The 48,448-nt window shown below is 69.2% G+C and carries 55 protein-coding genes, 1 tRNA gene, 2 pseudogenes and 1 riboswitch; of the genes and pseudogenes, 26 read left to right on the top strand and 32 right to left on the bottom strand.

Annotated elements, in window-relative coordinates; translation table 11 throughout:
* From Q8Q77_RS02780 to Q8Q77_RS02770, 3 genes and pseudogenes are all read left to right on the top strand, one after another.
* A pseudogene (locus Q8Q77_RS02780) lies at positions 1-1,294 on the top strand (aldehyde dehydrogenase family protein); the annotation flags it as partial.
* 206 nt (positions 1,295-1,500) lie between these two features.
* Positions 1,501-3,054 (top strand): long-chain-fatty-acid--CoA ligase, encoded by a 1,554-nt coding sequence (locus Q8Q77_RS02775; protein ID WP_305580945.1) that lies wholly within the window; start codon positions 1,501-1,503, stop codon positions 3,052-3,054.
* Between the two features lie 22 nt (positions 3,055-3,076).
* Positions 3,077-4,012, top strand: a complete 936-nt coding sequence (locus Q8Q77_RS02770) for an alpha/beta hydrolase (RefSeq protein ID WP_305580943.1) — start codon at positions 3,077-3,079, stop codon at positions 4,010-4,012.
* A gap of 170 nt (positions 4,013-4,182) precedes the next feature.
* Here the strand turns inward: Q8Q77_RS02770 and Q8Q77_RS02765 are convergent, their stop codons facing one another.
* The gene (locus Q8Q77_RS02765; RefSeq protein WP_305580941.1) at positions 4,183-5,445 is read right to left on the bottom strand and encodes an adenosylmethionine--8-amino-7-oxononanoate transaminase; all 1,263 of its coding nucleotides are present in this window, start codon (positions 5,443-5,445) and stop codon (positions 4,183-4,185) included.
* A gap of 75 nt (positions 5,446-5,520) precedes the next feature.
* Between Q8Q77_RS02765 and bioF the strand changes: the two genes are divergently transcribed.
* Together bioF and bioD are read left to right on the top strand one after the other, a co-directional pair.
* Positions 5,521-6,672, top strand: a complete 1,152-nt coding sequence (bioF, locus tag Q8Q77_RS02760; protein ID WP_305580939.1) for an 8-amino-7-oxononanoate synthase — start codon at positions 5,521-5,523, stop codon at positions 6,670-6,672.
* 2 nt (positions 6,673-6,674) lie between these two features.
* Positions 6,675-7,331: a dethiobiotin synthase gene (bioD, locus tag Q8Q77_RS02755; RefSeq protein WP_305580937.1), complete on the top strand. Its 657-nt coding sequence runs from the start codon at positions 6,675-6,677 to the stop codon at positions 7,329-7,331.
* A gap of 16 nt (positions 7,332-7,347) precedes the next feature.
* Here bioD and Q8Q77_RS02750 read toward each other — a convergent pair whose 3' ends face one another.
* From Q8Q77_RS02750 to Q8Q77_RS02730, 5 genes are all read right to left on the bottom strand, one after another.
* Complete coding sequence (locus Q8Q77_RS02750) at positions 7,348-7,662, bottom strand: hypothetical protein (RefSeq protein WP_305580935.1); 315 nt, start codon at positions 7,660-7,662, stop codon at positions 7,348-7,350.
* A gap of 71 nt (positions 7,663-7,733) precedes the next feature.
* Positions 7,734-8,918: a Na+/H+ antiporter NhaA gene (gene nhaA, locus Q8Q77_RS02745; RefSeq protein ID WP_305580933.1), complete on the bottom strand. Its 1,185-nt coding sequence runs from the start codon at positions 8,916-8,918 to the stop codon at positions 7,734-7,736.
* Between the two features lie 35 nt (positions 8,919-8,953).
* Positions 8,954-9,724 carry a hypothetical protein gene (locus Q8Q77_RS02740; protein WP_305580931.1) on the bottom strand — a complete coding sequence of 257 codons (771 nt, stop codon included), beginning with the start codon at positions 9,722-9,724 and terminating at the stop codon, positions 8,954-8,956.
* Positions 9,725-9,772: 48 nt separating this feature from the next.
* Positions 9,773-10,489 (bottom strand): hypothetical protein, encoded by a 717-nt coding sequence (locus tag Q8Q77_RS02735; protein WP_305580929.1) that lies wholly within the window; start codon positions 10,487-10,489, stop codon positions 9,773-9,775.
* A complete protein-coding gene (locus Q8Q77_RS02730; protein ID WP_305580927.1) occupies positions 10,486-11,007 on the bottom strand; it encodes an RNA polymerase sigma factor in 522 nt (173 codons plus the stop codon). Before Q8Q77_RS02730 ends, Q8Q77_RS02735 begins: the two co-directional genes overlap by 4 nt.
* A gap of 129 nt (positions 11,008-11,136) precedes the next feature.
* On the opposite strand from Q8Q77_RS02730, the gene Q8Q77_RS02725 reads away from it, so the two are divergent.
* On the top strand, positions 11,137-12,348 hold the full coding sequence (locus Q8Q77_RS02725; protein ID WP_305580925.1) for a S8 family serine peptidase: 1,212 nt from the start codon (positions 11,137-11,139) through the stop codon (positions 12,346-12,348).
* A gap of 26 nt (positions 12,349-12,374) precedes the next feature.
* On the opposite strand, the gene Q8Q77_RS02720 is transcribed toward Q8Q77_RS02725, so the two are convergent.
* Positions 12,375-12,722 (bottom strand): hypothetical protein, encoded by a 348-nt coding sequence (locus tag Q8Q77_RS02720; RefSeq protein ID WP_305580923.1) that lies wholly within the window; start codon positions 12,720-12,722, stop codon positions 12,375-12,377.
* Between the two features lie 123 nt (positions 12,723-12,845).
* Here Q8Q77_RS02720 and Q8Q77_RS02715 point away from each other — a divergent pair, with 123 nt between their 5' ends.
* Positions 12,846-14,261, top strand: coding sequence for a protein adenylyltransferase SelO (locus tag Q8Q77_RS02715; protein ID WP_305580921.1), 1,416 nt, complete (start codon positions 12,846-12,848; stop codon positions 14,259-14,261).
* Here the strand turns inward: Q8Q77_RS02715 and Q8Q77_RS02710 are convergent.
* From Q8Q77_RS02710 to Q8Q77_RS02700, 3 genes are read right to left on the bottom strand one after another with little or no spacing between them, the layout of a single operon-like run.
* Positions 14,258-15,157 carry a DMT family transporter gene (locus tag Q8Q77_RS02710; RefSeq protein WP_305580919.1) on the bottom strand — a complete coding sequence of 300 codons (900 nt, stop codon included), beginning with the start codon at positions 15,155-15,157 and terminating at the stop codon, positions 14,258-14,260. The two genes, Q8Q77_RS02715 and Q8Q77_RS02710, sit on opposite strands and share 4 nt — an antisense overlap.
* Positions 15,150-15,980 carry a tRNA glutamyl-Q(34) synthetase GluQRS gene (gluQRS, locus tag Q8Q77_RS02705; protein ID WP_305580917.1) on the bottom strand — a complete coding sequence of 277 codons (831 nt, stop codon included), beginning with the start codon at positions 15,978-15,980 and terminating at the stop codon, positions 15,150-15,152. Before gluQRS ends, Q8Q77_RS02710 begins: the two co-directional genes overlap by 8 nt.
* A 9-nt stretch (positions 15,981-15,989) precedes the next feature.
* Positions 15,990-16,619, bottom strand: coding sequence for a TetR/AcrR family transcriptional regulator (locus Q8Q77_RS02700; protein ID WP_305580915.1), 630 nt, complete (start codon positions 16,617-16,619; stop codon positions 15,990-15,992).
* 779 nt (positions 16,620-17,398) lie between these two features.
* On the opposite strand from Q8Q77_RS02700, the gene Q8Q77_RS02695 reads away from it, so the two are divergent.
* Positions 17,399-17,959, top strand: a complete 561-nt coding sequence (locus Q8Q77_RS02695; RefSeq protein WP_305580913.1) for an HNH endonuclease — start codon at positions 17,399-17,401, stop codon at positions 17,957-17,959.
* On the opposite strand, the gene Q8Q77_RS02690 is transcribed toward Q8Q77_RS02695, so the two are convergent.
* Genes Q8Q77_RS02690 through Q8Q77_RS02670 form a run of 5 tightly spaced genes read right to left on the bottom strand, consistent with a single transcriptional unit; the run spans position 17,956 to position 20,533 of the window.
* The gene (locus tag Q8Q77_RS02690) at positions 17,956-18,219 is read right to left on the bottom strand and encodes a DUF1294 domain-containing protein (protein WP_305580911.1); all 264 of its coding nucleotides are present in this window, start codon (positions 18,217-18,219) and stop codon (positions 17,956-17,958) included. The two genes, Q8Q77_RS02695 and Q8Q77_RS02690, sit on opposite strands and share 4 nt — an antisense overlap.
* Positions 18,216-18,851 carry an N-acetyltransferase gene (locus Q8Q77_RS02685; protein WP_305580909.1) on the bottom strand — a complete coding sequence of 212 codons (636 nt, stop codon included), beginning with the start codon at positions 18,849-18,851 and terminating at the stop codon, positions 18,216-18,218. The genes Q8Q77_RS02690 and Q8Q77_RS02685 overlap by 4 nt, the downstream gene beginning before the upstream one ends.
* Positions 18,848-19,411 (bottom strand): demethoxyubiquinone hydroxylase family protein, encoded by a 564-nt coding sequence (locus tag Q8Q77_RS02680; RefSeq protein ID WP_305580908.1) that lies wholly within the window; start codon positions 19,409-19,411, stop codon positions 18,848-18,850. The genes Q8Q77_RS02685 and Q8Q77_RS02680 overlap by 4 nt, the downstream gene beginning before the upstream one ends.
* A complete protein-coding gene (locus tag Q8Q77_RS02675; RefSeq protein ID WP_305580906.1) occupies positions 19,408-19,923 on the bottom strand; it encodes a disulfide bond formation protein B in 516 nt (171 codons plus the stop codon). The genes Q8Q77_RS02680 and Q8Q77_RS02675 overlap by 4 nt, the downstream gene beginning before the upstream one ends.
* A gap of 34 nt (positions 19,924-19,957) precedes the next feature.
* A complete protein-coding gene (locus Q8Q77_RS02670) occupies positions 19,958-20,533 on the bottom strand; it encodes a YqaA family protein (protein WP_305580904.1) in 576 nt (191 codons plus the stop codon).
* Between the two features lie 110 nt (positions 20,534-20,643).
* Between Q8Q77_RS02670 and hppD the strand changes: the two genes are divergently transcribed.
* From hppD to Q8Q77_RS02640, 6 genes are read left to right on the top strand one after another with little or no spacing between them, the layout of a single operon-like run.
* Positions 20,644-21,753, top strand: a complete 1,110-nt coding sequence (gene hppD / locus Q8Q77_RS02665) for a 4-hydroxyphenylpyruvate dioxygenase (RefSeq protein WP_305580902.1) — start codon at positions 20,644-20,646, stop codon at positions 21,751-21,753.
* A 3-nt stretch (positions 21,754-21,756) separates the two neighbouring features.
* Positions 21,757-22,740: an isoaspartyl peptidase/L-asparaginase family protein gene (locus tag Q8Q77_RS02660; protein ID WP_305580900.1), complete on the top strand. Its 984-nt coding sequence runs from the start codon at positions 21,757-21,759 to the stop codon at positions 22,738-22,740.
* Positions 22,741-23,874, top strand: a complete 1,134-nt coding sequence (locus tag Q8Q77_RS02655; RefSeq protein WP_305580898.1) for a homogentisate 1,2-dioxygenase — start codon at positions 22,741-22,743, stop codon at positions 23,872-23,874. It abuts the gene before it with no gap.
* A 17-nt stretch (positions 23,875-23,891) separates the two neighbouring features.
* Positions 23,892-24,170: a hypothetical protein gene (locus tag Q8Q77_RS02650; protein ID WP_305580896.1), complete on the top strand. Its 279-nt coding sequence runs from the start codon at positions 23,892-23,894 to the stop codon at positions 24,168-24,170.
* A gap of 1 nt (position 24,171) precedes the next feature.
* On the top strand, positions 24,172-25,179 hold the full coding sequence (locus Q8Q77_RS02645; RefSeq protein ID WP_305580894.1) for a fumarylacetoacetate hydrolase family protein: 1,008 nt from the start codon (positions 24,172-24,174) through the stop codon (positions 25,177-25,179).
* Positions 25,176-25,667 carry a MarR family winged helix-turn-helix transcriptional regulator gene (locus tag Q8Q77_RS02640; protein ID WP_305580892.1) on the top strand — a complete coding sequence of 164 codons (492 nt, stop codon included), beginning with the start codon at positions 25,176-25,178 and terminating at the stop codon, positions 25,665-25,667. The genes Q8Q77_RS02645 and Q8Q77_RS02640 overlap by 4 nt, the downstream gene beginning before the upstream one ends.
* A gap of 596 nt (positions 25,668-26,263) precedes the next feature.
* Here the strand turns inward: Q8Q77_RS02640 and Q8Q77_RS02635 are convergent.
* The 10 genes from Q8Q77_RS02635 to Q8Q77_RS02590 all read right to left on the bottom strand — a co-directional run bounded on the left by Q8Q77_RS02635 (position 26,264) and on the right by Q8Q77_RS02590 (position 33,325).
* Positions 26,264-27,403 carry a hypothetical protein gene (locus Q8Q77_RS02635; RefSeq protein WP_305580890.1) on the bottom strand — a complete coding sequence of 380 codons (1,140 nt, stop codon included), beginning with the start codon at positions 27,401-27,403 and terminating at the stop codon, positions 26,264-26,266.
* 180 nt (positions 27,404-27,583) lie between these two features.
* Positions 27,584-27,898 carry a hypothetical protein gene (locus Q8Q77_RS02630; RefSeq protein ID WP_305580888.1) on the bottom strand — a complete coding sequence of 105 codons (315 nt, stop codon included), beginning with the start codon at positions 27,896-27,898 and terminating at the stop codon, positions 27,584-27,586.
* A 99-nt stretch (positions 27,899-27,997) separates the two neighbouring features.
* On the bottom strand, positions 27,998-29,872 hold the full coding sequence (locus Q8Q77_RS02625; RefSeq protein ID WP_305580885.1) for a ferrous iron transporter B: 1,875 nt from the start codon (positions 29,870-29,872) through the stop codon (positions 27,998-28,000).
* Positions 29,869-30,207, bottom strand: coding sequence for a FeoA family protein (locus Q8Q77_RS02620; RefSeq protein WP_305580882.1), 339 nt, complete (start codon positions 30,205-30,207; stop codon positions 29,869-29,871). The genes Q8Q77_RS02625 and Q8Q77_RS02620 overlap by 4 nt, the downstream gene beginning before the upstream one ends.
* Before the next feature lie 99 nt (positions 30,208-30,306).
* A complete protein-coding gene (locus Q8Q77_RS02615) occupies positions 30,307-30,675 on the bottom strand; it encodes an iron chaperone (RefSeq protein ID WP_305580880.1) in 369 nt (122 codons plus the stop codon).
* 87 nt (positions 30,676-30,762) lie between these two features.
* On the bottom strand, positions 30,763-31,086 hold the full coding sequence (locus Q8Q77_RS02610; RefSeq protein WP_305580878.1) for a hypothetical protein: 324 nt from the start codon (positions 31,084-31,086) through the stop codon (positions 30,763-30,765).
* A 203-nt stretch (positions 31,087-31,289) separates the two neighbouring features.
* Positions 31,290-31,991: a hypothetical protein gene (locus Q8Q77_RS02605; protein ID WP_305580876.1), complete on the bottom strand. Its 702-nt coding sequence runs from the start codon at positions 31,989-31,991 to the stop codon at positions 31,290-31,292.
* A gap of 319 nt (positions 31,992-32,310) precedes the next feature.
* Positions 32,311-32,395: transfer RNA gene (locus tag Q8Q77_RS02600), tRNA-Leu, on the bottom strand.
* Positions 32,396-32,461: 66 nt separating this feature from the next.
* Positions 32,462-32,848 carry a DoxX family protein gene (locus Q8Q77_RS02595; RefSeq protein ID WP_305580874.1) on the bottom strand — a complete coding sequence of 129 codons (387 nt, stop codon included), beginning with the start codon at positions 32,846-32,848 and terminating at the stop codon, positions 32,462-32,464.
* Between the two features lie 105 nt (positions 32,849-32,953).
* Entirely contained in the window at positions 32,954-33,325 is a 372-nt protein-coding gene (locus Q8Q77_RS02590; protein ID WP_305580872.1) for a YciI family protein, read from the bottom strand.
* Positions 33,326-33,444: 119 nt separating this feature from the next.
* Between Q8Q77_RS02590 and Q8Q77_RS02585 the strand changes: the two genes are divergently transcribed.
* Positions 33,445-34,161, top strand: a complete 717-nt coding sequence (locus tag Q8Q77_RS02585) for a dienelactone hydrolase family protein (protein WP_305580870.1) — start codon at positions 33,445-33,447, stop codon at positions 34,159-34,161.
* Here the strand turns inward: Q8Q77_RS02585 and Q8Q77_RS02580 are convergent, their stop codons facing one another.
* Together Q8Q77_RS02580 and Q8Q77_RS02575 are read right to left on the bottom strand one after the other, a co-directional pair.
* Positions 34,162-34,647, bottom strand: a complete 486-nt coding sequence (locus Q8Q77_RS02580; RefSeq protein ID WP_305580868.1) for a cytochrome P460 family protein — start codon at positions 34,645-34,647, stop codon at positions 34,162-34,164.
* An 87-nt stretch (positions 34,648-34,734) separates the two neighbouring features.
* Complete coding sequence (locus Q8Q77_RS02575) at positions 34,735-35,490, bottom strand: helix-turn-helix domain-containing protein (RefSeq protein ID WP_305580865.1); 756 nt, start codon at positions 35,488-35,490, stop codon at positions 34,735-34,737.
* An 86-nt stretch (positions 35,491-35,576) separates the two neighbouring features.
* On the opposite strand from Q8Q77_RS02575, the gene Q8Q77_RS02570 reads away from it, so the two are divergent.
* Genes Q8Q77_RS02570 through Q8Q77_RS02560 form a run of 3 tightly spaced genes read left to right on the top strand, consistent with a single transcriptional unit; the run spans position 35,577 to position 36,840 of the window.
* A complete protein-coding gene (locus Q8Q77_RS02570; protein WP_305580863.1) occupies positions 35,577-35,954 on the top strand; it encodes a DUF4345 family protein in 378 nt (125 codons plus the stop codon).
* Positions 35,951-36,427, top strand: a complete 477-nt coding sequence (locus Q8Q77_RS02565) for a nuclear transport factor 2 family protein (RefSeq protein ID WP_305580861.1) — start codon at positions 35,951-35,953, stop codon at positions 36,425-36,427. Before Q8Q77_RS02570 ends, Q8Q77_RS02565 begins: the two co-directional genes overlap by 4 nt.
* 35 nt (positions 36,428-36,462) lie before the next feature.
* Complete coding sequence (locus Q8Q77_RS02560; protein WP_305580859.1) at positions 36,463-36,840, top strand: hypothetical protein; 378 nt, start codon at positions 36,463-36,465, stop codon at positions 36,838-36,840.
* Here the strand turns inward: Q8Q77_RS02560 and Q8Q77_RS02555 are convergent.
* A complete protein-coding gene (locus Q8Q77_RS02555; protein ID WP_305580857.1) occupies positions 36,837-37,232 on the bottom strand; it encodes an MAPEG family protein in 396 nt (131 codons plus the stop codon). The two genes, Q8Q77_RS02560 and Q8Q77_RS02555, sit on opposite strands and share 4 nt — an antisense overlap.
* Positions 37,233-37,389: 157 nt before the next feature.
* On the opposite strand from Q8Q77_RS02555, the gene Q8Q77_RS02550 reads away from it, so the two are divergent.
* The 6 genes from Q8Q77_RS02550 (at position 37,390) to Q8Q77_RS02525 (ending at position 43,168) form a co-directional block, all read left to right on the top strand.
* The gene (locus tag Q8Q77_RS02550) at positions 37,390-37,824 is read left to right on the top strand and encodes a PaaI family thioesterase (RefSeq protein WP_305580855.1); all 435 of its coding nucleotides are present in this window, start codon (positions 37,390-37,392) and stop codon (positions 37,822-37,824) included.
* 70 nt (positions 37,825-37,894) lie between these two features.
* On the top strand, positions 37,895-38,797 hold the full coding sequence (locus tag Q8Q77_RS02545; protein WP_305580853.1) for a DMT family transporter: 903 nt from the start codon (positions 37,895-37,897) through the stop codon (positions 38,795-38,797).
* A gap of 87 nt (positions 38,798-38,884) precedes the next feature.
* Positions 38,885-41,182 (top strand): ATP-binding protein, encoded by a 2,298-nt coding sequence (locus tag Q8Q77_RS02540; RefSeq protein WP_305580851.1) that lies wholly within the window; start codon positions 38,885-38,887, stop codon positions 41,180-41,182.
* A 116-nt stretch (positions 41,183-41,298) separates the two neighbouring features.
* On the top strand, positions 41,299-41,856 hold the full coding sequence (locus tag Q8Q77_RS02535) for a hypothetical protein (RefSeq protein ID WP_305580849.1): 558 nt from the start codon (positions 41,299-41,301) through the stop codon (positions 41,854-41,856).
* Between the two features lie 48 nt (positions 41,857-41,904).
* Positions 41,905-42,255 carry a hypothetical protein gene (locus tag Q8Q77_RS02530; protein WP_305580847.1) on the top strand — a complete coding sequence of 117 codons (351 nt, stop codon included), beginning with the start codon at positions 41,905-41,907 and terminating at the stop codon, positions 42,253-42,255.
* Positions 42,256-42,316: 61 nt separating this feature from the next.
* Positions 42,317-43,168: a neutral zinc metallopeptidase gene (locus Q8Q77_RS02525; RefSeq protein ID WP_305580845.1), complete on the top strand. Its 852-nt coding sequence runs from the start codon at positions 42,317-42,319 to the stop codon at positions 43,166-43,168.
* Here the strand turns inward: Q8Q77_RS02525 and Q8Q77_RS02520 are convergent.
* From Q8Q77_RS02520 to Q8Q77_RS02510, 3 genes are all read right to left on the bottom strand, one after another.
* Complete coding sequence (locus Q8Q77_RS02520; RefSeq protein WP_305580843.1) at positions 43,165-43,857, bottom strand: aspartate/glutamate racemase family protein; 693 nt, start codon at positions 43,855-43,857, stop codon at positions 43,165-43,167. The genes Q8Q77_RS02525 and Q8Q77_RS02520 overlap by 4 nt on opposite strands.
* The gene (locus Q8Q77_RS02515; RefSeq protein WP_305580841.1) at positions 43,854-44,867 is read right to left on the bottom strand and encodes a D-cysteine desulfhydrase; all 1,014 of its coding nucleotides are present in this window, start codon (positions 44,865-44,867) and stop codon (positions 43,854-43,856) included. The genes Q8Q77_RS02520 and Q8Q77_RS02515 overlap by 4 nt, the downstream gene beginning before the upstream one ends.
* Before the next feature lie 156 nt (positions 44,868-45,023).
* Positions 45,024-45,419 (bottom strand): hypothetical protein, encoded by a 396-nt coding sequence (locus Q8Q77_RS02510; RefSeq protein ID WP_305580839.1) that lies wholly within the window; start codon positions 45,417-45,419, stop codon positions 45,024-45,026.
* A gap of 83 nt (positions 45,420-45,502) precedes the next feature.
* A riboswitch (TPP riboswitch) is annotated at positions 45,503-45,611 on the top strand.
* Positions 45,612-45,649: 38 nt separating this feature from the next.
* On the opposite strand from Q8Q77_RS02510, the gene thiC reads away from it, so the two are divergent.
* The gene (gene thiC / locus Q8Q77_RS02505; protein ID WP_305580837.1) at positions 45,650-47,482 is read left to right on the top strand and encodes a phosphomethylpyrimidine synthase ThiC; all 1,833 of its coding nucleotides are present in this window, start codon (positions 45,650-45,652) and stop codon (positions 47,480-47,482) included.
* Between the two features lie 66 nt (positions 47,483-47,548).
* Positions 47,549-48,283, top strand: coding sequence for a pentapeptide repeat-containing protein (locus Q8Q77_RS02500; RefSeq protein WP_305580835.1), 735 nt, complete (start codon positions 47,549-47,551; stop codon positions 48,281-48,283).
* 40 nt (positions 48,284-48,323) lie between these two features.
* Here Q8Q77_RS02500 and Q8Q77_RS02495 read toward each other — a convergent pair.
* Positions 48,324-48,448: pseudogene (locus Q8Q77_RS02495) on the bottom strand (IS110 family transposase); the annotation flags it as partial.

The following is a 48,448-nucleotide window of genomic DNA, read 5'->3' as shown; positions in this document are numbered from 1 at the left end:
GGCCGCCCGCGCCGCCTTCCCGGCCTGGAGCCAGACCACCCGCGAGGAGCGCCTGGAAGTCCTGGGCCGCATCCTGGCCGAATATCAGAAGCGCTTCGGCGACCTGGCCACCGCCGTGACCGAGGAAATGGGCGCCCCCGCCAACCTCGCCCAGCGCGCCCAGGTTCCGATCGGCATGGGCCACCTGGCCACCGCCGTGGAAGTGCTGAAGACCTTCAAGTTCGAGGAAGACCGCGGCCCGACGATGATCGTCAAGGAGCCGATCGGCGTCTGTGGGTTCATCACCCCCTGGAACTGGCCCCTGAACCAGATCGTCTGCAAGGTGGCCCCGGCCATCGCGACGGGCTGCACCATGGTGCTGAAGCCTTCGGAAGTCGCCCCGTTCTCGGGCCACATCTTCGCTGAGATCATGCATGCCGCGGGCGTTCCCGCCGGCGTGTTCAACATGGTCCAGGGCGACGGCCTCGGCGTCGGCGTCCCGCTCTCCAGCCACCCCGAAGTGGACATGGTCTCCTTCACCGGCTCCACCCGCGCCGGCATCGAGGTGGCCAAGAACGCCGCCCCGACCGTCAAGCGCGTGGCTCAGGAACTGGGTGGGAAGAGCCCCAACATCGTCCTCGACGACGCCGCCTTCGCCAAGGGCGTGGGCCGTGGCGTGGCCACCATGATGACCAACTCCGGTCAGTCCTGTAACGCGCCGACCCGCATGCTGGTCCCCAAGGGCCGCATGGACGAAGCCATCGCCGTGGCCCGCGAGGCGGTCTCCACCGTCACCGTCGGCGACCCGAACGGCAACAGCCAGCTGGGTCCCGTGGTCTCCGAGATCCAGTTCAACAAGATCCAGTAGCTGATCCAGGCCGGCAGCGACGAGGGCGCGACCCTGGTCTCCGGCGGCGTCGGCCGCCCGGAGGGCCTGGACAAGGGCTACTATGTGAAGCCCACCGTCTTCGCCAACGTCACCAACGAGATGACCATCGCCAAGGAAGAGATCTTCGGCCCCGTGCTGTCGATCCTCGGCTATGAGACCCTCGACCAGGCCATCGAGGTCGGCAACGACACCGAGTACGGCCTGGCCGCCTACGTCAACGGCGCCGACCTGGCCAAGGCCCGGCAGGTAGCCTCCAAGCTGCGCGCCGGCCAGGTGTCGATCAACGGCGGCGGCGGCGACATGATGGCCCCCTTCGGCGGCTACAAGATGAGCGGCAACGGGCGCGAGTGGGGCGACTACGCCTTCCACGAGTTCCTGGAGACCAAGGCCATGCTCGGTTACGCGCCGAAAGTCGCTGCGGAGTAGATCGGAACGCAAATCCTCCCCCAGCGCGCAGCGCGATCTGGGGGAGGTGGCGCGTCGCCCTTATCGGCGACGTGACGGAGGGGGCTGAAGCCCACAAGAAGGATTCAAAGTCCCCCTCAGTCGCCTTGCGGCGACAGCTCCCCCAGAAGGGGAGCATCTTGGTGGCTCCACGGCGAACGGGTCGCGGAGCGGAGGTGGGAGGATCGATGTCCCAGGGCATCACATGCGTCGCCGACGTCGCGCGCCACCATGCGCTTGCGCGGCCCGAGGCCCAGGCCCTGTGGTTCGAGGGCGAGGCGATCAGCTACGCCCAGTTCGACGCCCTGTCCTCGCAATGCGCCCAGGCCCTGCTGGGCGCCGGCGTCCAGGCCGGCGACCGGGTGGGGACGCTCGCCAAGGGAAACGCCGACTTCTTCGTCCTGTGGTTCGGCTGCCTGAAGATCCGCGCCTGCCTGACGCCGGTGAACTGGCGCCTGGCCCCGCCGGAGATCGCCTTCATCCTCAAGGACGCCGGGTGCAAGCTGCTGGTCGTGGGGCGCGACTACGCCGAAACCCTTGCGGGTCTCGACCTGCCCGACCTCTCGACCGTCATCCAGTTCGAGCCGGGCCATCCTGAGCGGCAGGGCTTCCGCGCGTGGATCGGGGCCCATCCGGCGATCGATCCCAAGCTGGCGGCCCTCCCGGACGACGACGTCATCCAGCTCTACACCTCGGGCACCACCGGCCTGCCCAAGGGCGTGCAACTCACCGAGACCAACTACCTGGCCAGTTTCGAGGGGGCGACGAAGGTCTGGGCGAAGTTCACGCCGGGCGACGGGGTGCTGGTCGCCATGCCCCTGTTCCACGTGGCCGGGGCCAATCTGGGCATGCTGTCGCTGATGCAGGGCGCACGCGCCGTGATCATGCGCGAGGTCGATATCGGCCTGCTGCTCGAGCTGATCGAAGAACACCGGATCAAGCACGCCTTCATGGCGCCGGCGATCATCAACATGGTGCTGCAGCACCCGGCCCAGGGCGAAGCCGACCTCTCCAGCCTGCGGCACATCTATTACGGCGCCTCGCCGATCTCCGAGGAGGTGCTGACCCGCGCTCAGGCGCGGTTCGGCGCGGACTTCATGCAGCTCTACGGCCTGACCGAGACGATCGGCGGCGGGACCTATCTGCCGCCGGAGGCCCACGATCCGGCGCTGGGCAAGCTGCGGGCCTGTGGCAAGCCCACCCCCGGCTACGAGATCCGCATCCGGCTGGACGGCCGCGACGCCGCTGTCGGCGAGGTGGGCGAGATCGAGATCCGTTCCAGCGGCATCATGAAGGGCTACTGGAACCGCCCCGAGGCCACCGCCGAGGCCATCTGTCCGCAGGGCTGGTTCCGCTCCGGCGACGCCGGCTATTTCGACGTCGACGGCTACCTGTTCATCCACGACCGGGTGAAGGACATGATCGTCTCGGGCGGCGAGAACATCTATCCGGCCGAGGTGGAGAACGCCCTGATGGGCCATCCCGCCGTCGCCGACGCCGCGGTGATCGGCGTGCCCGACGAGCGCTGGGGCGAGGCCGTGAAAGCCGTCGTGGTCCTGCGGCCGGGCGCGGAGGCCGACACCGCCTCGATCATCGAACACTGCCGCGGCCAGATCGCCGGCTTCAAGACGCCCAAGTCCGTGGACTATGTCGCCGTCCTGCCGCGCAACCCCTCGGGCAAGGTGTTGCGCCGCGAACTGCGCGACCCCTATTGGCAAGGCCGCACGCGCAACGTCGGCTGAGATTTCAGAGAAGGCATTCCCCATGGACCCGCACTTCAAGGCGATGATCGACGAACAGGCCGCCGCCGCGGCGGGCCAGGAGATGCCGCCCCTGGACGCCCTGCCGCCGGAGATGATCCGCGCCGGCTACCGGATGCAGCGCCAGGCCCAGAACCTGGGCGCGCCCAAGGACGTCACGGCCACCGACATCCAGGTGGATGGTGGAAACGGCCCGATCGGCGCGCGGCTCTACGTGCCCGCCGGCGCGGCGGCGACCACGCCGGGCCTAGTCTATTTCCACGGTGGCGGCTTCGCCATCGGCGACCTGGAGACCCATGACGGCCATTGCCGCCGGCTGGCGGCCTATTCCGGCTACCGTGTCCTGGCGGTCGACTACCGGCTGGCGCCCGAGCATCCGTTCCCGGCCGGTCACGACGACTGCCTGGCGGCCACGGAATGGGCCTTCGACCATGCCGCCGAGATCGGCTTCGACCCGGCCCGCGTCGCGGTGGGCGGCTGTTCGGCGGGGGGGAACCTGGCGGCCTCGATCTCCATCGACATGAAGCACGACCCCAAGCGCAGGCTGGCCTTCCAGCTCCTGCTCTATCCCGGCATCTGGCCCGACGTGGAGACCCAGTCTCGCAAGGACCTGGACGGCCCGATCCTGACCAAGGCGGCCATCGCCTGGTTCGACAAATGCCTGGCCGCCGTCGGCCATCCCCAGGAGCACCGCGCCAACCTGGGGTCCAAGGCCGACGTCGCCGGCACCCCGCCGGCCCTGGTGGTCACCGCCGGCTACGATCCGCTGAAGGACGAGGGCCGTGACTACGCCGCGCGCCTCAACGCGGCGGGCGTGACGGCCGCCCACGTCGAGTACAAGGACATGGTCCACGACTTCTACAGCATGGGCGATGTCTCCCCAGCCGTGGACGTGGCCACCAAGGAGACCGTGGCGGCGCTGAAGGCGGCGCTGGGGTAGGTATCAGTCCCAAGGGCATGCCAAACCCTCCGCTCATCCCGGCGAAGGCCGGGACCCAGATCTCAGGGATCAGTGGCGGATTGGATGGGTTCGCCGCCCCCAGAGCCCGCTTGAGAGTCTTTCCTTCTGGGTCCCGGCCTTCGCCGGGATGAGCGGTATTGGGTGCGAGCCTAACCGCAGACCACGCTTCGGATCGCCCCCGTCAGCCGCGTGAGCTCCTCGTCCGACGTCACGAAGGGCGGGGTCAGGTAGATGACCTTGCCCATCGGTCGGATCCAGCAGCCCAGCTCGGCGAACCTTGCGCACAGCGCGCCGACCGCGGCGGGTGCCTCGAACTCCACCACTCCGATGGCGCCATAGGTGCGGACATCGACCACGCCCTTCGCGGCCCGGCACGGTTCCAGGCCCTCGGTCAGCGCCGCGTTGATCCGCGCCACGTCGGCCTTCCAGGTCCCGGTCTCGAACAGGTCAAGGCTGGCGTTGGCCGCGGCGCAGGCCAGCGGATTGCCCATATAGGTCGGGCCGTGCATCAGGGCCGCGCCGGGGTCGTCCGACCAGAACGCCTCGAAGACCGGCTTGCGCGCGATGGCGGCCGACAGCGGCAGGGTCCCGCCGGTCAGGGCCTTCGACAGGGTCACGATGTCGGGGACCACGCCTGAGCCGCTGCAGGCGAACAGGTCGCCGGTGCGCCCGAAGCCCACGAAGATCTCGTCGAAGACCAGCAGCACGCCGTGCTTGTCGGCCAGCCGGCGCAGGGTGCGCAGCACCTCGTCGTCGTGGAACAGCATGCCGCCGGCGCCCTGGACCCGGGGCTCGACGATGATGGCGGCGATCTCCGCGCCCTTGGCGGCCAGCAGGGCGTCGAGCGCGGCTTCGGAGGCCGCGTCGCTCGGCAGGGCGGCGATATGCTGGGCGGGCATGACGCCTGCGAACAGGCCGTGCATCCCCTCCTCGGGGTCGCAGATGGTCATCGTGGCCAGGGTGTCGCCGTGATAGCCGCCGAGGAAGCTGAGGAACCGCGTGCGGCCCTCCACGCCGCGGTTGATCCAGAACTGCAGGGCCATCTTCATGGCGATCTCGACGGCCACCGAACCGCTCTCGGCGAAGAACACATGGTCCAGGTCGCCGGGCAGCAGGGCCGCCAGCCGCGTCGCCAGCCGATAGGCCGGCTCATGGGCCAGGCCGCCGAACATCACATGCGGCGCCCGCTCCAGTTGGGCGGTCACGGCGGCGCGAATATGCGGGTGATTATAGCCGTGGCAGGCGGTCCACCACGAGGCGATGCCGTCCACCAGCTCGCGGCCGTCCTCAAGAATGATCCGGGCGCCCTGCGTCCGCGCCACGGCCAGGGGCGGGGGGGCGGTCTTCATCTGGCAGTAGGGGCGCCAGACGTGGGCGGCGCCCGTGGTCATCCAGTCCGGCTGCGGCGCCATGCGTTCTCTCCCCAACCTCGAAGGTGACGAGCGCGCTTTAGCCCAGGGCCAACCTCGTGCATACCGCGTCGCGCCATGACCGACAGTCTCACCGCCTTCGCCCAGGACAAGCTCGCCGCCCTGGAGTCTCGCAGCCTGCGGCGCACCCTGGCGCCCACCCACCGCCTGGACGGCCTCTGGGTCCAGCGGGGCGGGCGGCGCCTGCTCTCCTTTTCCTGCAACGATTATCTCAACCTCTCGCACCATCCGGCGGTGAAGGCCGCCGCGATCCGGGCGGTGGAGGAACACGGGGTCGGGGCGGGGGCCTCGCGCCTGGTGACGGGCGACCATCCGCTGTTCGGCGAACTTGAGGGCCGGCTGGCGGCGCTGAAGGGCTACGAGGCCGCCTGCGTGTTCGGCTCGGGCTACCTGGCCAACAGCGGCATCATCCCGACGGTCATGGGCGTGGGCGACCTGATCCTGGTCGACGAACTAGCCCATGCCTGCATCTGGGCGGGCTCGCAGCTTTCGGGCGCCCAGGTGGTGGCCTTCGCGCACAACGACATGGCCGATCTCGCCGCCAAGCTTGGCGAACACCGTCGCGGAGCCAAGCGCGCCCTGATCGCCACCGACGGTGTGTTCTCCATGGACGGGGACCTGGCGCCTCTGGACGAGATCAGCGTCCTGGCCAGGGCCCATGACGCCTGGCTGATGGTCGACGACGCCCACGGCCTGGGCGTGGTGGGCGTGGGCCGCGGCGCGGCGGCCATGTTCCCCGGCGCGCGGGTTGACCTGGCCATGGGGACCTTTTCCAAGGCCATCGGCGGCTACGGCGCCTATGTCTGCGCCAGCGCCCCGGTGATCGACCTGCTCAAGACCCGCGCCCGGACCCTGGTCTATACGACCGGCCTGCCGCCCGCGAACGCCGCGGCCGCCCTGGCGGCCCTCGACATCATCGCCGCCGAGCCCGAGCGGGTGGCCGCGCCCCTGGCCAAGGCCCGGCGTTTCACCCGCGCGCTCAACCTGCCCGAGGCGACCAGCGCCGTGGTCCCCATCGTCATCGGCGAGGCCGCCGCCGCCCTGGCCGCCGCCGCGGCGCTGGAGGCCCAGGGCTTCCTGGCCATCGCTATCCGCCCCCCGACCGTACCGGCCGGGACAGCGCGCCTGCGCCTGGCCTTCACCGCCGGCCACCCGGACGCCGAGATCGACCGCCTGGCCGCCGCCATCCGTCCGTTGATCGGAGCCTGAGCATGCGCGGTCTCTCGATCGCAGGCGCCCACACCGACGTGGGCAAGACCTATGTGGCCTGCGCCCTGATCCGCGCCGCCGTCGCCCAGGGCCGCAGGGTGGGCGTGCAGAAGCCGGTGGTGAGCGGCTTCGATCCCGACGACTGGGGCGAGAGCGATCCGGGCCGCCTGCTGCGCGCCCTGGGCCTTGCGCCCACCGAGCTCCTGTTGGACGCCGTCTCGCCGCTGCGGTTCCGCGCCCCACTGTCGCCGCCCATGGCCGCCCGGGCCGAGGGCCGCAGCCTGGTCTACGCCCAGGTGATCGAGGCCTGCCGCCCGTTCCTGGGCGACACCCAGGCCGACCTGAAGATCTTCGAAGGCGCCGGCGGGATCATGTCCCCGATCGCCGAGGACGGCCTCTGCGCCCATCTTCACGCCGAGGCGGGGCTGCCGGCGGTGCTGGTCGGCGGGTCGTATCTGGGATCGATCAGCCACACCCTGACGGCCATCGCAGCCCTGGAAGGCTTCGGCGTCCCAATCCACGCGGTGGTGATCAGCCAGAGCGCCGACCCCGAGGCCCCGGACTTCGACCAGACCGTCGAGAGCGTCAGCCGTTTCGCGGGCCGGCCCGTGGTCGCCGCCCGCCGGGGCGAGGAACGTTGGGCCCGCGACCTGCTCTAGGCCTCGCCGGCGCGGTTCATCCGCATTTGCGCTCTTCCTTGTATTCGCCGCCGCTGGTGCGCTCGCGCTTGGTCTCGCAGCGACCGTCCTTGATCTCCTCCTTCCAGCTCCCGTCGGCCTTGCGCTCGAATTTCGAGACGCCGTCGCGGTGCTTGATCTCTTCCTTGTATTCGCCGGGCTTTCGCTCGCGCTTCACGTCGCTGCGCCCGTCCTTGTACTCGTAGACCCACTCGCCATTGGATTTCCGGTCGAATGTCTCCACGGGCTGGGCGTGAGCGGCGGCGGCCGTGAGCGATACGGCGAGGCCGGCGGTGACAAACAGGCGTCTCATGGGGCGACTCCAGTTGCGTTCGCCCTGAAGATCGCGCGGCCAGCCTGAACCTGTCCTGAACCTGGCGGCGGCTAGTCCTCGGCGTTGCGCCGGCCTTGGGCCACGCCCAGCACCGCCATCCCGACCAGGACCGACAGCAGCGATCCGACCACGACGCCGATCCGCACCTGCGTCTGCGCCGCCATGTCGCCGGCGTCGAACGCCAGCCCGCCGATGAACAGGCTCATGGTGAAGCCGACGCCGCAGAGCAGCGAGACGCCGTAGAGCTCCAGCCACTTCGTGCCCGTGGGCCGCCGGGCGATCTTCAGGCCGATGGCCAGGGCGCCGATCCCGAACACGCCGATCTGCTTGCCGACGAAGAGGCCCAGCGCGATGCCCAGGGGCACGGGGCCGAACAGGGCGTCGAGTGACAGGCCCTTGAACGAGAACCCCGCCGCGGCGAAGGCGAACAGCGGCAGGATCAGGAAGGCCACATAGGGGTGCATGCTCTCCATGAAGTGCTTGAGCGGCCCCTCGTGGCCCGGCTTGCGCGGATCGATGGGGATGGTCATGGCCGCCGCGACCCCCGCCAGCGAGGTGTTGACCCCGCTCTTCAGGGTGAAGGCCCAGGCGAGCGCGAAACAGGCGGCGTAGAACAGGTAGGGCGCGGTCTTCCAGCGCGACATCAGCGCCATCAGCGCGACCGCCGCCGCCGCGCCGCCCAGGGCGTAGAGATTGACCTTGGCGGTGAACAGGATGGCGATCAGGGCCACGGCGCCCAGGTCGTCGGCGATGGCCAGGGTCAGCAGGAAGACCCGCAGGGCCGGCGGAAGCCTGGGTCCCACCACGGCCAGGGCGGCCAGGGCGAAGGCGATGTCGGTGGCGACCGGCGTCGGCCACCCCTGGGGTGCGCCGCCGGCGCCCAGATTGAGCGCCAGGTAGATCGCCGCCGGGGCGGCCATGCCGCCGATCGCCGCCAGCACCGGCAAGGCCAGGCGGCGGGGATTCGAGAGCTCTCCGCGCAGCAGCTCGTACTTGATCTCCAGCCCGACGACGAAGAAGAAGATCGCCATCAGCCCGTCCTTGATCCACTTCAGGACGGGTTTGGTCTCGTGGAAGGCGCCGATCTGGATGGTGATCGGGTGGCCGATGAAGCTGAAATAACCCTCGGACCAGGGGGAGTTGGCCAGCAGGATCGCCAGCAGGGCCGCGCTCGCCAGGATTACGCCCGAGGCCGCTTCAGTCCTCAGGAATTCGAGCGTGAATTTGCGCGCCATGGCCCCCGGTTAGCATGGCCGTGCGGAGGCGGGCATCAGTTTCGCACGCTCGGCGCGCGATCCGTCACGCCGAGGCTGCGCCGCAGGGACAGTCCGAAGCCCAGGTCGGAGCTCGCCCCGGTAAGCCCCGTCACCAGGTAGGCGTCGAGCCGGACCGACGGCGAGATGGACCCGCCGGCGAAGACCGAGATCTCCGCCTGGGGGGCCAGGCCGGGGATGGTGGACTGCCGCGCGTCGAGGCTGGCGCCGAGCACGCCGTCGGCGCCGACCAGGCGCAGAATCGAGACGCCCGCGCCCACCGGGTCGCGCAGCCCGGCCACGTCCGTGGCCCGGTAGTTGAGGTTCACCGCCAGCAGGAAAGGGTCGGCGTCATAGCCGAGCTCAAGGCCGGCGAAGAGGTCGCTTGAGCCTGCGCCGAGGCCTTCGTCGGGATCGGCGGTCGGCAGGGTCGCGCCGCCGCTGAGCGCGATCCAGCCCGGCCAGGTCGGAGCGGTCCGGCTCCAGCTCCCGCCGAGCGACAGATCGGTGAACCCATCGCGGCGCGCATCGTCAGAGGCGCGTGGGGCGAAGACCTCGCCGTCCGGGGCCGTGATCCCGGCAGGGCCCTCGATCACCGCATAGGCGCCGCCCGCGCTGAGCGTCAGGTCGCCCAGGTCGAGATCGATGGAGATCGGCGCCAGAAGGGCGCTGGTCTCGGTGTCCAATCCGTAGTCGCCCGACGACCAGTCCAGACCGGAGGAGATGGAGACCTCCATCGGTTCGCACGGCGTCGCCGCCAGTATCGCCGCCAGCATCCATCCATTCATGTCGCGCCCTCCCGCCTGTACCGGGAGAAGACGCGCGGCGGCGGCCGGCTATTCCCTTGAGCTTGGCGAGATCGGCCAACCGGCCTCGATCAGGGCGCGCTCGGCCTCGCGGCCCAGGGGGTCTCCGGCACCCAGGGCGTCGACCGCGGCCTGGACGGCGACCGGCTCGGGACTGGCGGCGGTTGCGAAACCGCCTTTGGGCGCCGCGACGGCGGGGGCCAGCACCAGCAGCCGCCAGCCGTCGTCCTCGCGGCAGGCCGCGCCCTCCAGCACCGAGGCCCGCCCGGTGACACGAAACCCGCGGCAGGTCCGGCCGTCGGCGGCGCGCAGGGTGTATTGCGGCGAGACGGCGAGGCCGCCGCCGGCCTTCGACTCACCGCTGGGCGTGGCGTCGAGCGCGGCCTTCAGCGCCCCGCGCGCCGCCATGCCGGCCTTGACGTCGACCAGGGCGGGCCCGGTCTGGGCGGTCATCACGCCGAGCCCTAGGGCCAGTCCCGCGATCCCGGCCGCCAAGGCGGTGGGCAGGGTCCATCGGCCGGCCTGCGTCCGGTCCACATGTCGCCGCGCGGCGTCCAGCAGGCCCGGCGGGACCGGCGGCGCGTGGGCCGTCGCGGCGTCGCTCACCAGGGCGCGGACGGCGCGGAAGCGTTCCACCCGGGCGCGCAGGACGGGGTCATGGGCGATGGCGTCGGCGACCTCCCGGGACGCCTCGGCGTCCAGTTCGCCATCGGCGAAGGCCATCAAGGTCTCGTCATCGAGGATCATCCGCCGGCTCCTTGGGCGAGCGGTGCGTCCTCCGGGCCCAGCAGCCGTTCGGCCAGGGCGCGCCGGGCGCGGGCCAGGCGGCTCATGACCGTACCGATGGGGATCTCAAGCGCCGTGGCCGCCTCGTGATAGGTGTAACCCTCCACCAGGACCAGGGTGGCGATCTCCTTCTGGCCGGGCGGCAGGGTGGCGAAGGCCGCCAGCGCCTCTTGGCCTTGCATGCGTAGGTCCTCCTTCTCGTCATGGCCGGGGCCGAGCATCGCCGGATCGACCGCCACGTCGCGCACCCGGCGGCGGCGCAACTGGTCCAGCCAGATGTTGCGCGCCACCCGGATCACCCAGGCTTCCAGATGAGCGCCCTCGGAGAGCTCACGGCGATGTATGAGGGCGCGCTCCAGGGTCGCCTGGGTCACGTCGTCGGCGTCGGCGCTCGCGCCGGTCAGCATCCAGGCGAACCGGTGCAGGCGCGGGATCAGCGCCGTCAGCCGGGTCTCGATGTCGTCTCCGCGTGCCGCCACTGAGCCTCCCCTGCCATGTTGGCCGGGCGCTAAAGCTATTGTTACGCTGTCCGGCCGGAATATGCGCACCCCCAAAGACGTCTCAGGAGGCGTGTCTATTCCCGCGCCCCTGCGATCGGAGTCCGTTCCTTGCGCTGGCCGGCCTGCCTTGTCCTCGCCCTGGTGCTGACCGCGCCGCCGCTCGCGCTCGCCCAGCGCGGGCCGGCGGCGCGTCCGCCCGCGGGCATGGTCGAGCGGCCGATGCGTCCCTCCCTCGAGCGCTTCCCAACTCGGGGTGTGGAGGTCGACCGTGTAGCGACCGAGCGCGAAGCGGCGCGCAGACGCACCCAGGCCGCTGTCGAGGCGGCCTATGAGCGCGACCCGAGGGGCGCCTGGTTCCGGCGGGGCGAAATCGTGGTCGCCGCGGCCGACGCGGGCGCCGCTGAGGCGGCCCGGGCGCTTGGCCTGCGCGAGACCAGCCGGGCCGAGCTTCCCGCGGCGGGCCTGATCCTGATGACGTTCCAGGCGCCGGAGGGCGTACAGACCCAGGCGTTGTTCGAGGCCCTGCGCGCCGCGCGCCCGGACGACGCCATCGATCTGAACTTCGTCTACGTGTTCCAGGCCGCGCGGCTGGCCGGCCCGTCCGGGCCCGTCCCAGTCCCGGCGCCGTCGACGCCCGGGCCGGCTCGGATCGGGGCGATGATCGATTCCGGCCTGCCGGCGGGCCATGCGGCGCTTGAGGGGGTGCGGGTGGTGACCGCGCGGTTCTCAGCCGGCCCCGCCAGGACCAGCGCCCACGCCCTGGCGGTCGCCGCGGTCTATGCCCGGGCCGCCGGCGGCCCGGGCCTGACGCTGCTGGCCGCCGACGCGGCGGAATCCGGGCCCCTGCCAGGCGCGGCGGTCAGCGCCATCGCCCGCGGCGCGGACTGGGCGGCGAGCAGCGGGGCCCGGGTGATCAATGTCAGCCTGACCGGCCCGCCCAACACGGCCCTGGCGGCGGTGATCGAGCGGCTCACCCGCCGAGGCGTGGTGATCGTGGCCGCCGCCGGCAACGAGGGACCCCACGCCCGAGCGCCGTTTCCCGCGGCCCTGCCCGGGGTGATCGGGGTGACGGCCGTCGACGCGCGCTTGCGGATATGGCGACGGGCCACCCAGGGCGAGCATGTGGATTTCGCGGCGCCCGGCGTCGACGTCGGCGCGGCCGGAGGGCGCTGGACCGGGACTTCGATGGCCGCGCCGGTGGTGGCCGGGCGGCTGGTGGGCGGCCAGGTCACGCCAGACGAACTGGCGCGGCGGGCGACGGACCTGGGCGTGCCGGGCCGCGATCCGGTCTACGGCCACGGCTTCGTCGCCCCTCGCTGAGCGGCGACGAAGCCGTGGACGAGACGTCAGCCCGCTGGGCGCGGGGCGACGGGGGCGATCATGGGGCCGCGCGTGGTGACGTCCGGCCGTCCGCCGGGATGATCGCCGAACACCCGGCGGCAGACCGGGGGCGGTGCGCCCGGCCCGAAACAGGCGTTGCGCAGGCGGGCCCGCAGATTGCCGTCGTGATCAGGTCGATCCGGCCGGATGTGGCGCCGGTCGATCGGTGCGACCTGAACCCGATCCAGGTCGACGGCGGGTCGGGCGGTGGCGAGGGGCCGGGCGACGCCGCCGCGATCCTGCGCGATGGCGGGGGAAGCGCCGAGCGCGAGGGTCAGGGCCAGGATCGTCGAGCTGGTTCGAATGGCATTCATGGGTTGCTCCTTCGTGGCGGCGCCGCCCGAATCGGGGAGGTCGCCGTGCCAGGAAGACGCGCGGGCCAACGTGTCTATTCCCTCGCGCTTGCGCATGGGGGCGCCCTGCGCCATCAGAATGTCATGCCCGTCTCCCCGGCCTACCGCCCCGATCCGCATGTCCAGGAGCTGGGACCCGATTTCGCCGACCCGGTGGCCGCCGCCGACTTCCCCATGACCCTGCTGCGGTTTCGCAACGACCGCGCCGCCGCCAGCGTGGGCCTCGAGACCCTGACCGACGAGGAATGGGTCGCCCATTTCGGCCGCTTCCAACCTCTGCCGGGCAATCTCGAGACGCCCCTGGCCCAGCGTTATCACGGCCACCAGTTCCGCGTTTACAACCCCGACCTCGGCGACGGGCGGGGCTTCACCTTCGCTCAGATGCGCGAGGCCGGAAGCGGCCGCCTGTTGGAACTTGGGACCAAGGGATCGGGCCAGACACCCTGGTCGCGACAGGGCGACGGGCGGCTGACGCTCAAGGGCGGGGTGCGCGAGGTGCTGGCCACCGCCATGCTGGAGGCCCTGGGCGTCCCCACCTCGAAGTCCTTCTCCCTGATCGAAACCGGCGAACCACTGACGCGCGGCGATGAGCCGAGCCCGACGAGGTCGTCGGTCCTGGTGCGGCTTTCGCACAGCCATGTCCGCTTCGGCAGCTTCCAGCGGCACGCCTTCCACCAGAAGCCGGAGCGCATCACCGCCCTCGTCGACCATGTGGTCGAGCTCTACTATCCGGAGCTCGGGAACGCGCCGGACCGCGCCGCCGCCCTGCTGGGCGCCGTGGTCGCCCGCGCCGCGACCCTGACTTCGCGCTGGATGGCCGCGGGCTTCGTCCACGGGGTGCTCAACACCGACAACATGAACATCACCGGCGAGAGCTTCGACTACGGGCCCTTCCGGTTCCTGCCGCGGAACGATCCCAATTTCACCGCCGCCTATTTCGACTCAGCCGGGCTCTATTCGTTCGGCCGCCAGCCGGAGACGGTGTTCTGGAACCTGCAGCAGCTGGCCGGTTGCCTGTCGCTGGTGACCGCGCAGGAGCCGCTGGCCGAGGCGCTGAACGGCTTCGGACCTGCCTATCGCGAGGCCCTGGCCGCCGCCATGCTGTCGCGGCTGGGCCTGCGGCGCCGTTCGACCGAGGAGGATGCGGCCCTGGTCAATTCGGCGTTCCGGGCGATCTCGGTCGGCGGCGAGCGGCTGCGCTGGGAGCCGTTCTTCTTCGACTGGTTCTGCGGGGCCGGGGAACGGGCGCTGTCCGGCCCGCGAGGCGACATCTATGCGGACGAGGGCTTCGCCGACTTCCGCCAACTGCTGAAGGCCTACGCGGTCGAGCGGCCCGAACGCCTGGAAGCGGCCTACTTCGCGCAACCGGAGCCCGAAGAGCTGCTCTATGACGAGATCGAGGTGATCTGGGGCCACATCGACGCGCGCGACGACTGGGCCCCGTTCCACGCCAAGCTGGCCGCCATCGAGACCGCGCGCCGCGCCTACGCCCTGGCCTAGGTCTGGGCGAGCGCCTTGGGCCGTGAGGCCATCTGCGCCAGGACGACGCCGGCGAGCGCGATCCCGGCGCCCAGGGCCTGGACCGGGCCCAGGGCCTCGGCGAACAGCATCCAGCCGAGGATGGCGGCGACCACGGGTTGGACGAGCACCACCACCGAAGCCGTAGCGGCGGGCAGCCGGCCCAGCGCCCAGGCGATGGAGCCCTGGCCGGCCACGTGCATGACCCCCAGCGCCACGCAGGCGGCCCAGCCGCCGGCTGTCGCGGGCAGCAGGTCCTCGCCGAGCAGGAGGGCCGCGGCGAGCAGCAGGGGCGCGCTGGCCATGCCCGACCAGAACATGATCCGCGTCGCGCCCGCCGTGCGCCGGGCCGCGCTGATCGCCAGGAAATAGAAGGCGTACCAGACCGCCGTCAGCAGCGAGAAGGCGTCTCCCAGCGGCGGGTTGGTTCCGGGCGCGTGGGCGCCGCGGCCCACGGCCATCAGCCAGGCCCCGCCGACCGCGAGCGCCACCGCGGCCACGAAGAGATTGCGCGGCCGCTGCTTGAAGACCAGCCACGCCACAGCGGTCACCACCACCGGCGTGAGGTTGGTCAGCACCGTGGCGTTGGCCACCGAGGTGAAGGCGATGCCGTAGTGCCAGAAGCTCAGGTCGAGGGCGAAGGCGACCCCGGCCAGCAGGGCCAGGCGTGGCGCGCCACCTACTCCGCCGTCGGTCTTCTGGGCCATCAGCGCCAGCAAGGGCAGGGCGAAGGCCACCCGCCAGAACCCCACCGCCGCCGGACCGGCGTCGGCCAGGCGCACGAGGATGGGCGCGAGCCCGATCACCGCGGCGCCGATCACCAGCACGGCGAGCGCCTTCAGGTGGCCGGTGTCGGATGTGGCCGACGCGTCAGTCAAAGCCCAGCTCCCGTCGCAACGCCTGGGGCGTCATGCCGCCAGCCCTCAATTCCGCCAAGGTCTGCGCGCGGTCGCGCTTGGCGTAACGCCTGCCGTCCGGGCCGCTCAGCAGGGCATGATGGCGATAGACCGGGGCGGGCAGGTCCAGCAAGGCCTGCAGCAGGCGCTGGACGTGGGTCGCCTCGAAGAGGTCGGCCCCACGGATCACGTGGTTGATCCCCTGCAAGGCGTCGTCGACCACCACCGCCAGGTGATAGGCCACGCCTACATCCTTGCGCGCCAGCACCACGTCGCCGCCCAGGCCCGGATCGGCCGGGATGCGTCGGCCCTGGCTTTCCTCGAGGAAGTCCAGGGATCCGAAGCCGCCCAGCGCGCGCTCGGCGGCGTCCAGCGACAGCCGCCAGGCGAAGGCTTCGCCGGCCGCCAGGCGCGCGGCTTCCTCGTCCTGGGGCAGCGGGCCGCCGCGCCAGATCTCCATGGCCCCGTGGGGTGCGCGGGCGATGTCGGCGGCGATCTCCCGGCGGGTGCGGAAGCAGCGGTAGGTCAGGCCGCGCGCGGTCAGGCGCTCGAGCGCCGCCTGATAGTCGGCCAGGTGTTCGGATTGGCGGCGCACCGGCTGTTCCCAGGCCAGGCCCAGCCAGGCCAGGTCCTCGAGGATGGCGGCCTCGAACTGCGGCCGGCAGCGGGTGGCGTCGATGTCCTCGATGCGCAGGATGAAGCGCCCGCCGGCCGCCCGCGCCGCCGCATGGGCGGTGAGCGCCGAGAAGGCGTGGCCGCGATGCAGCAGGCCGGTGGGGGAGGGGGCGAAGCGGGTGACGAACACCCGTGAGACTTAGCGGCGCCGGGCGGCGGCGAAAATGCCCAGGTGTTGGAAGGTGGCGCGGATGAAGGCCTCTTCCCCGCCCAGGGCGACCTTCAAGTGGTCGAACATCTTGAAGCTGATCATCTCGGCCATGCCGTGGGCCGCGCACCAGGCGGCGTTGGTGGCCAGCTCCAGGTCGATCTCGTTGCTCACGTCGGCGCCGGCCTCGATGAAGGTGTCGCGCACCTGGCAATAGGCGCTGTCATCTTGCATGTGGGCGTGGTCGGGGAGCGCTTCCTTGTCGCGGGAGGAATCGTACATCACCCGGTAGAGCGCCGGATTGGTCTGGGCGAAACGGACATAGGACACGCCCAGACCGGTCAGCTTGTCCTGGATGGTGGTCGCCTCGGCCTTGGCCTTGGCCATCTGGGCGTTCAGCATGTCCCAGCCCTCGTGGGCCACGGCGTCCAGCAGTTCGCCCTTGTCCTTGAAGTGGTGATAGGGCGCGGCCGGACTGACCCCGGCCTCGCGGGCCACCGCGCGCAACGACAGCGCCGTGGGTCCCTCGGACTCCAGCAGGCGGCGGGCGGCGTCGATCAGCGCGCGGCGCAGATCGCCGTGGTGATAGGGGCGGTTCTCGGCGGCGACAGTTTCTCTCATCGGGGTCACTCTAAATCTGAATCTGGACGGCGTAAAGATCATCTTGACGGCGTTCAGATCGATGTTATCTTAGCATTGTTCAAATAAGAAACGCCCCCGCTCCCCCGGGGTTCAAACTGAAAGGTGTGTGTCATGTCTCTCGCTGGTCTTACCTCATTCGAACGGTTCTTCGACCGGATCGCCCCCGCGTTCCTACTGGTCCTGGGCCTTGGTGTCGCCGCCGCCACCGCGGCCCTCGGCGCCTAACCTCCCCAACCCTGTCCAACGATGGAAGGGGGCCTTCGGGCCCCCTTTTTATTTGTCCCAGCTCCCCTGATCGAGCCTATACGTTTTCTAATAGCTTACAGTGTAAAATGTATCTGTACATCGCTTAGATGGATGGTATCTTAGCGTTGTCCAGATGGACAGGGAGCCGGCGCCGCCGGGACCCGAACCCAAAAAAGGAATGTCGCCATGTCTGCTCTTTCGAACCTCGGCCGCTTCTTCGACGCCACCGTCGCCGTCGCCTTCGTCCTCATCAGCCTGAGCCTCGCCGGCGCCACCGCGGTCGTTGGCGTCTGATGCCCGCCGAACCCGCCCCGTCCACGGCCTGAATTGCGCGCCGTGTGACGGGGTGATGCGCTCCAGTCATGGAGCTGTCTCGAAATCTGCCCTATAATTCGCGTGTCGCCAGAATCGCCATCGGGAGATTCGAGGACGACCAGATCGCGAAAGGGGGCCCGTCTTCAGTCTCTACGCGTACGCCATAGGCGCGAGCCCGCGCCGACGGAGGTCCGGCCATGCAGGTGCTTAGCCACCCGCCGTCCGGCTGGCCCTGTCTCGTGCTGAACGCCGATTTCCGGCCCCTCAGCTACTATCCGCTGTCCCTCTGGCCCTGGCAGGAGGTGATCAAGGCGGTGTTCCTCGACCGGGTCGACGTGGTCTCCACCTATGACCACGAGGTCCATTCCCCCTCCTTCGCCATGCGCCTGCCCAGCGTCGTCTCGCTGAAGCACTACGTGCCCCAGGATCGGCCGCCGGCCTTCACCCGCTTCAATCTGTTCCTGCGCGACGCCTTCGTCTGCCAGTACTGCCGGGCGGGCGAGGACCTCACCTTCGACCACGTGGTGCCGCGCTCGCGGGGCGGGCGGACGACCTGGGAAAACATCGTCACCGCCTGCGCCCGCTGCAACCTGCACAAGGGCGGGCGCACGCCGCACGAAGCCCACATGCACCCGTTCCACAAGCCGAGGCGGCCGACCGCCCACGAGCTGCAGGATCGCGGCCGCAAGTTCCCGCCCCACCACCTGCACCAGAGCTGGCTCGACTACCTCTACTGGGACATCGAGCTGGAAGCCTAGCCGGGCGCCAAGGCGATGTAGCCGGCCGCGGCGACCTGCACCGCGAGAATTCCGTACAACCACATCTCGAACGGCTGCTTGCGGGTCTTATGCCGAAAGGCGTGCTGGGCGGCGATGGCGCCGGGGGCGCCGCCGAGGACCGCCAGGGTCAACAAGGTTCGCTCCGGGATGCGCTGGACGCCGCGCTCGGCGCACGACTTGTCCCAGCCCATGGCCGCGAAGGCGGTGAGGTTGATCAGGACCAGGTAGAGCAGGATCACCGGGGCTCGCGCCACATGGCCCACATCACCGGCGAGTCCGGCGTCGGCTGGATCTCGCGGGTCACCTCGAAGCCGTGGCGGCGGTAGAGCGGCACGTTGGCCGGGCTGGAGCTTTCCAGATAGGCGGGCAGGCCCACGGCGTCGACGCGCTGCAGCCCCGCGGCCAGCAGCCGCGAACCGACGCCCAGGCCCTGAGCCTGCGGGCGCACCCCCAGGAACCACAGATAGGCGTGGGCGCGTTCCATGGGGTGATGGTTGTCCATGGCCGCGCGCATGGCCGACATCCGCGAGAGCCGCGCGAAGCCGGTGGCGGCCAGGATGGTCGGGATCACCCGCAGCTCCTCGAGGAAGGAGCCGGGGCCCAGGTTCTCAGACGGCAGCCAGATCGACGCTGCGCCGCCGCTGCCCGGGCGCAGGACCTCGCCGTCGGCCAGGGCCATTCCGACCAGGCGCTTGAAGAGCCTGAGCCTTGCGGGCTCGCGCCGGGCGTCGTCGCGCATGAACCAGTCGAACATCGGATCGGTGGCGAAGGCGGCGGAAAGGTCGTCGGCCACGGCGGCGAGGTCGGCCGCACCGGCACGCACCGGCGTCTCCGAGCCCCGGCGCAGGGCGGTGATCTCGTCCTGCGTCACAGTTTTTCGCTGATCTTGATGGCCGCACGGCAGCCGGCGCGGATCACGGCGGCGAGCACCGGATAGCCCGGGGCCTCGCGGGCGCCTTCCTCCAACGCCTGGTCGCGATGGGCCAGCTCCTCGTCGCGGAACTTCGAGAGCTCGGCGGCCAGTTCCGGCTCGCGGCTCTCCAGCTCGGCGATCTGGCCGGCGTAGTGTTCCTCGATCACGGTCTCCACGGCTTCGGTGCAGGCGTGGGCGGCCTTGTCGCCCAGCAGGGCCGTGCCGGCGCCGAGCGCGAAGCCCGCCACCCGCCACAGGGGGGTCATGATCGTCGGCCGCACGCCCCGCTCGGTCAGCAGCTTGTCGAACCGCGCCAGGTGGACGGCCTCGTGGCCCTCCATCTCCTCGAGCTGGCCGGCGATCCGCTCATGGCCCGGGGCCTGGGAGAGCACGGCGCGCTGGCCGCGATAGATGTGCACGGCGCCCAGCTCGCCGGCGTGGTCCACGCGCAGGATCTCGGCCAGGCGGGCGCTCATGGCTCCGGCGCCGGGACGCGGGGGGATCGGCTTGGCGCTCATCGCTTGGCCCGTTCGTGGCGCACCGCCAGCAGGCTGAGGACCGTCAGCTTCAGCGAGACCAGGGCGTTCCATCCGGCCATGGACAGGCCCAGGAACACCCAGGCCGCCTCGTCGCAGGCCGGCGGCTTGATCTTGGCGCCGTTGAGCAGGGCGGCCATGTCGGCGGCGCTGACCGTTCCGCCCGAGCCGGCGCAGGTGCTGGGGCCGGGCCAGAACTTCCACTCGGCGCCGGCGTGATAGACCGCGACCCCGACGCCGACCGCGAAGATCAGGGCCAGCAGGGCGTTGAAGGCGGCGCGCCAACGCTCGCCCTTCGCCGTACGCACCACCAGCATCCCGGCCAGGGCCACCCCGGCGGCGACCCAATAGACCTCGCGGGCCCGCAGGCAGAGATTGCAGGGGGCCAGGCCGCCGAAGGTCTCGAAACCGTGGGCGATGGCCAGCATCAGCAGGGACGAGGCCAGGGCCGTGAGGCGCCAGCGCTCGAGGAAGGGGGAGATGAGACCGCTCATGACCGCCGATATGATCCTAAAACGGGCGCGGGCTCTACAGAAGCTTGAGCGCGACGAAGCCGCCCACCAACACGACCAGGCCGATGACGGTGTAGAGGGTCAGGCGCTTCTCCACCTCCTCCCGCACCGCCGGCCCGAAATACTTGATGAGGGTCGCCGCCAGGAAGAACCGCGCGCCCCGCGTCACCACCGAGGCCCAGACGAAGGTGAAGAACGAGAAGTCGGCCAGGCCCGCGGAGATCGTCACCAGCTTGTAGGGGATCGGGGTGAGGCCCTTGATCAGGATCACCCACAGGCCCCACTGCGCGAACCAGGCCTCGAAGGCGGCTTGGCCTCCGGAATTGCCGGTGACCATCAGCAGCCATTCGCCGACCGGGCCCAGGAAATGGCCGATCGTGTAGCCCAGCATCCCACCCAGCACCGAGGCCACGGTGCAGATCGTGGCGTAGACATAGGCCCGCTCCGGTCGCGCCAGCACCATGGGCGCCAGCATCACGTCGGGCGGGATTGGGAAGAAGGAGCTCTCGGCGAACGAAACCGCCGCCAGGCTTGCCGGGGCGTGGCGCGAGGCGGCCAGGTTCATGACCCAGTCGTAGGTTTTGCGAAGCATGGCGATCCGAAGGGGCGTTCAAACGTTTGCTACCAGTGAAGAGGGGGCTTGTCTCTGCCGGCGGCCTGGGGCATTTAGTTTCATCTGATACTATCGCTCGGAGCGCATCCATGACCACTGAAGTGAAGGGGCAGGGCGCCGCGTCGGGCGACCTGTTCGAGAATCCGCTGGGCACCGACGGTTTCGAGTTCGTGGAGTTCACCTCGCCCGAGCCCGAGCGGTTGAAGGGCCTGTTCGAGATGATGGGCTTCACGGTGGTCTCCAAGCACCGCTCGAAGAACGTGCTGCGCTTCCGTCAGGGCGACATCAACTTCATCCTCAACATGGAGCCGTCCGGCCAGGCCGCGGCGTTCCGCGAGGTCCACGGGCCGTCGGCCAACGCCATGGCCTTCCGCGTGAAGGACGCCGCCAAGGCGCTGAAGCTCGCCGTCGAGCGCGGCGCCAAGGCCGTGCAGGGCCCTGTCGGGCCGATGGAGCTGAACATCCCTGCCATCGAGGGGATCGGCGGTTCGAACCTCTATCTGGTCGACCGCTACGGAGCCCAGGAGATCTACGACGTCGACTTCCTGCCCATCGAGGGCGCGGCGGAGAAGGTGGCGAAGAACAGCGTCGGCCTGACCTATCTCGACCACCTGACCCACAATGTCGTGCGCGGCGGCATGGCCAAGTGGGCCGAGTTCTACGAGACGATCTTCAACTTCCGGGAGATCCGCTATTTCGACATCGAGGGCGCGCAGACGGGGCTGTTCTCCAAGGCCATGACCAGTCCCTGCGGCAAGATCCGCATCCCGCTGAACGAGAGCCAGGACGACCACTCGCAGATCGAGGAGTTCCTCAAGGACTACGGCGGAGAAGGCATCCAGCACGTGGCGCTCGGCGCCGACGACATCTACACGACCGTCGAGACGATGCGGGACCGGGGCGTCAAGTTCCAGGACACCATCGACACCTATTTCGACGGCATCGACGCGCGGGTCCCGGGTCACGGCGAGAACGTCAACCGCCTGCGCGCCGACCGGATCCTGCTGGACGGCGCCCCGACCGAGGGCCAGGGCATCCTGCTGCAGATCTTCACCGAGAACATGATCGGCCCGATCTTCTTCGAGATGATCCAGCGCAAGGGCAACGAAGGCTTCGGCGAAGGCAACTTCAAGGCCCTGTTCGAGTCCATCGAGCTGGACCAGATCCGCCGTGGGGTCCTGCCCGCCAAGGAGGGCTGAGCCTTGACCTCGCCGAACTGGGCCATCGCCGTCCACGGGGGCGCGGGAACGATCGAGCGCAGCCACCTGAAGCCCGCGCAGGAGGCGGCTTATCGCGCCGCCCTGGCGCGGGTGGCCGAGGCCGGCGGCGCGGTCCTGTGGGCCGGCGGCTCGGCGTTGGACGCCATCGAGGCGGCGATCCATCTGCTTGAGGACGACCCGCTGTTCAACGCGGGCCGTGGCGCGGTGTTCACCGCCCGGGGCGCCAACGAGCTGGACGCCTCGATCATGGACGGCGCGACCCTGGCGGCGGGCGCGGTGGCCGGGGTCACCCGCACGCGCCATCCGATCTCGCTGGCGCGGGCGGTCATGGAACGCTCGTCGCACGTGCTGCTGGTCGGCGCCGGCGCCGACGCCTTCTCCAAGGCCAACGGCGTCGAGCAGGCCGATCCGTCCTACTTCTTCACCGAGCGCCGCTGGCGCAGCCTCGAGAACTTCGCCAAGGCCCACGACCTGCCGGTTCCGCCCAGGCCGGTCGGCGAGCAGCGGCCCGATCCGGTCCACGAACTGGTCCATGACGAAGGCAAGTACGGGACGGTGGGCGTGGTCGCGCTCGACGCCCTTGGAAACGTCGCGGCCGGCACCTCGACGGGCGGGACCACGGGCAAGCAATGGGGTCGGGTCGGGGATTCGCCGATCATCGGGGCGGGGACCTACGCCTCCAACGCCGCCTGCGCCGTCTCGGCCACCGGCACCGGCGAGTACTTCATCCGCCTGGGCGTCGCCCACGAGATCGCCGCCCTGGTGGAGCACAAGGGGCTCAGCCTGCAGGCCGCGGCCGATATCGTGGTGCAGGACAAGCTGACGGCGCTGGGCGGTGACGGCGGGATCATCGCCGTGGCGCCTGACGGCCAGATCGCCTGGAGCTACAACACCTCGGGCATGTACCGCGCGAGCCTGGCCGCCGATCGGCCGCTGGTGGTCGCCATCTACAAGGACGAACCCTGAATGGCCCGCAACTGGATCCCGGTCCGCGCCGCGCAAGGAACCCACTCGCGCCAGGCCCACGCCGACATGCCGGCGGGCACTTATGAGCGGGAGATCTCGAAGGAGGGATTCTTCGGTCCCGCCGCCTTCATCCACCATCCGCGCCCGCCCACCGGCTGGAGCGATTTCGAGGGTCCGCTGCGCCCCCGCGCCTTCGACCTGGCCCGCCTGAACGAGGCCCAGGGCTCCCCCTGGGCCGCTCCGGTGATCCTCCAGAACGCCGCCTGCGAGATGCGCTTCTGGAAGCTTGCTGAGGCCATGCCGGGCCTGGCCCGCAATGCCGACGGCGACCAGCTGCTGTTCGTCCACCAGGGACGCGGCGACCTCTTCTGCGACTACGGCCATATCGCCTACGAAGCCGGCGATTATCTCTACCTGCCGCGGGGGACCATGTGGCGGCTTGAGCCTGCCGAGCCGACGGCGATCCTGATGATCCAGGCGACCAACAGCCACTTCAGCCTGCCCGACAAGGGCCTGCTGGGCGGCCACGCCCTGTTCGATCCGGCCATGCTGGACACGCCCGAACTGGACGAGGTCTTCAAGGCCCATCAGGCGCAGGACGGGCAGACCCGGGTCGCGGTCAAGAAGCGCGGCGAGGTCTCCACCGTCACCTATCCCTACAACCCACTGGACGCCGTGGGCTGGCACGGGGAGTTGGCGCCGGTGCGGCTCAACGTGCGCCACATCCGCCCGGTGGTGAGCCACCGCTACCACCTGCCGCCCAGCGTCCACACGACCTTCGTCGCCGACCGCTTCGTGGTCTGCACCTTCGCGCCCAGGCCCTTCGAGACCGATCCGGGCGCGCTGAAGGTACCCTTCTTCCACAACAACGACGACTTCGACGAGGTGCTGTTCTACCACGCTGGCGACTTCTTCAGCCGCGACCACATCGAGGCCGGGATGATGACCTTCCATCCGTCGGGCTTCACCCATGGGCCCCATCCCAAGGCGCTCAAGAACATGCTGAGCCAGCCCAAGGCCGCCACCGACGAGTACGCGGTGATGATCGACACCCGCGATCCGCTGGACGTGGGCGAGGCGGCCTCTACGGTGGAGAATCCGGACTACGTCAACAGCTGGCGCACGCCGGGTTGAACGCGAGCGTCCGAGCCATGGCGCAAGTCGACCTGAACGCCGATCTGACCGAAGCCGCCGAGGAGGAGCTGGAGCGCGCCTGCTCGCTTGGCCGGCGCGACATGGTGGCCTGCACCCCGTGGGGCGACACCTACGAGGGCTACACTCCGGCCGGCCGCGACGTCTGTTTCGAGCGCAATTATCTGTGGGTCGACGAGGCCGGCGGCGACATCTGCGTCGAGGTCGTGGTCTATTTGCCGGAGGCCTACGAACAAGGCGTGCGCCTGACACGCACCGTCGGCCAGGAGGAAACCTAGTATGAAGCTCGCTTCGCTCAAGTGGGGTCGTGACGGCCGCCTGGTCGTCGTCTCCAACGATCTCGCCTGGTGTGTCGAGGCGACCAATGTCGCGCCGACCCTGCAGGCCGCCCTCGACGACTGGGAACGCTGCGAACCGCTGCTGCGCGGCCTGGCCGAGGGCCTGGAGATCGGCTCGATCCCGCGGGTCCGCTTCCACGAGAAGGACGCCGAGAGCCCGCTGCCGCGCGCCTATCAGTGGGTCGACGGCTCGGCCTATGTGAACCACGTTGCCCTGGTGCGGAAGGCGCGCGCCGCCGACATGCCCGAGAGCTTCTGGACCGATCCCCTGATGTACCAGGGCGGGTCCGACGGCTTCCTGGCGCCGCGCGATCCGATCCCGCTGGCCGACGAGGCCTGGGGGTGCGACCTGGAGGCCGAGATCGCGGTGATCACCGGCGACGTGCCCCTGGGCGCCAGCCGCGAGGAGGCCCTGGCCGCCGTCCGCCTGGTCATGCTGGCCAACGACGTGTCCCTGCGCAACCTGATCCCCGCCGAGCTCTCGAAGAACTTCGGCTTCCTCCAGTCCAAGCCCGCCTCGGCCTTCTCGCCGGTGGCGGTGACGCCCGACGCACTGGGCGAAGCCTGGAAGGACGGCAAGCTGCACGGCGCGGTCGAGGTCGAGCTGAACGGCAAGCTGCTGGGCGAAGCCGACGCCGGGGTCGACATGACCTTCGACTTCGGGACCCTGATCGCCCACGCGGCCAAGACCCGCGCCCTGTCGGCCGGGACGGTGGTGGGCTCGGGGACGGTGTCGAATCGCGGTCCCGACGGTGGTCCAGGGAAACCTGTCGCCGAGGGCGGCGTCGGCTATTCCTGCCTCGCGGAGTTGCGGACGGTCGAAACCCTTGCCCACGGCGCGCCCAGCACGCCGTTCCTCAAGTCCGGCGACCGGGTCCGGATTGAGATGCGCGACGCACGCCGCCACACCATCTTCGGCGCCATCGAGCAGGAGGTCCAAGGGTCATGAGCGTGCGCTCCCAGCTTTCCGAGCCGCTCCCGGGCGAGCTGAAGCTGGACGCCTATCTGCCCTTTCGTCTCTCGGTCGCCTCCAACGCGGTCAGCCAGCTTATCGCGCGGGCCTACGAGGACCGGTTCGGCCTCAACATCCCGCAGTGGCGGCTGATCTGTGTGCTGGCCGAGGACGGCGGCCTGACCCAGGGCGCCATCGTCGCGCGCACGGGGATGGACAAGGTCACGGTCAGCCGCGCGGCCCAGGGCCTGACTGTCCGCCGGCTGATCGCGCGCAGCGACCACCATGCCGACGGCCGCTCCCACGTCCTGGCCCTGACGACCCAGGGGGCGGAGCTGCATACGGAGGTCGCGCCCTTGGCGCTGGCCTACGAGGCGGCGCTGATCGCGGGGCTGTCGCCCGACGAGGTGGCGCTGTTGAAACGGTTGCTGGGCCGCCTGCAGGGCGCGGCCGACGCGCTTTCGGGTGGGGTGACGAAGGGCTGAACGATCCATCCCCAAGTTGCTCGTCATCCTCGACCGAGCGGAGGGTGTCGCAGTGAAGGTTGCGGATCGATTGCCGCTCCCATCGACCACCTCGGCATTGGAGACTGTGGCGTCTGCGATCTGATAAGGATAGCGATGAATATCTTGGCTGAAACGTGCTCATTGTTGCGAACTGGTTGCTGTATAGATCCATTTCTCGTAAGGGTGAGAGTTAGTCTGGAGTGGAATTTCGAAGGAATGTGATGAAAACAAATTGCATTTTGGCCAAAACTTCTCTATATTGCTGTGAAATTTGAGCTTCGGAGTTGTTGCTGGTTCGATTCCAACCGTCTTCCTGATTGCTATCGCCGCTTTCATCAGTCTCGTGGTCCTAATGGCCGGAAAGTTGAAAGAGGTCGGTATGAGCAGAAAACAAAAACCTAAAACGTCTTTTGTGAAGAAGGTTGCGGCAAAGGTTGTTGGTTCTAGTCGTAGATTCGGAGGAGAAATCCTTCTCACATTCGCGGCGATAGCGACAAACTGGGCGGCTGGTGCCGTTCCTCCTCAACTATCAAAAAGGCGCGTGAGCTTGACTCCGCGCCTTTTTCCTTATCGGGCTAGAGGTCGCCGAAGTCTTCGACCTCGTCGTAATTGCGTGGGGGTGGGCGGCGCTTTGGTGTTGGGACCCCACATTTGCGGTAAGCACCCAATATTCGAAGTGTGTCGTACCCGTCGATCACACACGCAAGTTTGAGTTGGCCCATTCGCTGAGCGTAGGCACGCATCATGCTGCGTACTGGGGGCGTGATCTCGTGGCAGTGCTGGAGAACCATCACTTCAGCGGGTTCGGAGAAGAGTCGGTCTATCTGATCGCCGTTCTTGCCTAGGTCCGCGACGGTCATGGGGTGGAATTTTGCTGGCCCCTTGAAGGCGAAAGCCGCAGCGATCCGGGTGTTTCCGACTTCGAGATAGGTCGTAATAAGGTCGGACCGCTCGCCGCCCCAGTCTTTGGGTACTGTCGGCTCACCGATGATCTCGGCGAAGGCCTGCTTAATGTCGGCCTCGGGAATGCTCCTCAGGATTTCGAGGTCCCGTTTGGCACGTGGCCGATCAAATTCTCGGACGTGCTCAAACGTGTCGATGTCGTCGATGAACAGCTCAAGCTTGTTGATCCAATTCGATCCAATGAGGCTCGGCGTATCGGAAAGGATGTCGACATAGGGATAGGCGATGACGATCGGAGTGACGCGGATTTCGTTAGTGCTCACCGCGTTGGTCACACCGACAACGAGGACTCTCTTTTGGCCGCTTAGCTCCACCCATGACGAGGTCGACGTCAGGTGCTCATGGTGAAAGTTGAAGCTTATCCGTAGGCCTTCTCTGACATCGTCCAACTTCGAGTACGCTTCGGCCATCGGTACCGTCGCTGCGTGCTTGTTGAGCGCGGCCGACACTTTGGGCAAGCCCTTGAAGTAGTAATTTGAGAAGTGGGTGAAGATGCGATTCTCGCCGAGCTGCCCTCTCGCTATGAGCTGCCCTAGGGTCGGGGGATTGGCGCGACGTACCCAATCCGTGAGCTGGTCTTTCAGAAATCCGAGGGCCGCCAACGTGCGCCAGTGGTCATCGTAGTTCCCAATCGAGGCTAACTGTTGAAGCTGAGGCGTCATCTGCTCAGCGCCAACCAATTCAATGACTCTGCGGGAGTTGAGGTACCAGCAAGTCAGGTCGTAGTCGGTCTTCCGTTCTGCGCTTGTCACAAGCTAGCTCCCGCCGAACTCCACGAGCGATCACCTTGTCGTAGGTGACGCGGAGCGCGTCGATACAGCGTCTCCGAAGGCCGACGAGTCTAACACAACCCTGCATCTACGGATGGCCGGGACTTGGGCCCGACCATGACGATCGTGGTGTTGGGTTGGCGCGTCGTCTCGGACGAAGGTCTAGTGCGCCGTCTCCGGGAGCTTGACGCTCCAGCGGTGCGAGCCTTCACCGAACTTCAGATAGAAGCCGTGGGCGGCGCGGCGGACCTCGTCGCGCAGGGTCTCCTCGAACGAGAGGATGACCGCGGCCTCGAAATCCTGCGGAATGTTCTTGGTGTCGAGCCCGGTTTCGCGCGCCACGCTGGCGATCACGTCGCGGCGGTGGGCTTCGCCGCCGAACAGCAGCAGGGTTTCTCGAATACGCTCGGCCAGATGGTCGCGCGCCGGCTGCGCGTTCGACGCCTTGCGGCGCTTCTGAGTGGTGGCTCGGTCCATTCCTGTCGCTCCCCGATCTGGAAACGCTACGGCGAGCAGATTTAGCGATCCCTTAAGAGGGGCAATTAATTTCTCCTAAGGGTTGCGTATGGTGAAGCTTCACCCCGCTCCGAAGGCGACTGCGGTTCGATAGACCACGAAGGCCGCCAGATAGGCGAGGGCGGTCATGTAGACGAACATGACGATCGGCCAGCGCCAGGAATTGGTCTCGCGCTTCACCACGCCGAGGGTCGCGGCGCACTGCGGGGCGAAGATGTACCAGGCCAGGAACGACAGGCCCGTGGCCACCGACCAATGGCCCTTGAGCGTCGAGGCGAGCGTCCCGGTGTTGTTCTCCGCGTCGCCCACCGCATAGACGGTGCCGAGCGCGGCCACGGCCACCTCGCGGGCGGCCATGCCGGGCACCAGCGCGATCGACATCTGCCAATTGAAGCCGATCGGCGCCAGGAGGGGCTGGATGGCGTGGCCGATCATGCCGGCGAAGCTGTAGTCGATGGCCGGCCCCACGGCGCCGGCCGGGGCGTAGGGGAAGGTCGAGAGCACCCAGATCAGGATCATCAGCGGCAGGATGATCCGGCCGGCCCGCTCGATGAAGATCTGGGCGCGGAGGAACAGGTTGCGCAGGACGTTGGCGGGGTCGGGCAGCTTGTAGGTGGGCAGCTCCATCAGGAACGGCTCCACCGCCCCGCGCCAGAACAGCCGCCGGGTCACGAACGAGACCGCCAGCGCGCTGATAATGCCCGCGGCGTAGAGGCCGAACATCACCAGGCCCTGCAGGCTCATGAAGCCCCACACCTGGGTGTTGGGGATGAAGGCCGCGATGATCAGGGTGTAGACCGGGATCCGCGCCGAGCAGGTCATCAGCGGAGCCACCAGTATGGTGGTCAACCGGTCGTGTTTGGAATCGATCACCCGCGTCGACATGATCCCCGGGATCGCGCAGGCGAAGGACGAGAGCAGGGGGATGAAGGCCCGCCCGTGCAGGCCGGCCCCGCCCATGATCCGGTCCATCAGGAAGGCGGCCCGGGCCATGTAGCCGAAATCCTCCAGCAGGAGGATGAACAGGAACAGGATGAGGATCTGCGGCAGGAAGACCAGCACGCTGCCGACCCCGGCTATGACCCCGTCGGCGATCAGGCTGCGCGCCAGGTCGTTGGTCACCACCTGGCCCACCAGGTCGCCCAACCATCCGAACGCGGCCTCGATGACGTCCATGGCCGGGGTGGCCCAGGTGAACACCGCCTGGAACATCAGGAACAGCAGGGAGAACAGGATCGCCAGGCCCCAGGCCGGGTGCAGCAGGACGGCGTCCACGCGGCCGGTCCAGGTGTCGGGATACTCGGGCGGCCGCACATAGGTGCGCACGATCCGTTGGGCCTCAGCGTGGGCTCGGCGGATCTCCGCGGCGTCGGGCTCGCGCCAGGTGTTCTCCGTCGCCAGCGCGCCGCTGGCGGCCAGGGCGTCGACCTGGGCGACCAGGTCCTCGATGCCGCGCTTGCGGGTGGCCACCGTGGTGACGATGGGCGCGCCGATCTCGCGCGCCAGGCCCTCGAGATCAATCCGCAGGCCCTGGCGCTGGGCGATGTCGTACATGTTGAGCGCCAGCACCATGGGCCGGCCCACGGCCTTCAGCTCCAGGGCCAGGCGCAGCACCAGGCGCAGGTTGGTGGCGTCGGCGACGCAGACCACCACGTCGGGAGGAGCCTCGCCCTCCAGCTTGCCCAGCACCGCGTCGCGGGTCACCACCTCATCGGGGCTGCGGGCGCGCAGGGAATAGGTGCCGGGCAGGTCCAGAATGTAGAGGCTGCGGCCGGCGGGGGTGACGACCACGCCCTCCTTCCGCTCGACGGTGACGCCGGCGTAGTTGGCCACCTTCTGGCGCGCGCCGGTGAGCGCGTTGAACAGCGCCGTCTTGCCGGAATTGGGATTGCCGACCAGCGCGACGCGGGCCGGGGCGAGCAGGGCCTGGCTCATGGACGGGCTTGGGCGCGGGGCGTGTCGAGCAGGACGAATACGTCGCCGGCGTCGCGGCGGCGCAGGGCCACCCTGGTGTCGTCCACCCGCACGGCGATGGGGTCGTGCCGGATGGCGCCCTCGTGCAGCACCTCGATGCGGGCGCCCTCGACGAAGCCGAATTCCAGAAGGCGGCGCTGCAGTTCGTGGACGTCGACGCCGTGAGCCAGGGGCGTGCTTTCGGCGCGGACCTCGATGATGACGCCGACGTCGCCCACCAGGGCCTCGCTCAGGCGCACCACCGCGCCGTCGGCCGGAACCGCGGCCAGATCGAGCTGCACCGATAGATCGTTCATCGCGAGGTCCTTACGCGCCTCAATTGCGAACGATTATCATTACCGATGCGCCCCGTCGAGCCTCCGCTGTAGGGAAGGCTTGCGGCCGATGGTCCGAGGTCAGCGGGCCCTGGCCGCCGTGGCGGCGTTCTCGGCGATCCGCGCCGCTACGATCCTCGCCACCAGGCCGGGGGGCAGGGGCGCGTCAGGCTTGAAGCGGATGGTGCCGGGCGAGGTGCTGTAGCCCGCGAGCTCGCTCGAGAACGCCTCGATCGCCGTCGAACTCATCACATAGAAGGCGCAGTGGGCCTTGGCCGCACCCATCGACACCAGGGACTTGCCCAGCTTGAACACCGGCACGCCGTAGCTGATCGTCTCGGTCACGCCGGGCGCGGCGGCCTTGATCTGGGCGCGCAACGTCTCGAGCGCTGCGCGCTGCTCGGCGGGAACGCCCGCCAGATAGGTGTCCACATCCGCCGTCGCGGCCATCGGCTCATCCTCCAGGCGTCTCGATCGTGTCCTAAGGACGGGGGAGGGCGCCGCTATCCGACAGAGCCGTGGACTTTTGTTGATCGATCAGTAGGCGTGGAAGCTGTCCAGCCCCAGCACCTCATGGATGCCGGCGATGGTGGCGGTCGCGTTCACTTCCGCGAGACGCGCCGGCAGGACCGTGTCTCGCTCATCGTCCTCACACCAGAAATCGGGGTGAGACTTCATCCCCTCACAAACCCGCGCCTGCACTTCTGCGAGGGAGGTGGGCGCGAGCGGCTCCAACTCATGCTCGATCCGCGACTGTGCGGGACCCAGCGGCAACAGCAGCGATAGCAGTGATCCGGCCCGTCCGGTCCGCCGAACCGAACGGACGACCCAGCGACGCCCTTCACTGTCGATGAGCTCCATCCCAACCTGTAGCCCCTCCTTCAACGTCCGCGGCCCGCACGTCGTCAGGGCATCAAAATCAGGCAGGCCCCAGATGTCGGAATCCGTCGTGAAACCCAGGACGGGAAAGCAAAAGTCCACCTGCGCCGTTCTCATATATCCCCCGATCAAACGCGAACAGAAGGGGAACTTATCCAGGCGAGCCGGGCTTGTAAAGTTGCCGGTCACCGAGGCCGTTTCGTCGGCGGGGTGGGGCGCGAGAGATTCTCGATGCTGTCAGCGGCATACCCCGTGAGGCCGGTCGGCACGGCTTTCATCCAGTCCGTCGTACCGTACCAGACACGGCGAATGGGATCATACCTGGGCTTGCCGCCCCAGCTGCCCGTCAGCCGCCGATGCTGCTCCTTCGGCAGCACCTTCAAGAACACGTAGTGGTTCCTCGGGTCCTGCACGTTGCGGCCGAGGCCCCTTAGCGGAAGGGTGTGGTGAATCTCCTCTCCGGCCTTGGCCACCCCGAGCTTGCGCAACGCCTTGCGCGACGCGTCGGCGGTGACGGAACCCTTCTTCAGCACCCCAACTCCTTTTGTGAGCGCCCTGCCGCCCTTGATCGCCACACCGACGGGCAGCGCATCTGCTACAGCCATTGCGCCATTGAAAGCTGCACCTGCGTAGTTTCCGTCCTGCAGGTCCGCGGCGGCTTCCCAGGCTGGGCCGACAATGGGAATGAACGATTGAGCCGTGGTCGGACGTTGAATATCCGGCCCATTTTGGAAGTCGTGGAACGCATCCTTGGCGAGGTCGAACGGCGAGTTGAGCCCACGATCCTCAGCCTGTCGTTGCGCCTGAATTCTCGCCATCTCCTGATCGTAGAGTTCACCGGCCCGATCCGGTACAGACCGAGGCTCGCCGCGAGGCATGCGCGCCATTTCACTTCTCCATGGATAAATGAGGGAGTCCGCGCGAAGTGCGCGACCTGCAACAGAGCCGCGGAAGGCGCTGTTGGGGGGCTCAAAAGCGCAAGGCGCTATCCACCTCACCCTGAAGCGGGTGATTGAAGTTGCAACGCTCGACGCTTGCTACAGCCTCTCAAAAAGGCGCATCAAAGTCAAGAACAAAACATGAACTATCTGAGTGCGGCATTGGGCACTCAGGAGCGAGAGGCGCCGGTCGACAACGCATGCATCGGGACATGTCCGGTTCCGCAGAGATGACCGGAAACGTGCTGGCTGAGGCGCCATTTCGAGATGGTGCGGGCGGTCGGGCTCGAACCGACACTCCTTTCGGAACCGGATTTTGAGTCCGGCGCGTCTACCAGTTCCACCACGCCCGCGCGTCGTCTCGGTGACGGAGGTCCGTCTAGCAGGCGACGGCGCCGAGTTCCAGACCGAGCCGACGGCTAGCGCCGGACCGGGAACAGGCTGCGCAGCCGCGCGTCGCGCAGGAAGAGGCCGCCCCACATGAACAGGCCCAGATAGACCCCGAACAGGGTGTGGCTGAGCAGCGGCGCCTCCTGGCGCATGTGGCTGGCGATGGCGCCGCCCATCACGGCGGTGAACAGGACCGCGCCCAGGACCGATGTGCGGGGGACCAGGTAGAGCGCCAGGCAGATCGCCTCGACGATCCCGATGACGAGGCCGAGATGCGGTGGGAAGCCCATCTCGGTCAGGGTCGTCTTCACGACCTCAAGCTGCAGCAGCTTGATCGGGACGTCGAAGGTCATGAAGGCCACGAAGAGGCCGGTCAGGCCCCAGCCGATCCAGCGCTGCAGTTTGGAGGAAGCCACGGTCGTCTCCTGTTCTCGGGTCGCGCCGCCTTGATCGGCGTCGTCGTCCCTAGGACGTGGCGGGGCCCTGCATCCCGACAGGGCTTTCGAGGATTTTCACCCCGCTCAGGCTTCGGCCAGCGCCATCCCGGGGATGTAGAGCGAGATCGGCCGGATCTCGTAGGCGCCGCCAGGGTTGGCGACGGCCAGTTGGCGCGCGGCGTCCAGGGCCTCGTCCTTGTCGGCGACGTCCAGGATATAGAAGCCCAGCAAAGCTTCCTTGGTCTCCGCATAGGGGCCGTCGACGACGTAGTGCGGCTCTTCGTTCTTCATCAAGGTGGTGGCGGCCTTGGTCGGGTTCAGGCGGATGGCCGGGCCGAGCTTGCCGTCCAGGGCCTCGTGGACCACCTGCAGGCGCGCCATGACGGCGTCGTCCTGTTCCTGGGTCCAGGACCCGACGACCTGTTCGGAGTTGTAGCAAAGGATGGCGTAGAGCATCGGGGGGCGTTCCTGTCAGGGCTTGAGCTAACGAAACCGGCCTTGGTCCGGGATGCAACCCCAAGCTTGACAGCGCAGGCCGCGATCCGGCGCAATTCGGGCGCTGTGGGAGGGACGACATGGACATGCAGGCGATCACCTACGAGTTCGGCGGCAAGAGCTTCACCGGCTACCTGGCGGACGGCTCGCGCGGCAAGCCGACGGCGGGGGTGCTGGTCGCCCACGAGGGCGGCGGCATGACCGGCCATCCCCGGCAGCGCGCCCAGATGCTGGCCGAGCTGGGCTATGTGGCCTTCGCCATGGACACCTTCGGCTATCCCATCGAGAGCCGGGAACAGGCCATGGCCACCATCACCGGCCTGATGGGCGACCTGCCGACCCTGCAGGGCCGGGCGCGCACGGCGCTGGAGGTGCTGCGGGCCCAGCCGAACGTGGACGCCGCCCGGACGGCGGCCATCGGCTTCTGCTTCGGGGGCACCACTGTGCTGGAGCTGGCGCGCAGCGGCGCCGACGTGCCGTGCGTCATCGGCTTCCATTCCGGCCTCGGCACCTCGACCCCAGCCGCCAAGGGGGCGATCAAGGGCAAGGTCATGGTCTGCCTGGGCTCCGAGGACCCGATCATCAGCGCCGCCGACCGCGAGGCCTTCGTGGGCGAGATGAGCGCCGCCGGGGCCGATTGGCAGATGATGCTGCTGGGCGGTGTGGGGCATAGCTTCACCAACCGCGAGGTGGACGCCATGGGCCTGCCGGGCTTCCGCTATGACGAGACGGCTGACCATCGCACCTGGCGCGCCATGCGCGGTCTTTTCGACGAGACCCTGGGCCCGGTCGGCTGATCAGTCCTTGAAACTGGTGAAGACCGCGTCGCGACCCCCCTTGGCCTCGTGGCAGCCGTGGCAGCTCGGGGCCTTGTCCTGGGTGAAGCCGCGCTCGGTGCGGCTCTCGCCGAGGAATTCGGTGTAGCCCCAGCCGCCAGTCGCGGCGTAGCGCTTGCTGTCCTTGACCATGACGTCGATGAACTTGCGCTTGGTGGCGACGGTCGCGCCGCCGTTGTCCACGACCTCGAAGAGATCGAAGACGATCACCGACCCGACCGGAAAGGCGCCCGAGGACTTGTAGCCCTTGATGGCCTTGGGGTTGGCGTAGATGTTGTGCAGACCTTCGTAGCGGTTGAACCTGGCGTCCGAGACCCCGGTCAGCACGTGGGTCCAGCGACGATAACCCTCCGGATAAGCCGGCTCCTCGACAGGGCCGGCGGCCGCTTGGCTGAGGCAAATGAGGGCGGTCAGGGTGGCGAGGCCGGCGAGCAGGTGGGGCTTCACGAGCGCTCCGCGCGAAGGTGGTCGACAATCGCCTTTCGACCGGCGGCGGCGCCAGATCAAGCGTTCGGCGCAAATGTTCCTCAGGGGTTACGCGGCGAGCCGACCGCCGGAGAGCCGCGACGGCTCCATGCCGAACATTTCGCGGAAGCTCGCGCTGAAATGGGCCGAGCTGGCGAAGCCGGCGTCCAGGGCCGCGTTGGTCAGGGTCTCCCCAGCGACGATGGCCCGCATCGCCGCCCCCATGGCGATCCACAGCTTGTAGCGGCGCAGCGGCACCCCGGTGGCCGTCTTGAACAGGTGGATGAAGCGCGAGGTCGACAGCCCGGCGCCCGCGGCCAGGGCCGCCAGGGACGGCCGGGCGGCGGGATCGGCATGCAGCAGGTCGAGCGCCTGCTTGATGCGCGGGTCACGCGGGCTGGCCTCGCCGCAGAGCAGGGCGTCCAGACAGGGCCGGGTCTCGCTCCAGCTCGCCGCGCCCCGAGCCAACCGGGCCAGGCTGGCGATCAGCTCGGCCTCGCCCGCCAGGTCGAAGCCCGCGCGCGGCCCCGGTTCCCGCACCAGGCCCTGCAGCCGCGCCAGGTCGGGGCTGCGCGCGTCCACATAGAGGAAGGCCATCAGGCCGTGGGTCGAGGTCAGATGGTGCAGGGTGTTGGGCGGGATCAGCGCGGCCCGGCAGCGGCGTTGGCCCGCAGCGGGATCGGCGGGGTCGAGGGCGACATCGAAGGCGCCCTCCAGGCCAAGGGCCAGCACGCCCACGGCGTTGCGATGGGCGCTCAGGCCGAGAGCCTCACCCAGGAAGAGAGCGCGTGCGCCCCAGGAATACAGTCGCGCCGGCGGCGCCATAGCCAGTTCTCGAAAGGCGGGACGGGGAAAGGCCGCCAAGCTTGGCCCATCGCGCCGCATCCGGCCAGCCCCGCCTCGGAGACCCCATGATCAAGATCCTGCTGATCGCGCCCTGCGCGGCCTTTTTCGCCTGGCTGGGGGTGATGGCCCTGCGCTTCCCCGGCGGCCTGCTGGGCGGCTACGGGATCAAGGTGTCGACGGTGGACGGCTTCAACGAGATCCGCGCCGTCTATGGCGGCCTGCCGCTGGTGTGGTCGGGCCTGCTGTTCCTCAGCCTGGCGCGGCCGGAGCTCCGCACACCCGTGGCCCTGGTCGTGGGCGCCGGCGCCGGCGGCATGGTGGCCGGCCGGCTGGTCTCGGCCTCCATCGACATGGGCATGGGGCGCCTGCCGGGCGTCTTCCTGGCGATCGAGCTGGCGGTGGCCGTAGCCCTGCTGGCCGCGGCCTTCCTCAAGACCGCGTGACCTTCGCCCGTCGCGGCCTCCTGGCCGCCGCCCTGGGCGCGGTCGCCGCGCCCTCCACAGCCGGAGACCGATCCATGGACCCCCGCGAAGCCGAGATCCGGACCACGGTGGAACGCTACGCCCAGGCCTGGCGGGCGGGCGACCTAGCGGCCATCGCCGGCCTCTACCACGAGACCTTCACCCTGCATTACGGCGGCGCGCACGCGCTCTCCGGCGATCATGTGGGCAAGGCGGCCTCGCTCGCGACCCTGGCCGAGTTCTCCCGCCGCACCGGCCGCCGGCTGACCGGCATCGTGGCGGTGCTGTCAGGCCCCGAGCGCGGGGCGATCGTGGCGCGCGAAACCTTCCACAAGGGCGAGGCCGTGGCGGAGTTGGAGCGCGTGCTGGTCTACGCCGTTCGTGACGGCCAGTTCAGCGAGTGCTGGGTCTACGACGCCGACCCCGCCCTCGTCGCCCGGTTCGTCGGGGACTAGGCAACCGCCGGGGCCGGCGGCCGTTCTAGGCGGCGATGCCCAACCCCCGGATCCTCGGTCTGCTGCTCGCCCTGGCGATTCCGACGGCGGCGAGCGCAGCGTCCGGCGCGCGTTCGCCTGTGGAGGCCGCCTTCGGCAACACGGTCGTCTCCACCTATCCCGACGGTCGCACCGGCCTGCTGTGGCTGAAGCGCGACGGGACCTATACGGCCAAGGGCCGCCGGCGCACGGACTCCATCGGCCGCTGGACCATGAGGGGGCCGCGGGTGTGCCTGAAACAGGCCAGGCCCGTGAGAGTCCCCATGAGCTACTGCACCCTGATCCCGAAGAACGCCGTGGGCGCCGTCTGGGACGCCAAGGCGGTGACCGGGGAGGCCATCCGCGTCAAGATCGTGCGCGGGCGGGTCTCCTAGGGCGTCAGGATCTGCGAGGCCACCATGATCAGGCCGGCGATGCTGACCAGCCAGACCAGCGAGCGGACGTGGGGCACGCCGAAGGCGTAGAGCGGCACATAGGCCACCCGGCCCCAGAAATAGACCTGCGCGCCCAGCGCCGTGATCTCGTTGGCGCGGCCGGCCACGTGGGCTAGCAGCACTGCGCCCAGGAACAGCGGCAGGGTCTCATAGAGGTTGTCCTGCGCTCGGCGCAGGCGCTCGGCGCGGGCGCTGAGCGGCGGCATCTCGCCGTCGCGGGGGCTGGTGTTCCACTTCAACCCGTACTGGCTGGTTCGGGCGATATCGAAGAGCAGGACTTGCACAAAGGCCAGGACCAGGGTCCAGGCCGCCATCATCAGGTCGATCGTCATGTCTAACCGCTTCCCGTTCGGTTGTTCCGAGCGTGGAGAGTGACCAGCGTTACGCCACGTCAGGCGAGGGCCCACGGTCGAGCTTGCGCCTGATCGCGCGGGGCAGGCTTCGACATGCCGGGGAATCGGCGGAGCCTTGAGGCCGAACGGAGCGCCCATGGTCACGACCACCAACCACACCAGCGTCGAGAAACTGAACCAGGCCAATGTCGGCAAGCTGCCCGGCCATCTGGGGTTGGTGATCACCGAGGTGGCCGAGGGCAAGGTCGTAGGCCGGCTGGCGGTGCGGCAGGACCTGGTGGCCCACACCGGCTACCTGCTGGCCGGCGCCGTGCTGTCGGTGGCCGACATCCTCTGCGCCTACGGGGTTTCGACGGCCTGGCCCGAGGGCGCGAACGGCTTCACGACCGCCGAGGTGAAGGCCAACTTCATGGGCACCCTGCGCGAGGGCGAGGCCGTCTGCACCGCGTCGCTGCTCCATGGCGGGCGGACAACCCAGGTCTGGGACGCCAGGGTCGAGGATGCCGCCACCGGCAAGCTGATGGCCGCCTTCCGCTGCACGCAGATCATCCTCTATCCGCGCGGAACCTAGACGGCCGGCGACGGGAGGGATGGCGCGGCCAGGCCACGCGGACTAAGCCCTGCCGCGGAAGGAGATCGCCTTGCCCGCCGAAGCGCCCGCCCATGCCGTTCTGCAGCGAAACGGCCTGGGCATCCTGCTTCGGATGGCGGCCATGGTCTGCATGGCAGGGCTTGGGGCGCTGGTGAAGGCGTGCTCGGAGCGCGGCGCGCCGGTCCTCGAGATCATCTTCTTCCGCAACGCCTTCGCCTTCATCCCGGTGCTGTTCTACGTCTGGCGGACCAGCGGGTTCTCAGTGCTGAAGACCGCGCGGCCCGGCGGCCACGCGGCCCGCTCGACGATCGGCCTGATGGGCATGGTCTGCGGCTTCACCGCGCTGTCCATGCTGCCGCTGACGGAGGCGACCGCGCTCTCCTTCGCCGCACCGCTGTTCATGACCGCGCTGTCGGTCCCGATCCTCAAGGAACGGGTGGGCGTGCATCGCTGGGGGGCGGTGATGGTGGGCTTCCTGGGCGTGCTGATCATGATCCGCCCAGATCCCAGCCACATGGCCACACTGGGCACGGTCTTCGGCCTGGCCGGCGCGGTCGGCGCCGCCGGCGCCATGATCGCCGTGCGCGAGATCGGGCGGACCGAGCCCGGCCCGACCATCGTCTTCTATTTCACCCTGGCGGGCATGCTGCTGGGCCTGGCGAGCCTGCCGTTCGGCGGTTGGGTCATTCCCGACACGACCACGCTGATCATGCTGGTGTGCACCGGCCTGCTGGGCGGCACAGGCCAGCTCTTCCTCACCGAGGCCCTTCGCCGGGCGCCGGTCGCGGTGGTGGCGCCCTTCGACTACACCCAGCTCGTCTGGGCCAGCATCATCGGCTTCCTGATCTGGGACGAGATCCCACGGGCCGCGACCCTGGCCGGCGCCTGCGTGGTGGCCGCCAGCGGCGTCTACATCCTGCTCCGTGAAACCCGTCGATTCCGCGGTCGCTAGGATGGCCGCCACGCCGTGGGTTCCCCTGACCGGACGCCGAGGCGTAAATTGTCAGTGGAAGTCAGCCGCGGCCGGGAGGGCGCCTCAGTGACGGCCTCCACGGCATATTCCGGCCCCGCCGCCCCAGGTCTGCGCTCCCGCTTGATCATGCTGCTGCTGGCGGTGCTGATCCCGGCCATCGCCACCGCCGGCGTGCTGGTCTGGGACGGCTATCGCCACCAGCAGCTGTCCCTGGAGCGCCAGATGAGCGAGACGGCCCGGGCGCTCTCCCTTGTGGTCGACCGCGAGATAGGACAGCGCAAGGTGCTGCTCGACGTCCTGAGCACGTCGCCGTACCTGCGGTTCGGGGATTGGGCCGCCTTCGACGCTCAGGCCCGCGCGGCCACGGCCGGGTCGGACACCACGATCGTTGTGATGGACGCGGAGGGCCGGCAGAAGGTCAATACGCGGGCGGCCGCCGGAGCGCCCCTGCCCGCCACCCTCAACGTCACGCCCAGCGAACCCTGGCGGTCGGGGGCGGGCGTCCAGATGCGGGTCTCCAACCTGTTCACGGGCAGCGTGTCGAAGGCGCCGGTGGTGGCCTTCAGCATGCCGGCGGAGGGGCCGGGCGGAACCCAGCTCACGCTCAACGCCGGCACGCCGGCCTCGTCCTTCGACCAGGTCTGGGTGGATCAGAAATTCCCGACCTCCTGGGTGGGCTCGATCGTCGACGCCCAGGGCGTGATCGTCTCGCGCAATCGCGGCGGGGCGGTGCTGGTCGGCAAGTCGGCCTCGCCTGGGATGATCGACCACCTGCGCAGCGCGCCGTCGGGCGTCGCCGAGACCCGCACCCTGGACGGCGTGCGCAGCGTGACCGCCTGGAGCCGGGCGCCGGACTACGGCTGGTCGTTCATCGTGGCGGTCCCCAAGGCCGAGGTCGCCGGGGTGGCGCGCCGCTCGCTGTTTTGGGGCGGGCTCATGGGGCTGATCATCCTGGGCGCGGGCGCGGCCCTGGCGACCTATGTGGCGCGCAGTATCGCCGCGCCGGTGGAGCAGCTGGCCGACGCCGCGCGCGCCTGGGAGGCCGGGGCGCCCATCACCCCGTTCCCCACCGGCACCCAGGAGATCGACGCCCTGGCCGGCGCCCTGGGCGAGGCCGGCCAGACCGTGGGCGTCCAGCGCGCCGAGTTGATGGAGTTGAACGCCTCACTGGAAGCGCGGGTGGCCGCCCGGACCCGCGAACTGGCCGAGGCCACAGAGAGCCTGGCCCAGGCCCAGAAGATGGAGGCCATCGGCCGTCTGACCGGCGGGGTGGCGCACGACTTCAACAACCTGCTGATGGCGGTGCTGGGTAATCTCGATCTGTTGGCCCGGCGGCTGACCGATCCCCAGCACCTGCGCTTCGTCGAACAGGCCCGCGCCGCCGGCGAGCGCGGTGCGACATTGACCGCCCAGCTCCTGGCCTTCTCGCGCCGCCAGCGCCTGGAGCCCCGGCCCATGGACATCGGGGCGGCCGTCGAGGCCGCCGCAGCCCTGCTGGGTCCGACCCTGGGCGCGAACTGCCAGCTTCAGGTCGACATCGCGTCCGACCTGTGGACCGCGCTCGGCGACGCGACCCAGGTGGAGCTGATGGTGGTCAATCTGGCGCTCAACGCCCGCGACGCCATGCCGAACGGCGGGACGGTCGCCGTCGCCTGCCGCAACGCCCATGTCGCGGCTAGGTCGGACCAGGGCGAGGCGCCCGCGCCCGGCGACTATGTGGCGATCACGGTGAGCGACACCGGCGAGGGCATGACCCCCGAGGTCGTGGCCCGCGCCTTCGAGCCCTTCTTCACCACCAAGGCTGTGGGCAAGGGGTCGGGCCTGGGCCTGCCCCAGGTGCTGGGCCTGGCCAAGCAGCTCGGCGGCGGGGTGGAGATCGAGACCGCGCCAGGGCGCGGCGCGACCCTGCGGGCCTACCTGCCGCGGACCTCGCAGGCGGCGGACACCGAGGCCGCGGCGGACGGCGAGCCCGACGTAGCCCTGTTGCACGGCCTGTCGGTGCTGCTGGTGGACGACGACGCCGAGGTGCGGGCGGTGGCCGCCCATATGCTGTCGGAGTTGGGTTGCCGCGTCGTGGAGGCCGACGGCGGGGCGCAGGCCCTTACGCGGCTCGTCGCCGATCCAGACCTGCAGGCGGCCCTGGTGGACTTCGCCATGCCGGACCAGAACGGCGGGCAGGTCGCCGACAACCTGCGCCGGCTGCGGCCAGGCCTGCCGGTGGTGATCATGACCGGCTACGCCGACATGGACGCCCTGGCCGCCGCCTGGAACGGGCCGCTGCTGCGCAAACCCTTCACGCTCCAGAACCTGGCGCGGGAGATGGCGGCGGCTACGCGGGAATTACGCCTGAAAACAAAGCCTTGATCTGACTGTCGTGCAGAAAAGCTCGCGTTGACAGACCCCCGTTACGGGAAGACTCTTGACGCCATGCAACCGGGCCGCGCGCCTCCGGGCGGGCTTGGCCTTTCGGAGACAGCGCCATGTTCAAGGCATTAGCGGTCGCGGGTCTGGCGGCCATCGGCTGGGCTGCGGCGGGCTCGGCCCAGGCCGCGGTGACGGTGATCGGCGGCGGGCTGGCGGAAGCCTGCTCCAAGGCCGCCCTCGCCGGCGAGAACGACGTGAAGTTCCAGGACCTCTGCACCCAGGCGCTGGAAACCGAATTCATGAACGCCCGCGACCGGGCCGGCACCTATGTGAACCGCGGCGTGCTGAAGCTGCGTCGCGCCGCCTATCCGGCCGCGCGCAAGGACTTCGACAAGGCGATGAAAATCAAGCCGGATATGGGCGAGGCCTATGTGAACCGCGGCGCCACCCTCATCGGCCAGCGCGACTACGCCGCCAGCCTGACCGACATCAATCGCGGCCTGGAGCTCGGGGTCGGCGAACCGGCCAAGGCCTACTACAATCGCGCCCTGGCCCATGAAGGCCTGGATGACATGAAGTCGGCCTATTACGACTACCAGAAGGCGGTCGCGATCAGCCCCGACTGGGCCGCGCCCCGCGAACAACTGACCCGCTTCAGCGTCTCGCGGCGCTAGGCCGCTGCGGGAGCCGAACGGAGGCGGGCGCGTTTGAAGGCCATGCGCTTGCTCCTGCCCGTCCTTGCGATCCTGGCGGCCGCGGCCTCTCCGGCCTCGGCGCAGCTCGATCCCGCGCGGATCGCCCGTGAGAACGAACTGTGGGCCCAGCAGCAGCTCCAGAACCAGCGCGCCGTGGCGATGGAGAACCAGCTCAACGCCCTCGACGCGCGGCTCTCCACGGAGGTTCGTCTGCGCGAACTGCGCGATCAGGCCCGCCGCCCGATCCTGCCCGCGCCGCATGTCGCGAAGTCCGCCGCCGCCTCGACGCCCGACCTGGGCCCGTTCCCGTCGATTCCCGACGAGACCCTGGCGGCGTCCAACCGGCGCGTGCGCGCCGCCAGTCAAAACAGGCGCTGACAGCAGAGCTGATAGACGACATCGTGCCTCCCGAGGCCGGTAGTAGTTCAGGAGCGACGTGATGCGTTGGCAGGGCGGCCGCCGGGGCGGCAATATCGAGGATCGCCGCGGCCTGGGGCCCGTAGGGGTCGGCGGCGTCGGCATTGGTGGGGTGATCCTGGCGGCCATCGGCTATTTCGTGTTTGGCATCGACCCGACCACCACCATGGCGGTGGTCGAGGGCGCGGGCGGCCAGGCCCAGCAGGAGCAGGTTGGCGCGCGCGGGACCACCACCGACGAGGCCGGCCAGTTCGTCGACGTGGTCGAGGCCTCCACTACCGACGTCTGGACCCCGATCTTCGCCCGGCGCGGCAAGAGCTACGCGCCGCCCGCCGCGGTCGTGATCTACGACCAGGCCACAGGCACCGGCTGCGGAACCGGCCAGGCGGCCATGGGGCCTTTCTATTGTCCGGCCGACCGCAAGGTCTATCTGGACCTCAGCTTCTGGCGGGAGCTGGAGAGCCGGTTCGGCGCGAAGGGCGAGGCGGCGCGCGCCTATGTCATCGCCCACGAGATCGGCCATCATGTCCAGCACCTGACCGGCCAGACCGACCGGGTCGAGCGCGGCTCGCGCGGCGAGGGGAGCGCGGCGGTGCGCCTGGAGTTGCAGGCCGACTGCTATGCCGGGGTCTGGGTGGCAAATGCGTCGGAGGCCTCGGGCGGCCAGGTGACGCTCGACCCCCGCGATATCGAGGACGGCATCCGCGCCGCGGCGGCGGTCGGCGACGACGCCCTGCAGACCCAGTCCCAGGGCCGCGTCATGCCCGACGGCTTCACCCACGGCACCAGCGAACAGCGCATGCGCTGGTTCCGCACCGGCGTGCAGAGCGGCGATCCGGCCGCCTGCGACACCTTCGGGTCGCCCCGGCTCTAAACCAGCTCCGGGACCGGCTCGAAGCCGAGGCAGACGGCGACGCAGCGCTTGGCCAGGACCTCGGCGGCGTCGATCACCGGGGCGCGCACGGCGGCGGCGTTCAGCACCAGCGGAACTTCGGTGCAGCCGGCGATCACCGCCTCGGCGCCTTCGCCGACCAGTTCGGCGGCCAGGGCGGCCATCTCGGCCCCGACCTGCGCCGAGCGGTCACCCGACTTGATCTGGTAGAGCAGGGCCATGAAGGCCTCCTGGCGCTCGGCCGGCAGGGTGACCAGGCCCATGCCCTGGGCGGCCAGGTACTCGCGATAGAGCTTGATGGCCGGCCGCGTGCCCAGCACCCCAGCTCTGTGGGCGCCGGTGTCGCGCGCCGCCGCCGCCGCCGTGCCGATCATGTCGATCAGCGGGAGGCCCGAGGAATGCGAGATCAGGTCGGCGTGGGCGTGAGCGGTGTTGCAGGCGATCGCCAGCACGTCGGCGCCCGCGCCGCGCAGGGCCCCGGCCATCTCGGCCAGGACGGGACCGGGTTTGGCAAAGGGGTCGTTGCGGTCGGGCACCTGTGGATTGATGTCGACGATGGTGCGGATGTGGTCCTGGTCGCGCTCGGCCGGGGTCAGGGCCTGCAGCTTGGTCAGGAAGTCGAGGGTGGCGGCCGGGCCCATGCCGCCGAGCACGCCCAGGACGAGGCTCATGCCAATTCTCCTTCAAGCGCTCCCTGCATCTCGCCCTGGTAGCCGAACAGGCCCTGGGCGCCGCCGGTGTGCAGGAAGACCACCGTCTCGCCCTCGAACCGTCCGGCCCTGGCCAGCGCGATCAGCCCCTTCATCGCCTTGCCGGTATAGACCGGGTCCAGGATCAGGGCGTCGGTGCGCGCGGCCAGCTTGAGGACCTCGATCACCTCGTCGTCGATCAGGCCGTAGCCGGCCCCGACATAGTCGCAGTCGGCCACGGTCATTTCGCGGGTGACGCGCTCGGGATGGCCCAGCAGGGCGGCGGTCTCCATGGCCAGCTTGTGGACATTGGCCTCCTGAGTCTCCCTGTCCGCGCGCACGCCGATCCCGAGGACGGGGATGTCGGCGCCGACCAGGGCCAGGCCCGCGACCAGGCCCGCATGGGTGCCGGCGCTGCCGGTGGCCGTGACGATGCGGTCGATCACCAGGCCCTGCGCATTGGCCTGGGCGACCAGCTCGATGGCGCAGTCCACATAACCCAGGGCGCCAACGGCGTTGGAGCCGCCGCCGAGGATCACATAGGGCTTGCCGCCGCGAGCCCGGATGTCGTCGGCGGTCCTGGCCAGCTCGGCGTTCATGTCGGCCCCGCCGGGGACGTTGCGGATCGCCGCGCCCAGCAGGCGGTCCAGCAGCACATTGCCCGAGGCGGTGTAGTCGACCGCCTTGGAGCCCGTGCGCTCTTCCAGGATGACCTCGCAGGCTAGGCCGTAGCGGGCTGCGGCGGCGGCGGTCTGGCGCACGTGGTTGGACTGCACCGCGCCCTGGGTCACCAGGGTGTCGGCGCCCTGGTCCAGCGCTTCGCCCAGCAGGAACTCCAGCTTGCGGGTTTTATTGCCGCCGCCGGCCAGGCCGGTGCAGTCGTCGCGTTTGACCCACAGGTCGACTTTCAGTTCGACCCCAAGTCGCGTCAATCGCTCCAGCGGCGTCGGCAGATGGGCGAAGCGGGCGCGGGGGAAGCGGGCGAGATGCATGGGAGGCTCCTAGACCATTTTCCGCCGAAGTGGACGCCGGTTCGGCGAAGAAAATGGTCTAAATTCAAAGAAGCTTGAGCAAATCCGATCCAATCAGATCGGATTTGCTCAAGGCGGGCTCCCTAGCATACGCGCCGGGCGCGATGCGACCCCCGGCTAGGGCTTCAGCCTCGGCGGCAGGGCTGCGACCTCGGCCGGGGTCAGCCGGGTGAAGCTCTTGATGATGCAGGGGCTGAGCATCACACCGCTCATGACCTTCAGGTCCAGGTCGATAGGCCTGCAGATCAGGTCCGAGCCGCCGGCGGGGCTCATCACCAGCGGGTCGTTGGACGAGGCGCCGGCCAGGCAGGATCCGCTCATCTCCCAGCGATAGACCGCGCGGTTCCCGGCCTCGATATGCAGGGTCTTGGCGTCGACGCGCTTATGGCCGCGAAGCTGGCTCATCCGGAAGCAGTCGCGTGAGGCGCCGGGCGCCGGGGGCGCCGTGGGCTGGGCCGGAACCGAGGTGGCGGCCAGGCTGGCCGCGGCGAAAACGATAAGGGCGGCTTTCATGGGCGATCTCCTAGGCGCGCAAGCTGAACCGGTTTTGCGGCGAGATCGCGGCCTTTTCGAACGGTCCGATCGCGCCTATGGTCGCGGCGTCCTCGGGGGGCCGCGCATGGGCGGCTGAGAGGCGGGCGAGCCCGCGACCCGTAGAACCTGATCCGGGTCATGCCGGCGAAGGGAACGGACTTGTACGTCCGGAGTCCGTCGTCGCTGGCCCTCAAAGCGGAGCCTTGCCGGTGAACATCCAGACGCCCATCAAAGACGCCATCCCCACCGGCGAGCGCCCCGGCTCGCGCAAGGTCTACCAGGCCGGCGTCCTGTGGCCCGACATCCGCGTGCCGTTCCGCGAGGTGGCGGTGCATCCCTCGGCCAACGAGCCGGCCCTGACCCTCTATGACCCGTCGGGCCCCTATACCGACCCGACCGCCAAGATCGACATCGACAAGGGCCTGGAGCGCACCCGCGAGCCCTGGGTGGTGTCGCGCGGCGACATCGAGATCGTCGAGAACCCACGCGAGGTGAAGCCGGAGGACAACGGCTTCGCCAAGGGCGAGCACCTGGCGCCGCAGTTCACCGCGCCGCGCCGGGTCTACCGCGCCAAGGGCGACGTGGCCGTCACCCAGCTCGAATACGCCCGGCGCGGGATCATCACGCCGGAGATGGAATACGTCGCCATCCGCGAAAACCTGCGCCGCAAGGAAAGCGATCCCTTCATCCGCGACGGCGAGGATTTCGGCGCCTCCATCCCCGACTTCGTGACCCCGGAGTTCGTGCGCGACGAGGTGGCCCGGGGCCGGGCGATCATCCCCGCCAATATCAACCACACCGAGCTGGAGCCGATGGCCATCGGCCGCAACTTCCTGGTCAAGATCAACGCCAATATCGGCAACTCCGCGGTGCTCTCCACCGTGGCCGACGAGGTGGACAAGATGGTCTGGGCCATTCGCTGGGGCGGCGACACCGTCATGGACCTCTCCACCGGCCGCAACATCCACAACATCCGCGACTGGATCATCCGCAACTCGCCCGTGCCGATCGGCACGGTGCCGATCTACCAGGCCCTGGAGAAGGTCAACGGCGTCGCCGAGGACCTGAACTGGGAGGTGTTCCGCGACACACTGATCGAGCAGGCCGAGCAGGGGGTGGACTACTTCACCATCCATGCCGGGGTGCGGCTGGCCTATGTGCCGCTGACCGCCAAGCGGGTGACCGGCATCGTCTCGCGGGGCGGCTCGATCATGGCCAAGTGGTGCCTGGCCCACCACAAGGAGAACTTCCTCTACGAGCACTTCGAGGACATCTGCGAAATCATGCGTGCCTACGACGTGTCGTTCAGCCTGGGCGACGGCCTGCGGCCGGGCTGCATCGCCGACGCCAATGACGCGGCCCAGTTCGCCGAGCTGGAGACCCTGGGCGAGCTGACGCCCATCGCCTGGAAGCACGGCGTCCAGGTGATGATCGAGGGGCCCGGCCACGTGCCGATGCACAAGATCAAGGCCAATATGGACAAGCAGCTGGCCGTCTGCGGGGAGGCGCCCTTCTACACCTTGGGTCCGCTGACCACCGACGTGGCCCCCGGCTACGACCACATCACCAGCGCCATCGGCGCCGCCATGATCGGCTGGTTCGGCACCGCAATGCTCTGCTACGTGACGCCCAAGGAGCATCTGGGCCTACCCGACCGCGAGGACGTGAAGCAGGGGGTGATCGCCTACAAGATCGCCGCTCACGCCGCCGACCTGGCCAAGGGCCACCCCACCGCCAGGGCTTGGGACGACGCGCTGAGCCGCGCGCGCTTCGAGTTCCGCTGGGAGGACCAGTTCAACCTGGGGCTCGATCCCGAAACGGCGCGCGAGTACCACGACGAGAGCCTGCCGAAGGAGGCGTTCAAGACCGCCCACTTCTGCTCCATGTGCGGCCCCAAGTTCTGCTCCATGAAGATCAGCCAGGAGATCCGCGAGAGCGCGGCCAGGCAGAACGACGTGGCGGAGGCCGGCATGGCGGAGATGAGCGCCAAGTTCCGCGAGGCCGGCGGCGAGATCCAGGTGCCGGTGGCGCCGGCGGAGTAGGCGGCGCTACGACCGCTTGCGACGCAGGCGTCGCCGATAGTCGGCGGAACGAGCGGAGGGCGGCACATGGTGGAGATCGAAGCCGGGGCGCGGTTGGTGGGGCTTGACCTCTCCGCCCACGACTTCACCGACGCCGATCTCACCGACGCGGTGTTCGAGGACTGCGCCTTCGCCGAGGTGCAGTTCCAGGGCGTCTGCCTGCAGGGCGCGTGCTTCAAGGGCTGCCGCCTGGTCCGTTGCCGCTTCGCCCACGCCGACCTGCGCGAGGCGGTGTTCGAGGACTGCGTCATGGCCGAGGGCCATGTGGGCGTGCAGTTCGCCTTCTCCCGGCTGGAAGAGGCGCGGTTCGCCCGCTGCGACCTCTCCTTCGCCAGGATCGAACGTTCGGCGCTCTACGGGATCGATATGGAGACCTGCAATCTGCGCGGCGCGGTGTTCATGAAGGCCGATTTCCATCGGGCCTTCGGGCGCAATGTGGTCAGGGCCTCGGCGGCGCTGAAGGGCTGCAACCTGGAACTGGCCGACCTCACCGAGGTGCGGCTGCCCGGCTGCGATCTAAATCGGACCAGCTTCCGCGAAGCTGTGCTGATGGACGCCGACCTGGAAGGCGCCGACCTGCGCGAATGCGATCTCTTCCAGGCGCTGACCGCCGGCGCCAAGCTCGCCCGCGCCGACCTGCGCGGCGCCGAGGTGAGCGGGCTCAACCTGCTGGAACTGGCCAGCCGGGATGGGATGAAGGTTACGGTGGATCAGCAATACCGATTGCTGAACGCCATGGGCGTGGACGTCCACGCCGAGTGAAACCCTCATAGATCCTGCCCTTCTGGGGGAGCAACCGTAGTTAGGCTGGCGCATGTCTCCAGTCTGTGTTGTCGCGGATCATGGCGTTGAGGGTGACGAGGAGCCGTCGCATGCAGGCGGTGAGGGCGAGCTTTGTGGGCTTTCCGGCCTGGACCAAGCGCTGGA

Origin of the sequence: Phenylobacterium sp. (assembly GCF_030698145.1) — a bacterium.
Taxonomy (GTDB): Bacteria; Pseudomonadota; Alphaproteobacteria; order Caulobacterales; family Caulobacteraceae; genus Phenylobacterium.
Note: the sequence above shows the minus strand (reverse complement) of the source record. Positions and strands in the feature narration are given on the sequence as shown.

What these genes read in the sequence shown, in the direction of transcription:
- Q8Q77_RS02775 (WP_305580945.1), top strand. Translation starts at nt 1,501, where the DNA reads ATGTCCCAGGGCATCACATGCGTCGCCGACGTCGCGCGCCACCATGCG.
- Q8Q77_RS02770 (WP_305580943.1), top strand. Translation starts at nt 3,077, where the DNA reads ATGGACCCGCACTTCAAGGCGATGATCGACGAACAGGCCGCCGCCGCG.
- Q8Q77_RS02765 (WP_305580941.1), bottom strand. Translation starts at nt 5,445, where the DNA reads ATGGCGCCGCAGCCGGACTGGATGACCACGGGCGCCGCCCACGTCTGG.
- bioF (WP_305580939.1), top strand. Translation starts at nt 5,521, where the DNA reads ATGACCGACAGTCTCACCGCCTTCGCCCAGGACAAGCTCGCCGCCCTG.
- bioD (WP_305580937.1), top strand. Translation starts at nt 6,675, where the DNA reads ATGCGCGGTCTCTCGATCGCAGGCGCCCACACCGACGTGGGCAAGACC.
- Q8Q77_RS02750 (WP_305580935.1), bottom strand. Translation starts at nt 7,662, where the DNA reads ATGAGACGCCTGTTTGTCACCGCCGGCCTCGCCGTATCGCTCACGGCC.
- nhaA (WP_305580933.1), bottom strand. Translation starts at nt 8,918, where the DNA reads ATGGCGCGCAAATTCACGCTCGAATTCCTGAGGACTGAAGCGGCCTCG.
- Q8Q77_RS02740 (WP_305580931.1), bottom strand. Translation starts at nt 9,724, where the DNA reads ATGAATGGATGGATGCTGGCGGCGATACTGGCGGCGACGCCGTGCGAA.
- Q8Q77_RS02735 (WP_305580929.1), bottom strand. Translation starts at nt 10,489, where the DNA reads ATGATCCTCGATGACGAGACCTTGATGGCCTTCGCCGATGGCGAACTG.
- Q8Q77_RS02720 (WP_305580923.1), bottom strand. Translation starts at nt 12,722, where the DNA reads ATGAATGCCATTCGAACCAGCTCGACGATCCTGGCCCTGACCCTCGCG.
- Q8Q77_RS02715 (WP_305580921.1), top strand. Translation starts at nt 12,846, where the DNA reads ATGCCCGTCTCCCCGGCCTACCGCCCCGATCCGCATGTCCAGGAGCTG.
- Q8Q77_RS02700 (WP_305580915.1), bottom strand. Translation starts at nt 16,619, where the DNA reads ATGAGAGAAACTGTCGCCGCCGAGAACCGCCCCTATCACCACGGCGAT.
- Q8Q77_RS02695 (WP_305580913.1), top strand. Translation starts at nt 17,399, where the DNA reads ATGCAGGTGCTTAGCCACCCGCCGTCCGGCTGGCCCTGTCTCGTGCTG.
- Q8Q77_RS02680 (WP_305580908.1), bottom strand. Translation starts at nt 19,411, where the DNA reads ATGAGCGCCAAGCCGATCCCCCCGCGTCCCGGCGCCGGAGCCATGAGC.
- Q8Q77_RS02675 (WP_305580906.1), bottom strand. Translation starts at nt 19,923, where the DNA reads ATGAGCGGTCTCATCTCCCCCTTCCTCGAGCGCTGGCGCCTCACGGCC.
- Q8Q77_RS02670 (WP_305580904.1), bottom strand. Translation starts at nt 20,533, where the DNA reads ATGCTTCGCAAAACCTACGACTGGGTCATGAACCTGGCCGCCTCGCGC.
- hppD (WP_305580902.1), top strand. Translation starts at nt 20,644, where the DNA reads ATGACCACTGAAGTGAAGGGGCAGGGCGCCGCGTCGGGCGACCTGTTC.
- Q8Q77_RS02655 (WP_305580898.1), top strand. Translation starts at nt 22,741, where the DNA reads ATGGCCCGCAACTGGATCCCGGTCCGCGCCGCGCAAGGAACCCACTCG.
- Q8Q77_RS02650 (WP_305580896.1), top strand. Translation starts at nt 23,892, where the DNA reads ATGGCGCAAGTCGACCTGAACGCCGATCTGACCGAAGCCGCCGAGGAG.
- Q8Q77_RS02645 (WP_305580894.1), top strand. Translation starts at nt 24,172, where the DNA reads ATGAAGCTCGCTTCGCTCAAGTGGGGTCGTGACGGCCGCCTGGTCGTC.
- Q8Q77_RS02640 (WP_305580892.1), top strand. Translation starts at nt 25,176, where the DNA reads ATGAGCGTGCGCTCCCAGCTTTCCGAGCCGCTCCCGGGCGAGCTGAAG.
- Q8Q77_RS02630 (WP_305580888.1), bottom strand. Translation starts at nt 27,898, where the DNA reads ATGGACCGAGCCACCACTCAGAAGCGCCGCAAGGCGTCGAACGCGCAG.
- Q8Q77_RS02625 (WP_305580885.1), bottom strand. Translation starts at nt 29,872, where the DNA reads ATGAGCCAGGCCCTGCTCGCCCCGGCCCGCGTCGCGCTGGTCGGCAAT.
- Q8Q77_RS02620 (WP_305580882.1), bottom strand. Translation starts at nt 30,207, where the DNA reads ATGAACGATCTATCGGTGCAGCTCGATCTGGCCGCGGTTCCGGCCGAC.
- Q8Q77_RS02615 (WP_305580880.1), bottom strand. Translation starts at nt 30,675, where the DNA reads ATGGCCGCGACGGCGGATGTGGACACCTATCTGGCGGGCGTTCCCGCC.
- Q8Q77_RS02610 (WP_305580878.1), bottom strand. Translation starts at nt 31,086, where the DNA reads ATGGAGCTCATCGACAGTGAAGGGCGTCGCTGGGTCGTCCGTTCGGTT.
- Q8Q77_RS02605 (WP_305580876.1), bottom strand. Translation starts at nt 31,991, where the DNA reads ATGGCGCGCATGCCTCGCGGCGAGCCTCGGTCTGTACCGGATCGGGCC.
- Q8Q77_RS02590 (WP_305580872.1), bottom strand. Translation starts at nt 33,325, where the DNA reads ATGCTCTACGCCATCCTTTGCTACAACTCCGAACAGGTCGTCGGGTCC.
- Q8Q77_RS02585 (WP_305580870.1), top strand. Translation starts at nt 33,445, where the DNA reads ATGGACATGCAGGCGATCACCTACGAGTTCGGCGGCAAGAGCTTCACC.
- Q8Q77_RS02575 (WP_305580865.1), bottom strand. Translation starts at nt 35,490, where the DNA reads ATGGCGCCGCCGGCGCGACTGTATTCCTGGGGCGCACGCGCTCTCTTC.
- Q8Q77_RS02570 (WP_305580863.1), top strand. Translation starts at nt 35,577, where the DNA reads ATGATCAAGATCCTGCTGATCGCGCCCTGCGCGGCCTTTTTCGCCTGG.
- Q8Q77_RS02560 (WP_305580859.1), top strand. Translation starts at nt 36,463, where the DNA reads ATGCCCAACCCCCGGATCCTCGGTCTGCTGCTCGCCCTGGCGATTCCG.
- Q8Q77_RS02555 (WP_305580857.1), bottom strand. Translation starts at nt 37,232, where the DNA reads ATGACGATCGACCTGATGATGGCGGCCTGGACCCTGGTCCTGGCCTTT.
- Q8Q77_RS02550 (WP_305580855.1), top strand. Translation starts at nt 37,390, where the DNA reads ATGGTCACGACCACCAACCACACCAGCGTCGAGAAACTGAACCAGGCC.
- Q8Q77_RS02535 (WP_305580849.1), top strand. Translation starts at nt 41,299, where the DNA reads ATGTTCAAGGCATTAGCGGTCGCGGGTCTGGCGGCCATCGGCTGGGCT.
- Q8Q77_RS02525 (WP_305580845.1), top strand. Translation starts at nt 42,317, where the DNA reads ATGCGTTGGCAGGGCGGCCGCCGGGGCGGCAATATCGAGGATCGCCGC.
- Q8Q77_RS02520 (WP_305580843.1), bottom strand. Translation starts at nt 43,857, where the DNA reads ATGAGCCTCGTCCTGGGCGTGCTCGGCGGCATGGGCCCGGCCGCCACC.
- Q8Q77_RS02515 (WP_305580841.1), bottom strand. Translation starts at nt 44,867, where the DNA reads ATGCATCTCGCCCGCTTCCCCCGCGCCCGCTTCGCCCATCTGCCGACG.
- Q8Q77_RS02510 (WP_305580839.1), bottom strand. Translation starts at nt 45,419, where the DNA reads ATGAAAGCCGCCCTTATCGTTTTCGCCGCGGCCAGCCTGGCCGCCACC.
- Q8Q77_RS02500 (WP_305580835.1), top strand. Translation starts at nt 47,549, where the DNA reads ATGGTGGAGATCGAAGCCGGGGCGCGGTTGGTGGGGCTTGACCTCTCC.